Genomic DNA, 57,671 nt, shown 5'->3' on the forward strand with positions numbered 1-57,671 from the left:
CGCGGCGTAGTCGTCGATCTGCTTGCGCGACAGGCTGGCACCACCCGGGATGCGCAGCGCGGCGACGCGGCCATCGGCATCGTTGGCGGCGGCGGTGAAGACCGGGAACTCGCTGGTCTTGACCAGCTCGGCCACGTCCACCAGCTCCAGCGCGATGCGCAGGTCCGGCTTGTCCGAGCCATAGCGACGCATCGCCTCGGCCCAGGTCATGCGCGGGAAGCTGGCGGCCAGCTCCACATCGACCACTTCCTTGAAGATGGCGCGGATCATGGTTTCCACGAAGTCCTGCACGTCGCGTTCGCGCACGAAGGCGAACTCCATGTCCAGCTGGGTGAATTCCAGCTGGCGATCGGCACGCAGGGCCTCGTCGCGGAAGCAGCGCGCGATCTGGTAGTAACGGTCGAAGCCGGCCACCATCAGGATCTGCTTGAACAGCTGCGGGCTCTGCGGCAGGGCGTAGAACTCGCCCGGGTGCATGCGCGCCGGCACCAGGAAGTCGCGGGCGCCTTCCGGGGTGGCCTTGGTCAGGATCGGGGTTTCGATGTCCTGGAAGCCGGTGGCGTCCAGATGGCGGCGCAGGGCCTGCACCAGCTTGATGCGGGTGCGCTGCATGCGCTGCATTTCCGGGCGGCGCAGATCCAGGTAACGGTATTTCAGGCGGGTTTCTTCGCCCGGGTTCTCATGCGCGTGGAACGGCAGCGGCTCGGCCTTGTTGAGGAGGGTGATGGCCGTGGCGATCACTTCCACGTTGCCGGTGCGGAGCTTGTCGTTGGCCGCATGGCGCGCGCGCACCACGCCTTCCACCTGCAGCACGTCCTCGTAGCCCAGGCTGGCGGCCACGGCGAACACGGCCGCGTTGTCGACTTCCACCGTCACCTGCACGATGCCTTCATGATCGCGCAGATCGATGAAAACCACGCCACCCTGGTTGCGGGCAACGTCGGTCCAGCCGGCGAGGGTTACGGTTTGGCCAATCAGGGTCTCGTCGACCAGGCCACAGAAGTGGGTACGCATGGGGGTAAAGCTCCGCAGGAGAGTGCCGACGCCAAGCTGCGCCGGAAAGCCCGTTATTCTGCGGCCGCCAGCCCGGCGGGGCAAATCCGGGCGCCGCGGCCCGGCATCACGCGCTCTGAACCGGGGGCATTCCTATAGTCCGCGCACCAACGACCGCACGGGGATGTCGCCATGCAACGCCGTCTGAGCACTGTCTGTCTCACCCTTGCCCTGGCCTGTACGGCCCCGGCCCTGCACGCCCAGATGAGTACCCGGGCCTATGCCCCGGAAAATCTGTCGCAGCTGTCCTCCTCCGACCGCAGCCGGGTCATCACCCAGGAATACGCCGACCAGTCCAATGGCCGCCGGATCCCGGATGACCAGTTGCGCTTCTACCTGGCCCAGGTCAACTCGGGCTGGAGCTTCTCCCGCATCAAGCAGGACATCGCCACCTCGCTGCGCGGCAACGGCGGCGGCAACTGGAATGGCGGCGGCAACGGCCCGGGAAACAACGGCACGGTCCGCTGCGAAAGCCAGGACAACCGCGAGCGCAGCTGCAACACCGGCTGGCGCAGCGCGCAGCTGTCGCGCCAGATTTCCGGAACCACCTGTACCGAGGGCCGCAACTGGGGCTCGCGCAACGGCACCGTCTGGGTCAGCGGCGGCTGCCGTGCCGAATTCGTCGAGGGCCGCGGCAATGGCGGCAATTGGGGCGGCGGTGGCGGCACCGGGGCCACTATCCGCTGCGAGAGCCAGGACAACCGCGAGCGCACCTGCAACACCGGCTGGCGCAACGCGACCCTGGTCCGCCAGATCTCCGGTACGGCCTGTGTCGAGGGCCAGACCTGGGGCGTGCGCAATGGCGCGGTCTGGGTCAACCGGGGCTGCCGCGGGGAGTTCGCCGAAGCGCGGGGCAACAGCGGTGGCAACTGGGGTGGCCCTGGCGGCAACAGCAACTACAGCGTGACCTGCAGCAGCAACGACAAGCGTCGGCAGACCTGTGCCTGGGATGACCGCCAAGGGCGGCCGGCAGTGGTGCAGCAGCTGTCGGGCACGGCCTGCGTGGAAGGCCGCAGCTGGGGCTACAGCAATGGCAGCCTGTGGGTCAGCGGCGGGTGCCGCGCCCGGTTCGGGGCACGCTGAGCGCCCCTTTACGGATAGGTGCCGACCGCGGGTCGGCACCGGTGAACGTTACGGCGCGGGCGGCTCGCTGCCCCACGGCGCCGGCGGCAATGCCACCGGCTTGCTCAGGTCGAACACCACCTGGAAGTGGCGGCCGCCCGGGCGGGTCAATTCGTAGACGAAGCTCTGGTCCGGCTCCACGTCCATTGCCCAGGTGTTCTGCACCGAGGCGAGCATGTCGGCCTTGCGGAACATTGCCACCGAGTCCGAATCCACCGGGAACGACTGCCGCTGCGCGGTGCCCGGCGGCTTGCTGTCGCCACCGTACATCGTGACCGCATCCGGACTGCCGTCTTCGTGGCGGTGATCGTGCTTGAGGCGCAGCCCATGCTCGGTACGGGTCAGCACCCAGGTGCGCGAGTGATCATCACCGACATGGAAGGGGATCCGCAGCTCATGCGCCGGATCCTCACAGCCACGCACATGCATCACCAGCCGCTTGCCCTCGAAGGGATCGGGCGCGTCGGTCTTGGGCTCATTGACCGCGATACGGCCTTCAAAGGCCTTGCCGCAATGCGCGGCCACAGCCGACATGAAGGCATCGGACGGGGCCATGGAGACTTCGTGACCGACAGTATCGTTTGACGCGCTGCAGGCCGTGATCGCCAGTGCAGCCGCTAAAGGAAGGAGTTTGACGACATTCATGGCACCACCCTAGCGGTCACGACCGCACAGCGCAAACCGCCCGTCGCCAGCAACGCACCAGCGAGCACCTTCGATCACGAGCGCGCCGGGGCCGGCGCGACAAAGGCTTCATATCCGCTGTGTTATGGTCGGTCACGTGACTTGTTCGCCTTCTTCCCCACGAAGGACGCATGCATGTTGCGGCTGACCGCCCTGCTCGCCGGTGTGGCGCTGCTGCTGACCGGCAGCGGCCTGCTGGGCACATTGCTGGCGGTGCGCGGGGGTGAAGCCGGCTTCGGTGCCGGCACGTTGGGCCTGGTGATGTCCGGCTATTTTGCCGGGTTCTTCATCGGCACCTTCTTCGCCCCCTCGCTGATCGGCCGCATCGGCCATATCCGTGCGTTCGCCTTCTTCGCCGCCCTCGCCGCCATTGCGGTGCTGGTCCACCCGCTGTGGATCAATCCGGTGGGCTGGGGCGTGCTGCGCATCCTCACCGGCATCGCGCTGGTGGGCCTGTATACCGTGATCGAGAGCTGGCTCAACGCCGAGCCCGACCCGCGCCTGCGCAGCCGCGCTTTCTCGCTGTACATGGTGGTCAATCTCTCGGCGCTGGCGCTCGGCCAGGTGCTGCTGATGCTCGGCGATGCCGGCGCGACCTCGATGTTCATGCTCACCGCGATCCTGGTCTGCGCGGCGGTGCTACCCGTCACCGCAACGCGTCTGCGCCCGCCCGAGATCCCCTCGGTGCCGCGTCTGAAACTGGCGCGGCTGTATGCGATGGCACCGGTGGCGACCGTGGCCGCCGGCCTGTCCGGCCTGGCGATGGGCGCATTCTGGGGCCTGCTGCCGGTGTATGCCGGCGAGATCGGCCTGGACGGCAACGGCGTGGCCCTGTTCATGCTCACCGCCATCGCCGGTGGTGCACTGCTGCAGTGGCCACTGGGCCACATCAGCGACGGGCATGACCGGCGCACCGGGTTGGTCGCCCTGAGCCTGGCGGCCGCCGGCATCGCCGTGGTGGCGTCGTTGCCGATGATCCAGGTACAGACGCATCTGGTGTTCGGCCTGTTCTTCTTCTACGGCGGGCTGGCCTTCGCGCTGTATCCGTTTGCGGTTGCGCACATGCTCGACTACCTGCCGCGCGAAGATCTGCTTTCGGGCTGCTCCAGCCTGCTGCTGGTGCATGGCGTGGGCGCCGCGCTTGGCCCTGCGTTGGCCGGTGCGGCCATGCAGCGCTTCGGCGCGCCGGCACTGCCGCTGTACTTCGCGGTGGTCCTGATGCTGCTGGCGCTGTTCACCACCGCGCGCCTGCTCAGCTTCCAGCGCCTGCGCACGCATCCGGTCGGCTTCCGGCTGATGCTGCGCACCACGCCTTCCGCGCTGGAGCTGATGCCGGAGACCGACACCGCGCCGCCGGATCCCGATACTCCCCTCCCCTCTGACTCCGATAAGGAAGTGCATTGACTGTTTCGACACCGACCTCCCTCACTCCAACCCGTACACCGCCGGCCCCGCCGGCACCGCAACTGATCCTTGCCACCGATCTGGATGGCACCTTCCTTGCCGGCGATGCCGCCGCGCGCCATCGGCTCTACCGGCTGGTCGACCAGCACCCCGGCATCCGCCTGATCTTCATCACCGGCCGCGGCCTGGAAGCGGTGATGCCCCTGCTCTCCGATCCAGCCATTCCGCGCCCGGACTATGTGGTCTGCGATGTCGGCGCCACCGTCGTCGACGGCCACACCCTGCAGCCGCTGCAGCCTCTGCAATCGATGATCGACGCGCACTGGCCGGGCGAGCAGGTCGTCGCCGCCGCGATGCGCCCGTTCACCGCGCTGCAGCGCCAGGATGTGCCGCAGGAACGCCGCTGCTCGTATTTCTGCGATCCCGACACGCTGGCGCCCCTGCGCTCGCAGATCCAGGCCGCCGCACAGGCGCTGGGCTGCGATGTGCTGTACTCGGCCGACCGCTATCTGGACATCCTGCCGCCCGATACCGACAAGGGCCGCACCCTGGCCGCGCTTGCGCGCCTGCTGGAGCTCCCGCGCGATCGCATCCTGGTGGCCGGCGACACCCTCAATGACCTGTCGATGTACACCTCCGGTTTCCGCGGGGTGTGCGTGGGCGATTCGGAGCCGGCGCTGACCGCCGCGACGGCCGACCTGAAGCACACTTTCCATGCACAGGCGCCGGGTTGCGGCGGCATCCTCGAAGCAATCGAACATTTCGGCCTGCTCGCCGATGACGATCCCTTCCTGCGCCCGCCAGCGCAGGCACGCGCGGACGGCGCCGATCTGGTGATGGTCTACCACCGCCTGCCCTTCGATGAAGTCATGGAAGACGGCGTGCTGGTGCAGCGCCCGCCGCGCTCGCCCAACGGCATCATTCCTTCACTGCTGAGCTTCTTCGAAGGCGGCCAGAAAGGCTCCTGGGTCGCGTGGGGGATCGATGATCCCAAGCGCGGCCCGTTCCAGACCCATCTGGCGGTGGATGCCGAGCGCTACCCCACCCTGACCGCCGCGCGCGTGCCGCTGAGCAAGCAGGAAGTGGACATCTTCTACAAACGCTTTTCCAAGGAAGCGTTCTGGCCGATGCTGCATGTGTTCTGGGAACGCGCGAAATTCCGCGAAGAAGACTGGCAGGTATTCCTGAAGGTCAACCGCAAGTTCGCCGAAGCCACCGCTGCCGAAGCCGCACATGGCGCGACCGTGTGGATCCACGATTACAACCTGTGGATGGTGCCGGCCACGCTGCGCGAACTGCGCCCGGACCTGAAGATCGCCTTCTTCCACCACACCTACTTCCCCTCGGCCGATGTGTTCAACGTGGTGCCGTGGCGCCGCGAAATCATCGGCAGCCTGCTCAGCTGCGATTACATCGGTTTCCACATTCCGCGCCAGGTGGAGAACTTCGTGGACGTCGTGCGCGGCGCGATGCCGGCTGAGCGCCTGGCGTGGGAAAGCTGCGCCCCGCGCTTCCTCACGTACGGGTGTGCGGTGGGTCTGGACACGATGACCACGCGCCTGCGCGTGGGCGACCGCGAAGTCGCCCTCGGTGCGCATCCGGTCGGCACCGATCTGCGCCGCATCCACAACGTGCTCGCACGCAGCGATGTGCGCAATGACATCTTCAAGCTGCGCCGCGAGATCGGCGCACGCAAGCTGGTGCTGTCGGTGGAGCGCCTGGATTACACCAAGGGCACGCTGGCCAAACTGGAGGCGTACGAGCGGTTGCTGGAGCAGCATCCGGATCGCCAGGGCAAGGTCACCCTGCTGATGATCTGCGTGCCGGCCGCGCGCGAGATGACCATCTACCGCACGCTGCAGAACCAGATCGAACAGGCGGTCGGCCGGATCAACGGGCGTTTCTCGCGATTGGACTGGACCCCGGTGCGCTTCTTCGCCCAGGCACTCCCGTTCGAAGAAGTGGTCGCGCACTACGCCGCCGCGCAGGTGATGTGGATCACCCCGCTGCGCGATGGCTTGAACCTGGTGTCCAAGGAGTTCGTGGCCACGCAGGGCATCGAGGGCAGCAACGGCGTGCTGGTGCTCAGTGAGTTTGCCGGTGCGGCCGCCGAGCTGAAAGGCGCCGTGCTGACCAATCCACATGACCCGGCCGACCTCACCGCCGGCCTGCTGCAGGCCTTGTCGATGCCCGACGATGAAGCCACCGGGCGCATGCGCCAGCTGTTCGGCAGCGTGGAGTACTACGACGTGGATCGCTGGGGCCAGGACTTCCTGGAAGCGGTACGCACCAGCCACACCGAAGGCTGACGTTGTAGAGGTAGTGCCGGCCGCTGGCCGGCTCCAAGCGGTGCCGGCTGCGAACGGTGCCGGTTTCATGGGTTGCCGGCCAGCGGCCGGCACTACCCGGTAGGCACCGGTTACCCGGCTTTCTGCATGATTCCTTCGGCAAGCACCGCCACCTGCCGCAGCACGTCGTTGCGGCCGGCATCGTCCACCGTTGCGCCCTGCAGGTAGCTGGTCAGCACCCACGGTGCACCGCCGGCGAGCGGCCACAGGATCGCGATGTCATTGGTGGTGTCCTCGCCATTGCTGCCGGTCTTGTCACCCACCCGCCACGCCTTGGACAACCCGGCACGCAGCCGCGTATCGCCGGTTTCGTTGTCGATCAGCCAATCGGCCAACTGCTGTTTCGAGGCGGGCTTGAGGACGTCACCGAGCACGAAGCGCTGCAGGCTGACCGCCATCGCAGCCGGGCTGGTGGTATCGCGCGGATCACCCGGGGCAAAGCGGTTCATCTCCGGCTCGAGACGGTCATTGCGGGTCACCGCATCGCCGTTGGCACGCAGGAACGCGGTCACCCCGGCCGGCCCGCCCACCATGCCCAGCAGCAGGTTCGCGGCGGGGTTGTCGCTGGTGATCATGGTCGCCCTGCACAGGTCGCGCACGGTGACATCCTTGCCGATGTGCCGCGTGGTCACCGGCGCATGCGAGAGCATGTCCTGCTGGCGCACGGGCACGCGCCGGTCCAGCGACAGTCTGCCCTGGTCGGCCAGCTGCAGCACCGCAGCGGACAACACGAACTTGAACGTGCTGCACATCGGGAAGCGTTCGTCCTGCCGATTGCCGGTGCGCCAGCCGGTGCCGGTATTGAGCAGGGTCACCCCCAGGCGCCCGCCACTTGCTACTTCCAACGCCGCGAAGTCCTTCGCCGCGACGGCGGGTTTCGGCGCGGGCAGCGGCGTCTTGGCGAAGGCGGTGGCGGTGGCGGTGGCGGCCAGCGCAGACGCGGCGGCCGCGCCGGTCCATTGCAGGAACTGTCGTCGAGCGATCATGCAGGTTCTCCTTGGCGAAGGCCTGAGTATTGGCAGGTCCACGCCCGTCCACCAGCGACGATTTTCAGTGCGAGGCATCAATTTTCCTCATGCTTAAACCAAGGCCCGATGACGACGGCCCGGCGCATTGGCGTCGTAGATGGCCATCATTGCACCCAACCCGGCAGGCGATGCGATGATGCATCACCCCTGCTCACGGCTCACGGCTCGCCCCATGCTTCGCCCCCAGCTGCCGCTCAACGCCCTGCGCGCCTTCGAGGCTGCCGCGCGGCACCAGAATTTCACCCGCGCCGCGCTGGAGCTGTGCGTCAGCCAGGCCGCGCTGAGCCATCAGATCCGGGCGCTGGAGGACCGGCTGGGCGTGTCGCTATTCACCCGGTTGCCGCGCGGGGTCGCCCTGACCGATGAGGGGGCCCGTCTGTATCCGGTGCTCAACGAGGCCTTCGACCGCATCGCGGTGAGCCTGGACCGCTTCGTCGGCGGGCACTTCCGCGAGGTACTGAGCGTGGGGGTGGTCGGCACCTTCGCCACCGGCTGGCTGCTGCCGCGCCTGGGGGATTTCAACGCGCGCCATCCGGATATCGAACTGCGCCTGCAGACCCACAACAACCGCATCGATCTGGCCGGTGAAGGGCTGGACCTGGCGATCCGGTTCGGTGATGGCGATTGGCAGGGGCAGATCAGCGACGTCGTACTCGATGCACCGTTTGCGCCGCTGTGCGCGCCGGCGCTGGCACGTACGCTGCGGCAGTCGCGCGATCTGGCCAACGTGGCGTTGCTGCGCTCCTACCGCAGCGACGAGTGGCCACGCTGGCTGCAGGCGGCCGGAGCACCGGAACTGGACGCGCGCGGGCCGGTGTTCGATTCGTCGCTGACGCTGGCCAGTGCCGCCGCCGCAGGTGCGGGCGTGGCACTGTTGCCGTTGAAGATGTTCGAGCAGGACCTGGCCCAAGGGCGCTTGATCCAGCCCTTCGCGCAGACCCTGGATCTGGGCAGGTATTGGCTGACGCGGCTGCGCTCGCGCGCCGAGAGCGACGCGGCGCGCCGGTTCCGGGAATGGCTGGAGGCGCAGGACGATGTGACGACCAGCGGTCGGCACCTACCGGTTGCCTGAGGGTGCCAGGGAGATGCCGACCGTTGGTCGGCATGCCGTTTACGCGTCCAGCAATTCCATCCACGTCTGCTCGGCCTTGCTGAGCAGGGTGGCGGTCGCTTCGCGGTCCCGGCCAAGCACGGCCATGCGGGTCGCATCGGCATAGTTGGAGGGATCGGCCAGCTGGCGGTCCAGATCGGCCAGCAGCGCTTCCAGCTCGCCCACCTTGGCTTCGGCGGCGGCCAGCTTGTGCGGGTTGGCCGGCTTGCGCGCAGGCAGCGGCGGGGTCGGCGGCACCGGCTCCGGTGCGGCCGCGGCCATCTTCTGCTTGGTGCCCTGTGCGGCCGGACGCGAACGCAGCCACGCCGCGTAGGCATCCAGATCGCCGTCGAACGGCTCGACCACGCCATCGGCCACACGCCAGAACGTGTCGCAGACCAGACCGATCAGATGGCGGTCATGCGAGACCATCACGATCGCGCCTTCGAAGTCGGCCAGTGCTTCGGCCAGCGCTTCGCGCATTTCCAGGTCCAAGTGGTTGGTCGGTTCGTCGAGCAGCAGCACGTTCGGCTGCTGGTAGGCGATCAGCGCCAGGGCCAGGCGCGCGCGTTCGCCACCGGAGAAGCCGTCCACCGGTTCAAACGCGCGGTCGCCGGCGAAGTTCCACTTGCCGAGGAAATCGCGGAAGGACTGGTTCGGTGCGTCCGGGGCCAGGTCGCGGAAGTGCTCCATCGGTGACTGCCCTTCGTGCAGTGACTCCACCGTGTGCTGGGCGAAGTACCCGATGCGCAGGTCCGGATGCGCGGCACGCTCGCCACTGATCGGGTCCAGCTCGCCCACCAGGGTCTTCACCAGGGTGGTCTTACCGGCACCGTTCGGGCCGAGCAGGCCGATGCGCTGGCCAGCCTCCAGGCCGAAGCCTACGTTGCTCAGGATCACCGAATCGGCGCCGTAACCGGCCTCGACATGGTTCAAGCGGATCAGCGAGAACGGCAGCTTGGCCGGCGGCGCGAACTCGATGCGGAACTCGCGCTCGGCGCGTACCGCTTCGGTGCCGGCCAGCTTGGCCAGGCGCTTCATGCGGCTCTGCGCCTGCGCCGCCTTGCTGGCCTGCGCCTTGAAGCGATCGATGAAGCTCTGCAGATGCGCGCGCTCGGCCTGTTCCTTGTCGTGGGCGAGCTGCTGCTGGCGCAGCTGTTCGGCGCGCTGGCGCTCGAAATCGGTATAGCCGCCGACGTACAGCTTGGCGCCGCCACCGTGCAGATGCAGGGTGTGGGTGGCCACGTTGTCCAGGAACTCGCGGTCATGCGAGATCAGCAGCAGGGTGCCGGGGTACTTGAGCAGCCACTGTTCCAGCCAGAACACGGCGTCCAGATCCAAGTGGTTGGTCGGTTCGTCGAGCAGCAGCAGGTCGCTGGGCATCATCAGCGCGCGCGCCAGGTTCAGGCGCACACGCCAGCCGCCGGAGAACGAGGACACCGCGCGCGAGTGCGTCTCGGCCGGGAAGCCCAGGCCGTGCAGCAGCTTGCCGGCGCGCGCTTCGGCGTCATAGGCGCCGATCTCGGCCATCCGCTGATGGGCGGTGGCAACCGCTTCCCAGTCTTCACGCGCCGCAGCCGCGGCCTCTTCGCGCATCACGGCGGCCACCTCGGTGTCACCCTCCAGCACGAACTGCAGCGCCGGGTCGGGCAGCGACGGGGTTTCCTGGGCCACGCTGGCGATGCGGATTTTGCCGGGCAGATCGACGTCGCCCTTGTCCGCCTCCAGCTCGCCCTTCACGGCAGCGAACAGGCTGGACTTGCCGGCGCCATTGCGGCCGACCACGCCGACGCGGTACCCCGCGTGCAGGGTCAGGTCGACGTTGGACAACAGCAGCCGCTCGCCACGGCGCAAGGCGAAGTTACGAAGGGAGATCATCTTGGGGGTCCATATAACGGAATGGAATGTGCTGGTGAGCACCTTTCCTGCGACGTAATTCTAACGTTAACGAATACTTGACGCGCCCCGGGATGCGCGGCGGGACTCGTTCCTCTCTCCCACGACCCCGCCTGCGCTTCCCCGGGACCCTCCTGTCGAATCGAACGCCGCACGTAAATGGTTGCTTCTGCAACGTTTTTTACGAAATTGGCGAAAATTTGACAAGCGATGAATATCCCGTTAATCCGTCTATTGCGCACCGCAACACCCGCCCTCGCTGACCCGATCCTCGATGTCGTCATGTCGCTTTGGTGCAGCACCGTCACTACCGGAGCCACATCCTGATGAACCGCAAGACCAGTACGCTCGCCGCCGCCGTAGCTGTCGCGCTCGGTATGTCCAGCTTCGCCGCCACCGCCCAGGACGCCCCCGCCCGCACCGCGGCCAACACCCTGGACACCATCATCGTCACCGGCACCCGCGTGGCCGACCGCACCGTGGCCGAGTCGCAGTCGCCGATCGACATCATCACCCCCGAGGCATTGCAGTCCACCGGCACCACCGAGCTGGCCACCGCGCTGGCCCGCGCCCTGCCCTCGCTGAACTTCCCGCGCCCGGCACTGACCGATGGCACCAGCGGCATCCGCCCGGCGCAGCTGCGCGGCCTCTCCCCGGACCAGGTGCTGGTGCTGGTCAACGGCAAGCGCCGCCACACCTCCGCGCAGATCAACGTCAACGGCAGCATCGGCCGTGGCTCGTCGGCAGTGGACATCAACGCGATTCCGATCGCCTCGATCGAGCGCGTGGAAGTGCTGCGCGACGGCGCCTCGGCGCAGTACGGCTCGGACGCCATCGCTGGCGTGATCAACATCGTGCTCAAGGGGTCTTCCTCCGGCGGCAGCCTGGCGCTGGATGCGGGCCAGTACTCGGCCGGTGACGGCAACAAGTACCAGCTCTCCGGCGACACCGGCATCGGCTTCGCCGACGGCCGCGGCAGCGTGCATGTGGCCGGCCAGATCGTCCAGCAGGACGAGAGCAACCGTGCCGGCCCGTACCAGGGCACCGTGCCGAACACCAGCAACTTCCCCGACATCGGCCAGACCACCTTCGTGGTCGGCGACCCGCAGGTGGATGCGACCGCCGCGTCGGCCAACGCCAGCTTCCAGTTCAGCGACCACGTCTCGGCCTATGCCACGGCGATGGCCAGCAACCGTGACATCACCTCGTTCGCGTTCTACCGCTCGCGCAACAACCTCAACCAGGGCGCGCTGCTGGCGCAGACCTACCCGGATGGGTTCGTGCCGCAGATCAATCAGTATTCCAAGGACCGTTCGCTGGTCGCCGGGGTCAAGGGCGATACGGACAGCGGCTGGAACTGGGACGTCAGCTACAACTACGGCGCCAACAAGATCGATTTCCACACCCGCAACAGCATCAACTACGCGCTCGGCGTGAACAGCCCGCGCTCGTTCTACGATGGCGCGCTGGAGTACACCCAGAACATCGTCAATGCCGATGTGACCAAGACCCTGGATTGGGGCCTGGCCTACCCGGTCACGCTGTCCTTCGGCGGTGAATACCGCAAGGAAAAGTGGGAGCAGTCCGCCGGTGAACTGAGCTCCTATACCGGCAGCGGCGCGCAGGGCTTCGGCGGCTTCACCCCGCTCAACGCGGTGGATGCCGACCGCGACAACTACGCCGTCTATGCCGGCCTGGAAGCCGACCTCACCGACAAGTTCTCCGCCGGTGTGACCGGGCGCTATGAGGACTACTCGGACTTCGGCGACAAGTTCTCCGGCAAGCTCTCCGCGCGCTACGCCTTCACCGACAAGGTCGCCCTGCGCGCCACGGCGTCGAGCGGCTTCCGCGCCCCGTCGCTGGCCCAGCAGAGCTACCAGGCGGTCACCAGCACGATCGTCAACGGTGTGTTCGTCGAACGCGGCACCTTCCCGACCACCAGTCCGGCCGCGCAGGCGCTGGGTGCCAGCCCGCTGAAGGCCGAAAGCTCGACCTCCTACAGCCTGGGCCTGGTGCTGCAGCCGGTGGATCGCCTGTACCTGACCGTGGATGCGTACCAGATCGACATCGACGACCGCATCGTCTTGTCGACCAACATCACCACCAATGCCGCCGCCAATTCGCTGCTGTCCGGGCTGGGGCTGCCGGGCGTCACCGCGTTCTCCTACTTCACCAACGGCGTGGACACCCGCACCCGCGGCGTGGATGCGGTCTCCAGTTACACGATCCCCTTCGCCGCCAGCTCGCTGGAGCTGACCGCCGCCTACAGCTACAACGAGACCGAGGTGAAGAAGTTCATCGCCTCGCCGGCGGTGTTCGGCGCGCTGGGCATCACCCAGTCGCTGATCGGCCGCGATGAGATCGGCCGCATCGAGGACAGCTACCCGCGCGACAAGGCCATCCTCAGCGGCACCTGGCGCACCGACCACTGGGACCTCAACCTGGCGGCCACCCGCTACGGCTCGTTCACGGTGCGCAATTCGGCCACCGCCCTGCGCGACCAGACCTATGACGCCTCGTGGGTGCTCGATGCCTCGGCCAGCTACAAGCCGAGCGAGAACTGGACCCTGACCCTGGGCGCGGACAACATCCTGGACCAGTATCCGGACCGCACCGTGGATCTGCAGAACTCCACCTGGGGCATGCTGCCGTACAGCAACTACTCGCCGTATGGGTTCAACGGCGCCTACGTGTACGGTCGCGTGACCTACAAGTGGTAAATGAATCTGCCTGATAAACCACATGCCCCGGTTCGCCGGGGCATGTGCATTCTGGCCGCAGGAAACCGGGATTCCGCGCATTCACCCTTCAACGCACGGGCTGTCCCGGACAGCATATGACCTGACCACGGGGACATAGCAGCATTGCGGTCGCCGATGTTTGCCCGGACCGGCCGCATCGGTGAAAATCGGGGCATCCCCTATTTCTGCGAGCCCCGATGCACCATGACACCGACCTGATCAACATCGTTGCCGTTGGCCTGGGGCTCGCCTTCATACTCGGCGCGCTGGCCAACAAGCTGCGGTTGTCTCCGCTCGTCGGTTATCTGATTGCAGGCATCTGCGTAGGGCCGTTCACCCCGGGCTTCGTTGCCGACCAGGCGCTGGCCAACCAGCTGGCCGAGATCGGCGTGATGCTGCTGATGTTCGGGGTCGGTCTGCATTTCTCGCTCAAAGATCTGATGGAGGTCAAAGCGATCGCCATCCCGGGTGCGATCGGCCAGATCCTGGTCGCCACCCTGCTCGGCTGGGGCCTGGCGGCGTTGATGGGCTGGCCGGTGATCTACGGCGTGGTGTTCGGTTTCTCGCTGGCCACCGCCAGTACCGTGGTGCTGCTGCGCGCGATGGAAGAACGGCGCCTGCTGGAAACCACGCGCGGCAAGATCGCCATCGGCTGGCTGATCGTGGAAGACCTGGCCTGCGTCCTGGCCCTGGTGATGATGCCGGTGCTGGCCGGCGTGTTCGGCCCGGATGCGGCCAATGAAACCCATACCGTCGGCAGCGTGCTGGCCAGCATCGGCTGGACCTTCGTGCAGCTGGGCTTGTTCGTGGCGGTGATGCTGGTAGTCGGGCGCCGGGTGATTCCGTGGATCCTGGAGCGCATCGCCGGGACCGGTTCGCGCGAGCTGTTCACCCTGGCCGTGCTGGCGATCGCGCTGGGCGTGGCGTTCGGCTCGGCCATGCTGTTCGGCGTGTCCTTCGCGCTGGGCGCATTCTTCGCCGGCATGCTGCTCAACGAATCCGAACTGAGCCACAAGGCGGCCAACGATTCACTGCCGCTGCGCGATGCGTTCGCGGTGCTGTTCTTCGTCTCGGTCGGCATGCTGTTCAACCCGGCCATCCTGATCGAGCACCCGTGGCAGGTGCTGGCGACCGCCGCGATCATCATGTTCGGCAAGTCCGCCGCCGCGTTCGTGATCGTGCGGGCCTTCGGCCACCCGACCGGTACCGCGCTGACCATTTCGGCCAGCCTGGCGCAGATCGGCGAATTCGCCTTCATCATCGCCGGCCTCGGCGTGACACTGAAGATCCTGCCGCCGACCGGCCAGGCGCTGGTGCTGGCCGGTGCGCTGATCTCGATCATGCTCAACCCGCTGGTATTCGGCCTGCTCGACCGCTGGCTGCTCAAGAACCAGGAAACCGCGCCCACCACCGTGGAGACGGAATTGCCGCCGGGCCCGTCGCTGGATCTGCACGACCACGCCATCGTGATCGGCTACGGCCGCGTCGGCAGCGCACTGGCGCAGGTGCTGCGCGACCGTGGCGTGCCGGTGATGATCATCGACGACAACAAGGAACACGTCGCCGAAGCACACGCGGCCGGCCTGCCCGGTATCCGAGGCAGTGCCGCCTCCGACCGCGTACTGGCCGAAGCGCATCCCGAGCGCGCCAAGATCGCCGTGCTGGCGATCCCGCAGCCGCTGGAGGCCGGTGAGACACTGGCCAAGCTGCGCGCGCTCAACCCCGGCCTGACCCTGTTGGCACGGGCGCACAGCGATGCCGAGGTAAAGCACCTGCTCGCCCACGGTGCCGACGGCACGGTGATGGCCGAGCGCGAACTGGCCTACTCGCTGGCCGAGATGGTGATGTCCACCCCGCCGTACCGCACGATGGGGCAGCAGCACAGCATCCCGGTGGTCTGAGGCCCGCTACGCGACCGGCACGCAGATATCCGCGCGGAGGATGGCCTCGGGCACCTCTTCGGGGTCATCCAGGTAGTGGTAGTACAGCTCCGCGTCGCGCAGCGCGTGGCCACTGTCGGGCAGCCAGTTGCGCAGCAGCGCATCGGTGGCGGCCTCCAGCCCTGCGTAACTGCCCACATGGCGCAGCACGGCATACGTGCCACCGCCCAGCGTCAGCGCACGCAGTGGGGCTGGTAGCGCCTGCGGCGTGCGCCCGAATCCCATTGCGCAATCGAACACGCATTCCTGCGCCGGCGCATCGCGGTGGTCCGTCCGTGCGATGCCGATCAGCTGCTGAAGCTGTTCGGCCCAGCCCTGCCCGGCCGCCCAGGTGAAGATCTCGCCGAAGGCCTGATCCAGATCATCGAAGGCCCCTTGCGTGCGCAGCGCGACCACATCGAAGGGTTCCAGCGTGGTCACCGTGACCTGCAACGGCACCGTCCCGTCCGCGTGATCGCCGGCCGGCAGTGACAGCCGCTGCTGCCAGTGGCTGCGCAGCCCGGCATCCTGACGCAACGTGCTCGGCGTGGCATCCAGCGTTTGGCGACAGGCACGGGCCAGCGCCTGCGGGCTTTCATAGCCGACGTTCAAGGCGACCTCGGTCACCCGGCTCTCGGCCTGGCCGAGCAGCTGCAGCGCCTGCAGCAAGCGCAGGCGCGCCACGGTGCGCCCGGGCGTTTCGCCGGTCAGCGCGCGGTACAGGCGATGGAAGTGGAACGGCGACTGGTGCGCGATCGCGGCCAGTGCTTCCAGATCGGGCAAGGGATCACCAGCGCGCAGGCATGCCTGCAGATGGGCGATGACGCGGTCGATACCGTGCCGCTGGCGGATCTGGGCAATGCGGCGCATGGCGGGCTCCCTCTCTAGGTGACGCTCAGCGTGCGCCTTGCCGCGCCCCTGCGCGTGGCCGATCTTGCGCAGTTGGGGGATCGTCAGCCGATCCTAACGCCGCGCGTAGAGCCACGCCATGCGTGGCTGCTTCTTGTTCCGGGGCCGCGCAGCCACGCATGGCGTGGCTCTACGCCCATGGCGGAGAATCCCATGGTGCCATGGCACCCCCCCCCACGGCGGCCGGCCCGCACCGGCCGCCGTGGGTCCTGCCGCTACGCCTTGGCCAACGCCTGCTCCAGATCCGCGAGCAGGTCATCGATGTGTTCAATACCCACCGACAACCGCACCGTGTCTTCGCTGACCCCCGCCTTCTCCAGCTCGGCGGCATCCAGCTGCCGGTGCGTGGTCGAGGCGGGATGCGTGGCCAGGGATTTGGCATCGCCCAGGTTCACCAGCCGGGTAAACAACTGCAGCGCGTCCAGAAAGCGCGCACCGGCCGCACGGCCACCCGGCAGCCCGAAGGTCAGCACGCCGGAGCCGTGCCCGCGCAGGTACTTCTGCACCAGCGCGTGTTCGGGGTGGTCGGGCAGCGCGGCATAGTTGACCCAGGCGACCTTGGGATGGCCCTGGAGGTGTTTCGCCACCGCCAGCGTGTTGGCGTTGATACGATCCAGCCGCAGTGCCAGCGTCTCGATGCCCTGCAGGATCAGGAAGGAATTGAACGGTGAGATCGCCGCACCGGTATTGCGCAGCGGCACCACCCGCGCGCGGCCGATGTAGGCGGCCGGCCCGAGTGCCTCGGTGTAGACCACGCCGTGGTAGCTCACGTCCGGCTCATTCAAGCGGCGGAAGCGCTGCTTGTGCTCCGCCCAGGGGAACCGCCCGGAATCCACGATCGCCCCGCCCAGGCTGGTGCCATGCCCACCGAGATACTTGGTCAGCGAATGCACCACGATGTCCGCACCGAAATCGAACGAGCGCTGCAGGTACGGTGTCGCCACCGTGTTGTCCACGATCAGCGGCACGCCGTGCGCATGCGCGACCTTCGCCACCGCTTCGATGTCGGTGATGTTGCCGCGCGGGTTGCCGATGGACTCGACGAACACCGCCTTGGTGCGGTCATCGATCAGCGCGCCGAACGCCTGCGGGTCGCGATAGTCGGCAAAGCGCGTTTCGATCCCGAACTGCGGCAGCGTGTGCGCGAACAGGTTGTAGGTGCCGCCGTACAGCGCACTGGCCGAGACGATGTTGTCGCCGGCCTCGGCGATGGTCTGGATCGCGTAGGTGATCGCGGCCTGGCCCGAGGCCAGTGCGAGCGCGCCGATGCCGCCCTCGAGCGCGGCGATGCGCTGCTCCAGCACATCGGTGGTCGGGTTCATGATGCGGGTGTAGATGTTGCCCGGCACCTTCAGGTCGAACAGGTCCGCGCCATGCTGGGTGTCATCGAAGGCGTAGGCCACGGTCTGGTAGATCGGCACCGCCACCGCGCGGGTGGTGGGGTCAGGCCGATAACCGCCATGCACCGCGATGGTCTCCGCGCGCCACTGTGATTCGGGACTGCCGTGTTCGGACATATCGCATCGTCTCCAGGTGAATGCCGACGATACCGAACAAAAAACCCCCGCCGAAGCGGGGGTTCATGCCAAACATGCATGGTGTGAGGCCCAACGGTTATCAGGCCGCCGGTGCGCGCGGGGCTCAGCCCTTCACGAACACCAGCTTGCCCTCGGCCGCATCGACCCGGATCACATCGCCGTTGAGGAACTCGCCGGAGAGGATCTTCTGCGCCAACGGGTTCTCCAGCTGCGACTGGATCGCACGCTTGAGCGGGCGGGCGCCATAGACCGGATCGAAGCCGACGTTGCCCAGCAGCTGGAAGGCGTCGTCGCTGACCTCGATGCGCAGGCCACGCTCGGCCAGGCGCTTCTCCAGGCCCTGCATCTGGATGCGGGCGATCTGCTTGATCTGCACCTTGTCCAGCGGATGGAACACGACGATGTCGTCCAGGCGGTTGATGAATTCCGGGCGGAAGTGCGCCTGCACCACGCCCATCACCGCCGCCTTCATCTGCGTGTAGGCCTCCGGGCTGTCATCGCTGCTCATGTCCTGGATCTGGTGCGAGCCGAGGTTGGAGGTCATCACGATGACAGTGTTGCGGAAGTCCACCGTGCGGCCCTGACCATCGGTCAAGCGGCCGTCGTCAAGCACCTGCAGCAGGATGTTGAACACATCCGGATGCGCCTTCTCCACTTCGTCCAGCAGGATCAGCGAGTACGGGCGACGGCGCACCGCCTCGGTCAGGTAGCCACCTTCTTCGTAGCCCACATAGCCCGGAGGGGCACCGATCAGGCGCGCGACGCTGTGCTTCTCCATGAACTCGCTCATGTCGATGCGGATCATCGCGTCGCTGCTGTCGAACAGGAATTCGGCCAGCGCCTTGCACAGTTCGGTCTTGCCCACGCCGGTCGGCCCCAGGAACAGGAACGAGCCGCTCGGGCGATCCGGATCGGACAGGCCCGCACGCGAGCGCCGCACCGCATCGGAAACCACCTTGATCGCCTCTTCCTGGCCGACCACGCGGTTGTGCAGCATGTCTTCCATGCGCAGCAGCTTGTCGCGCTCGCCTTCCAGCATGCGGTTGACCGGAATGCCGGTCCAGCGCGAAACCACTTCGGCGATTTCCTCGGCGGTGACCCGATCCTGGACCAGCTTGAACTCGCTGGTCTCTATTTCCTGCGCGGCAGCCAGTTGCTTCTCCAGCTGCGGCAGCTGACCGTACTGGATCTCGCTCATGCGGCCGAAATCCTGGCGGCGCTGGGCCGATTCCAGTTCCAGCTTGGCCTGTTCGATCTGTTCCTTGATCCGGGTCGCGCCCTGCAGCGTGGCCTTCTCCGACTTCCAGATTTCGTTGAGATCGGAGAACTCGCGCTCCAGCGCATCGATGTCATTCTCAAGATCAGCCAGGCGCTGACGCGAGGCATCGTCCTTTTCCTTCTTGAGCATTTCACGCTGGATCTTGAGCTGGATCAAGCGCCGCTCCAGGCGGTCCAGCTCCTCCGGCTTGGAGTCGATCTCCATGCGGATGCGCGAGGCGGCCTCGTCCATCAGGTCGATGGCCTTGTCGGGCAGCTGGCGGTCGGCGATGTAACGGTGCGACAGCGTGGCCGCCGCGACGATCGCCGGGTCGGTGATTTCCACGCCATGGTGCACGGCATACTTTTCCTTGAGCCCGCGCAGGATGGCGATGGTGTCTTCCACGCTCGGCTCGCCCACCAGCACCTTCTGGAAGCGGCGTTCCAGCGCAGCATCCTTTTCGATGTACTTGCGGTATTCGTCCAGCGTGGTCGCGCCGACGCAGTGCAGTTCACCGCGGGCGAGCGCCGGCTTGAGCATGTTGCCGGCATCCATCGCGCCATCGGCCTTGCCCGCACCGACCATGGTGTGCAGCTCGTCGATGAACAGGATCACCTGGCCTTCGCTCTTGGCCAGGTCGTTGAGCACGCCCTTCAGGCGCTCTTCGAACTCACCGCGGAACTTGGCGCCGGCGATCAGCGCGCCCATGTCCAGCGAGAGCACGCGCTTGCCGCGTAGGCCTTCGGGCACTTCGTCGTTGATGATGCGCTGGGCCAGGCCTTCGACGATGGCGGTCTTGCCCACGCCGGGCTCGCCGATCAGCACCGGGTTGTTCTTGGTGCGGCGCTGCAGGACCTGGATGGTGCGACGGATTTCCTCATCGCGGCCGATCACCGGATCCAGCTTGCCGCTCTCGGCACGCGCGGTCAGGTCGATGGTGTACTTCTCCAGCGCCTGGCGCTGGTCTTCGGCGTTTTCAGACTGCACGGTCTCGCCGCCGCGCACCTTGTCGATGGCGGTGTCGATCTTCTTCTTGTCGGCCCCGGCGGCGCGCAGCGCCATGCCCAGGGTGCCGCCATCGTCCACCGCAGCCAGCACGAACCACTCGCTGGCGATGAAGGCATCGCCGTGCTGCTGGGCGAGCTTGTCGGTATTGTTGAGCAGCCGGTTCAGATCGTTGCCGATCGACAGGTTGCCTTCCTGCCCGGAGACCTTGGGCAGGGCCTCCAGGATTTCATTCAAGCGTTCGCGCAGTACCGGCACATTGACGCCGGCCTGGGCCAGCAGCGGGCGCGTGCTGCCGCCCTGCTGGTCCAGCAGTGCGCTGAACACATGTACCGGTTCAATGATGTTGTGGTCGCGGCCCACGGCCAGCGACTGCGCGTCGGCCAGCGCCTGCTGGAAACGCGAGGTGAGCTTGTCCATCCGCATGTTCTTGTCCTCGATGTAAACGGGGCTGGCCGTGCCAGCACTGTCCCTGAGATGCGGTTACGCGCGCGTGTTTCAAGGGTGGATGAGATGCCGATTCAGGCGTGGTCAGGCGGTCGGAGGCCGGCCCAGCAGGGGCGGCTCGGCCGGACGCGGCACCAGGCAGCCGATGCCGCCAGGCAGGTCCAGGAACACGTCATAGCCGCCGGTGACGCCGTAGCCGATCCGCCAGGACGAGGGAAACAGATCCGGGGGCTGGAAGGCGATATCCACCGGAATGTGGGTCACGCTGTCGGTCAGCTGCAGAGGGGTATTGGCCTGGGCGTACTCGATGTCCTCCGCCCCACGGGTGGTGATGACGTTCTTGCGCTGGATCGCGGCCGCGGGCACCGACGAGCGTGGCGCGCCGCGCATCTGGAAGGCTCCGTTGAAGCCGGTATCGACCAGCATCAGGTTGTTGTCCTGGCCGCGGATGGGAAACCGCTGTTGCTGGAATGGTCCCCACAGCGACGAGGTCACTGCCATCCGGCGCGTGCACGCGGCCGGCGCCTGTGCCCCCAGCAGGGTCAGCGTTTCACGCGAGAGCGTGATCCGCCCCAGCGCGCGCAGCACGTCCAGGCCGATCAGGTTGAGCTCGCGCGTGGGTTCGCTGTTGAACGACACATCACGCACCCGCTGCCCACCCACCTCGATATCGATCGGTGCCACCAGGCCCGCCTGCTGGATATCGCCCTCGACGATGCGCGACACCACGAAGCCCTCGGTGACCGCCAGGCCGAGCGACTCGGCCAGCGCGCGGCTGATGTGCGAGCGCGGGGCACCCGTATCGACGATGAAGGCCGCCTCGTGGGCGACCGGCGCGCCATCGCGCGTGCCGTGCAGCGTGAGCGTCACCGAGGGCAGCTCATTGCTGAACTGGATCGGCACCGCCACGTCCTGCGCCCGCTCGGCTGCGGGCAGCGCGCTGCGCGGCCAGGTGGTGAAGGACGCGAATGCCGGCCGGGTGACATCGGGCACTTCATCGCCGGCCCTGAGCATCGGCACGATGGTGCGTTGATAGTCCTCGCGCACGCTCAGCATGAGCCTCGCCCATCCCGCGATGTCGCCCTCGATCAGCGCATTGCCGGCGAGGGTGGATTCGCACAGGAACGCCAGACCCTGCAGCGCGGGGGGTGCATCCCGGGTTTCCTCCAGGCACTGGCGTGCTGCACGGTTGGACGCGGCCAGTTCACCACGGACGCGGTGGTACCCGGCCGCGCCCAGGTGACGCCGCGGACCGGATACGCCGCTCATGCCGCGCAGCGTGGTCAGCTCCGCACGCAGCACCGCGTCGCTGTAGCCGAACCCATCGTGCAGCGCCACCGGATCGGCCGCTGCCGTGGCTGGCATCACCGCCACGCACATGCCCAGCACCCACCTCCGCATCGCGTACTCCCGTTTTCATCCCCGCTCGACCCTAGCACGGGAACCACGCTGCACTCACGCCTGCTTTCGACAGCGCGGGTCATGCTGAAGGCCGATTCGGCACGGAGTGGCGGCATGCATTACGAACTGTATTACTGGACCGGCATCCAGGGTCGCGGCGAGTTCGTGCGGCTCGCGCTGGAAGACGCGGGCGCCGGTTACACGGATATGGCGCGCGTGCACGGCGATGCCGTGATGCAGCCCTATCTGGACGGCAAGGTCGAGGGTCTGCAGCCGTTCGCTCCGCCCTTTCTGCGCACGGGCAAGCAGGTCATCGCCCAGGTCGGCGCGATCCTGGATCATCTGGGCCCAACGCTCGGCCTGGTGCCCGATGCCAGCTCACGGCGGCAACAGGCGCTGCAGCTGCAGATGACCATCGCCGATCTGGTCGCTGAGGTGCACGACACCCATCACCCCATCGCTGCGTCGAAGTACTACGAGGATCAGAAGCACGAGGCCAAGGCGCGCGCCGCGTCGATGCGCGCCGAACGCATGCCCAAGTTCCTGGGGTATTTCGAGAGCGTGCTCAAGCACAACGGCGGGCGGCATCCGCTGCGTGAGCATTCCTACGTGGATCTGTCGCTGTTCCAGCTGCTGAGCGGGCTGGACTACATGTTCCCGCGCCGCATGCAGGCGCTGTGGCCCACGCTTCCGCAACTGCGCGCGTTGAAGGACCGGGTGGAAACCCGGCCCAACATCGCCGCCTACCTCGCTTCCGAACGGCGTCTGCCGTTCAACACCAACGGCATCTTCCGGCATTACCCGGAGCTGGATGGCGAGCAATGATGCCTCGCCGGCCAGCGGCCGGCACTACCGGAGCGCTACGCGCGTTCTGAGGGCTGCTTCTGCAGCGACAACAGCGCCAGCAACCCGGCCAGCGCCACGTAGGCGCCGGTGAACTGCCAGCTGATGATCTTCGGCAGTCCTTCCAGCTGCCACGGCAGGTAGATGCCACCGCGTGGGTCCACCGAGTGGATCAGGCCGAACAGCGTCAGCGCCGCGGCCACCAGCAGGAACCCGGAGGCGCGCAGCAGCTTCCCGTCGATCATCGCCACTACCGCCGCGATCCACAGCATCGAGGTGATGATGAAGCCGTTGCCCAGGGTGAAGATCACCGCCAGCTCCGGCAGGCCGTGCCCGTCCAGGGTCGTGGTCATCGCCGCCAGCTGCTCCGGCGCGATCCAGCCCGGCGCCTTGATCGCCAGCAGGTAGGCCACCGAGGGCAGGAAGCCGAGCACCATCGCGCCGGCATGTTCGCGCGGCGTGGCCTGGAAGGCCTGGGTGGTGATGTCGATCGCCACATACACGATGATCGGGGCCAGCACGGCCAGCGGCAGCCACTGCACCAGCCCGGAGATCACGCCCAGCATGCCGCCGATGCCGACGAACAGGCCGGTCAGCAGCGTGTAGCCGCTGCGGGCGCCCATGTGCTTGTAGGCCGGCTGGCCAATGTACGGCGTGGTCTGCGCCACACCGCCACAGAAGCCGGCCACCAGCGTGGCGATGGCTTCCACCAGCAGGATGTCGCGGGTGCGGTAATCGTCACCGGCCGCGCGCGCGCTCTCGGAGACGTTGATGCCGCCCACCACCATCAGCAGGCCGAACGGCAGCAGCAGCGGCAGGTAGGTGATCGCGGTCGGCAGGCCGTCGATGAAGCCCAGCGTCGGCCACGGCAGCACCACCTGCGGCGGCACCCACTCGGGCACCTTGAAGCCTGGTGCGCCCAGCCCGGCAAGCCCGAGGCCGTAATACAGGATCGTGCCGAACACGAACGCGACCAGCACGCCGGGCGCGCGGATCGGCAACTTGCGCTTGGCGATCAGCACGTACAGCAGCAGGCCCAGCGTGACGAAGCCGACGATCGGCGAGCGCAGCGTTTCCAGCAGCGGCAGGAAGCCCATCAGCACGATCGCGATACCGGCGATGGAGCCCAGCAGCGAGGCACGCGGCAGCGCGCGGGTGACCGCTTCGCCGAAGAACGAGAGGATCACCTTCAGCACGCCCATGATCACCAGCGAGGCCATGCCCAGCTGCCAGGTGGCGATGGCGGCATCGTGCGGTGCCAAGCCCTGCCCTTTGAAGGCGAGGAAGGCCGGGCCGAGCACCAGCAGCGCCATGCCGATGCTGGTCGGCGCATCCAGGCCGAGCGGCATCGCGGTGACATCGTCACGACCGGTGCGCGCGGCCAAGCGTCGGGCCATCCAGGTGTAGAGCACGTTGCCGACCAGCACGCCGAAGGCGGTGCCCGGGAACATGCGGCCGAAGACCACATCGGCCGGGAACTGGAAGATGCCGACCAGTGCCATCGCGATGAAACCGAGGATCGACAGGTTGTCGACCACCAGGCCGAAGAAGCCGTTGAGATCGCCGGCAACGAACCAGCGGGAACGTCCGGAGCGGACGGGAGCAGTGGCGGACATGCGCAGGGCGGCCGTGGGGAGGGGGTAGCCGATGGTAGGGCCTCCCCGCCCCCAGTAACAGGCGCATGAATGGAACACCGGGAGACGCCCGCCGACGGGGGACGCGCCACCGCGCGGTAGTGCCGGCCGCTGGCCGGCTCCCGCCATTGCCTGGAGCATCCTGAGGATGACGGCCAGCGGCCGGCACTACCGGACCGCGTGGGGATCAGGGCTTGTTGAGGAAGTTGTTGGCCAGCAGGTCCCTCACATCCCCGACCCGCCCGCTCAGCAGCGCCTTGGCCGCGTACAGGGCAGTTCCGGCCACCTGCTTGGCCTCCACCTGCGGCGGCATCACCAGTTCGGTCGGGCTGGTGTGCACGTCCAGCAGAGCCGGGCCGGGATGGGCCAGGATGTCGTGGACGGCCTGCTCCAGGTCTTCCGAGCGGGTGACCGTGCGCCCGTAGAAACCGATCACTTCGGCCAGCCGGCCGAAATCGGGGTTCTTCAGGTCGGTGTAGTTGTCCAGCAGGCCTTCGACCTTCTGCTCCAGCTCGACGAAGTTCAGCGAACTGTTGTTGTAGACCACCACCTTGATCGGCAGGTTTTCCTGCACGGCGGTGAGCAGGTCGCCGAGCAGCATCGCCAGGCCACCGTCACCGGACAGCGAGATCACCTGCCGGCCCGGGTAGGCCTTCTGCAGGCCCAGCGCCTGCGGCATCGCGTTGGCCATCGTGCCGTGCAGCAGGCTGGTCAGCGTGCGGCGGCGGCCGTTGACGCGGATATGGCGCAGGATCCAGACCATCGGCGAGCCACCGTCAGCGGTGAACAGCGCATCGTCGGCGGCGTGGCGGTCGATCAGCGCGGTCAGGTGCTGCGGGTGGATCAGCTCACCCTCGCCCGGCTGCTCTTCCTTGGCGCGCGTGGCGAGTGCCTTCTCACGGTGCTCCAGGCATTCGTCCAGGAAGCTGCGGTCCTCGCGCTCGGGCAGCAACGGCAGCAGCGCCTCCAGGGTCGGGCCGATATCGCCGACCACGCCCAGGTTCACCGGATGACGGCGGCCCAGATGGCTGCCATCGCGATCCACCTGGATCAGCGTGGCCTTGTCCGGGTAGTACTGGCCCCAGGCGAAGTCCGCGCCGAGCAGCAGCAGCGTGTCGCAGGCCATCAGCGTGTGATACCCGGACTCGATGCCGAAGATGCCCGTCATGCCCATGTTGTACGGGTTGTCGTACTCCACGAAATCCTTCGCGCGCGAGGTATGCGCGATCGGCGCCTTGAGCCGGGCCCCGAGGGCGACCAGCGCATCGTGTGCATGCTCGCAGCCGGCGCCGGCATAGATGCCGATCCGCTTGCCCTGCCCGATCAGTGCGGCGATGCGCTGCAGTTCGTCGTCCGAGGGGCGCAGTACCGGCTGGGTGTAGTGCACCGAGAACGGCACATCGTGCTTGACCTCGGCTTCGCTGATGTCGGCGGGCAGGATGACGACGGCCACGCCGCGGCGGCTGATGGCGGCCTGGCAGGCAAGGGTCACCACGCGGCGCGCCTGTTCGGCACTCTGCACCTGTTCGCAGAACACGCTGCAGCTGCCGTAGACCGCCTTGAAATCGACTTCCTGCGGGAACTCCATGCCCAGCTCGGCGGTGACCACCTGGCTGGCGATCAACACCATCGGCGCGCGGTTGCGGTTGGTCTCGAACACGCCGTTGATGAAGTGCAGGCCACCGGGGCCGCACGAGCCGGCGCAGGCGGTGAGCTGCCCGCTGATCAACGACTCGGCACCGGCGGCAAACGCAGCCACTTCCTCATGCCGCATGTGCACCCACTCGATCTCGCTGTGGTGGATGGCATCGGTGACGTAGTTGAGGGTATCGCCGACGATGCCGTAACAGTGACGGACACCGGCGGCCTGCAGGGTTTCAACCACGATCTCGGCAACGCGCTTGCTCATGACATGCTTCCACGACGAGGGGGAAGCGTCAGCGTAGTCCCGGGCAAGTGACACTCATGTGGGTTTACCCGTGGCAGCGCGCGATCACGGCTGCGTGTTCACCCAGCCAAGCACCGCGCCGCGTGTGGGATTGTCATAACGCACCTGCACCCAGCCATCGCGCTCATCCAGCAGTTCCACGCGGTCATCGCGCACCAGATACCGCTTGGTCGTGGCATCACCGGGCTGGCTGTAGAGGGGCAGCCGCGCCACCATCACATGGCCGGAAATGCGCAGCAGCGGCGAACCGGCGCGCGGTGTCTCCAGGCCATCGCCGATGGCGGTCTCCAGCACGTTGCCGTCAGGATCGAAGGTACTCCAGACCGCCAGCGGACCGCTGTCGGCGGTCTGCTTCACGAACACGTAAGGCTCGAGCACATCGTCGAGCATCAGCATGCGCTCGGCGCGGTACAGGTACAGGCGACCGCCGTCGTAGCGGTACTGATCCACGTACCACATCGGCCCGCTCCGGCAGCTGCTGCTCAGGGTGCGGTTGTCTTCCTCCACGGTCAGACCCATCAGGTCACCGCATTGCGCGCGGTCGTTCGGGATGGGCGCCAGCGCCACCAGTTCCTGTCGCGCTGGAACGTAGCGGTAGACCGCGACCGCTTCGTTGACCATGCCGACCGCGGCGCGCGCGACCAGCTCCGGGTAGCCATCGAAATCAACGTCCTCGGCGGACAGGCGTGCGTTGCCGTCCGCGTCGGTCACCCCCGGCAGCACCTGACGCTTGCCCGACGGTGCCAGTACGACGGCAATGCCGCCGTCGTCCTGCAGCGTCGCCTGCACCTGCACGCCGGCAGCCACCTCGAGCTGAAGCCGGGCCGGGTCGGCATCCTGCGCGTGTGCGCACGTCACCGCCAGGCCCATCACCAGCGCGGCCAGCATCGCATCCCTGTCTTTCATCATCGCTCCGTGCAGCGCCACCGCGGCGCCCTGGATCAGAACGATACTTCAACCGCCTGCTGCGCCCACAGCACCGACTGGTGCCCGGTGGCCTGCTTCCACGCCCGTCGGATCGCTTCGATGTCGGCGCGGCGCTGCGGGGTGTTCTCGTGCAGGACCACCAGCACCTTGGTGCGCAGGCGATTCGGCTCGGGCGCGCCGCGGAACAGCCACTGGCCGTAGGCGTCGAACACGGTCAGGCCATCCGGGAAGCGTGGGGTCACTTCCTTGTCGAGGAAGGCGCGCCACTGCGCGTCGGTGATGCCCTCGGTCTGCGGCCGGTCGGCCACGCCGGTTTCTTCCCCCACGCCGAAATAGAGCTCGCTGCGGACCCAGCCCGCAGCCGCGTCCGGGCGCGCCGCATCGCCCTGCAGGGTGGCCGTAGCGGTGGCGGGCGGGGTGGGTTTGGCCGCCGGGGCGGCGGTGGCACAGCCGCTGGTGGCCAGGACCAGGGCAAACAGAAGGGCGCGGAACGACATGGACAACTCTCCGGAAACACAGGGACAGGCAGGGAAGGAGCGTGCCGGACATCCGGGTCCGGTGCAGATCGCCAACGGCTATCTGCTGATAACCACCGCGATGGGACTTGCGTCACACGGGGCGATCACGCGAAGATAATATATCGCTTCATCCGGATGGATTGGTAGTGCTGACCACTGGTCGGCAACGCCGGTCCCCCCTCCCCCGTCCCTCCCCCTCGTCGTCCTGCTGGAGTCCGCATGTCCCGTCCGTCCGCGTCCCGCCTTGGCCTTGCCATCGCGCTCGTCCTCTCTTCCCCCCTGCTGGCCCAGGACGTACTTGCGCAGGACGCGCCGAACACCGCCAAAACGCTGGACACGGTGATCGTCACCGGCACCCGCGCCGTGGACCGGACCGTGCTGGAATCCACCTCGCCGGTAGACGTGCTCACCGCCGAGGACATCCGCAAGGCCGGCGTGGTCAACGGCGAACTGGGCAGCGCGCTGCAGGCGCTGCTGCCCTCGTTCAACTTCCCGCGCCAGTCCAACTCCGGCGGTGCCGACCACATCCGTGCCGCCCAGCTGCGCGGGCTCTCGCCCGACCAGGTGCTGGTGCTGGTCAATGGCAAGCGCCGCCACAGCAGTGCGCTGGTCAACACCGACAGCAAGATCGGCAAGGGCACCACCCCGGTCGACTTCAACGCGATCCCGGTCAGCGCGATCAAGCGCATCGAGGTGCTGCGCGATGGCGCCGGCGCGCTGTACGGCTCCGATGCGGTGGCCGGCGTGATCAACGTGATCCTCGATGACGCCCCGGAAGGTGGCGCGTTCGAAGCCAGCTTCGGCGCCAACCACACCGATCTCAAGCCGATCGACCGCACCCTTACCGATGGCCAGACCAGCTACGCCAGCGCCAAGGTCGGTACCGCACTGGGCGACGACGGCGGCTTCCTGCGCGTCGGCCTGGAGCTGAAGAACCACGAGGGCACCAACCGCGCCGGCTTCGATCAGATCCCGCCGTGGGACCAGAGCGATACCAACCTTGCCCTGCAGGGCAAGCGCAACTACGTCCTCGGCGACGGCAAGACCAAGGATCTGAACGCCTGGTACAACGCGCAGCTGCCGTTCGGTGAAACCTCCACGTTCTACAGCTTCGCCACCTTCAACCAGCGCGACAGCGAAGGCGCGAACTACTTCCGCTATCCGGACAGCGATGCCAACTGGGCCCAGGTCTACCCCAACGGCTACCGCCCGATCTCCGAAGGCGAGAACCGCGACGTGCAGGCCGTGGCCGGTGCGAAGGGCCAGTGGGGCGAGTGGAACTACGATGCCAGCCTGGATTACGGCATCAACACGTTCACCTACCGCCTGCGCAACTCGATCAACGCCTCGCTGGGCCCGACCAGCCCGACCCGCTTCAAGACCGGCGACTACCGCAATGAACTGACGGTCGCGAACTTCGACCTCGGCCGCGTGTTCTCGCAGGGCGAGAGCATCACCCACAGCCTGGGCCTGGGCCTGGAGGCGCGCCGCGATCATTACGAAACCCGCCCCGGTGACCCGAGCAGCTATGCCGCTGGCCCGTTCACGGATCGCCCGACCGGCTCGCAGGCCGGTGGCGGCCTGACCCCGCAGGATGCGACCTCGCTGTCGCGCGACGTGGCCAGTGCCTATGCCAGCCTGTCCAGCCAGTTCGGCGAGCATTTCTCCAGCGATCTGGCGGCGCGCTACGAGCACAGCGACGACTTCGGCGGTGAGCTCACCGGCAAGCTCGGCCTGCGCTATGAGTTCACCCCGGCCTTCGCGCTGCGCGGTGCGATCTCCAACAACTTCCGCGCGCCGTCACTGGCGCAGATCGGCTACGAATCCACCTCCACCGGTTACAACGCCGCCGGCCAACTGGTGCAGGGTCGCGTGCTGTCGGTCAACAATCCGATCGCGCGTGGCCTGGGTGCCACCGATCTGAAGCCGGAGAAGTCGCTCAACACCAGCCTGGGCTTCACCAGCCGCATCGGCGACCACTTCGATGTCTCGCTGGACTTCTTCCAGATCGACATCGACGACCGCATCGCGCTGTCGGAGAGCATCACCGGTGATGCATTGACCGACTACGTGCAGCAGCAGTTCGGCGTGGCCGGCCTGCAGAGCGCCAGCTTCTTCGTCAATGCCGCCGATACCCGCACCCGCGGTGCCGAACTGGTGAGCAACTGGCGGCAGTCGCTGGGTGGCGGCGAACTGGTGCTGACCGGCACCTATGCCTATACCAAGACCACGCTGAAGAACGTGCTCGCCACGCCGCCGGGCCTGCTCGCGCTGGATCCGGACTACGTGCTGTTCGGCGTGGAAGAAACCAATACGCTGACCGATGCCACGCCGCGCACCCGCGCTGCGCTGGCTGCCAGCTGGGCCGACGATCATTGGTCGCTGAGCAGCCGTCTGAGCCGGTATGGCAGCGTGACCCGCGTGTTCAACTTCGGCGATGGCTACATCCCCCGCCAGACCTACGGCGCCGAGTGGCAGCTGGATGCCGAAGTGGAATACAAGATCACCCCGCAGTGGAGCGTGGCCGTAGGTGGGCAGAACCTGACCGACAACTACTCGGATCTGTCCAACGACGACATCTACTACTTCGGCAACCTGCCGTACGACGTACTGTCACCGATCGGCAGCAATGGTGCGTATTACTACGGGCGCGTGCGATATACCTTCTGACCGGTAGCGCCGGCCGCTGGCCGGCGCCTCCGGGCAGCGGCGCAACGCCATGAAGTGTTGCCGACCAGCGGCCGGTATCACGGCGTGGATGTGGTCATCATTAACCTGGTAATCACATCCACGCTGGCATGTTGGCCGCTATGGCCAACGACTTCCCCCAACGTCCGCCGCCGCCACTGCTGGACGATGCCTGTGCGCTGTTCCTGGACGTGGATGGCACCCTTATCGAATTCGCGGACGACCCCGAGTCGGTCGTCCTGCTGCCGGATGTGCGTGAAGCCATCGGCCGCATCAGCGACCGGCTGGATGGCGCGGTCGCCCTGATCAGCGGGCGACCGCTCGCCCAGCTGGACGCGCTGTTCGCTCCCTTGAACCTGCCCGCCGCCGGGTTGCACGGCCATGAGCTGCGCAACCATGAACAGCACGCGCAGAGCAGCGATCCGTCCGCCGATACCAGCGAATGGCTGCATGCCTTGCACCAGCAGGCGATGCGGTTCGCGCACGGCACGCCCGGCGTCCTGGTCGAGGACAAGGGTCGCAGCCTGGCCCTGCACTGGCGCGGGGCACCGCACGCCGCCAATGACGTGCGCGCCTTCGCCGAGCGGCATATCCGCGGCCATGCCGGCTACCGGCTGCAGCCCGGCGACCATGTCATCGAATTCCTGCCGGAAGGCAGCGACAAGGGGCGCGCGATGCGGCAGTTGATGCTGCAGCCGCCGTTCCGCGACCGCATGCCGGTGTTCGTCGGCGATGACTTAACCGATGAATTTGGCTTCGGCGCCGCCAACGACCTGCATGGCTGGAGCGTGCTGGTCGGTGAACGCGAGCCCAGCGATGCGGTGTTCGCCCTGCCCACCATACGCAGCGTGCACGCCTGGCTTCGCGAGAATGCCTACTGATGCCTTGAACCCCAAGGCCCCCTGACGCCGCGCGCAGGTCTCCCCCACCGGTGTGCCACCGCGGCATGACACGAGACTTTCTGCATCATGAGCGAACCCGATCTGAATCTGGGCGTGGTCGGCAATGGCAGCTTCGGCGCGCTGATCGACAAGCACGCGCGCGTCGTCTGGAGTTGCCTGCCGACCTTCGACGGCGACCCGACCTTCTGCGCCCTGCTCGGCCCCAATCAACAGGACGGCGGTGACTTCGGCATCGAGCTGGAGGACATGGTCGACAGCGAGCAGAGCTACCTGACAAATACCGCCATCCTGCGCACGGTACTGCGCGACAAGCATGGCGGCGCGCTGGAAATCATCGATTTCGCGCCGCGCTGGCGCCAGAACGACCGTTTCTACCGGCCGGTCAGCCTGATCCGCCAGGTGCGGCCGCTGTCCGGCAACCCGCGCATCATCGTGCGCGCGCGCCCGCTGGCCGACTGGGGCGCCCGCGTCCCGGATGCCACGTGGGGCAGCAACCATATCCGTTGGGTGCTTCCCGACCATGTGCTGCGCCTGACCACCGATGTGCCGCTGCGTTTCGTCCGCGATGGCCTGCCGTTCGTGCTCAACCACCCGGTGCACCTGGTGCTCGGGGTGGACGAATCGCTCAACCGTTCGCTCAGTGGCTACGTGCAGGAATCCTTCCAGCGCACGCGCGACTACTGGCGCGAATGGGTGCGCTATCTCTCCATCCCGCTGGAATGGCAGGACGCGGTGATCCGCAGCGCGATCACGCTCAAACTCTGCCAGTACGAAGACAGCGGCGCGATCATCGCCGCGATGACCACCTCCATTCCCGAAGCCCCCGGCAGCATCCGCAACTGGGATTACCGCTATTGCTGGCTGCGCGATGCCGCCTTCGTGGTGCGTACGCTCAACCGCCTCGGCGCGACCCGCACGATGGAGCAGTTCCTGGGCTACATCTTCAACCTGGCCACCGCCGATGGCAGCCTGCAGCCGCTGTATGGCATCAGCTTCGAAGCCAAGCTGGAGGAAACCGAAGTGGCGTCGCTGTCCGGCTACCGCGGCATGGGCCCGGTGCGGCGCGGCAACCTGGCCTGGGTGCAGCGCCAGCACGATGTGTACGGCAGCGTGGTGCTCGCCTCTACCCAGCTCTTCTTCGATCGCCGCCTGCAGGACCCGGGCGATGCGCATACCTTCGCGCGGCTGGAGCCGCTCGGCGAGCAGGCCTTCACCCTGCACGACGTACCCGATGCCGGGCTGTGGGAGTTCCGCGGCCGCACCGAAGTGCACACCTACACCAGCGCGATGTGCTGGGCCGCGTGCGACCGCCTGTGCAAGATCGCAGTGCGCCTGAAACTCGATGACCGCGCCACTTACTGGCGCGAGCGCGCGGACACCATCCACGCGCGCATCCTGCGCGAGGCATGGAGCGAGGAACTCGGCCACTTCACCGATACCTTCGGCGGCCACCGCCTGGATGCGTCATTGCTGCTGCTGGCCGATATCGGCTTCATCGAGGCCACCGATGCGCGCTTCGTCGCCACGGTCGAGGCGATCGGCCGCGACCTCAAGCACGGCAACGCGCTGTATCGCTACGTCGCACCGGATGATTTCGGTGAGCCGGAAACCAGCTTCACCATCTGCACCTTCTGGTACATCGACGCCCTGGCCGCGATCGGGCGACTGGACGAAGCGCGCGAGATGTTCGAGACGCTGCTGGAGCGCCGCAACCATCTGGGCCTGCTCTCGGAGGATCTGGCGTTCGACAATGGCGAAGCGTGGGGCAACTTCCCGCAGACCTATTCGCACGTCGGCCTGATCACCGCCGCCATGCGCCTGTCGCGCAGCTGGCAGGAGGCCTCATGAGCCGCCTGGTCGTCGTCTCCAACCGGGTCGCCGTTCCCGGTGAATCCCGCGCCGGCGGCCTGGCGGTCGGCCTGCTGGCCGCGCTCAAGGAGCGTGGCGGGCTGTGGTTCGGCTGGAGCGGCAAATCCACCCGCGACAACAGCGGCACGCTGCACGAGCAGGTGGACGGTGACATCCGCTACGTCACCATGGACCTCAATAAACGCGACGTCGATGGTTACTACAACGGCTTCGCCAACCGCACGTTGTGGCCGCTGCTGCACTTCCGGCTGGACCTGGTCGACTACGATCGCGCCACGCGCGAAACCTATCGTCGCGTCAACGCACTGTTCGCCGAGAAGCTCGCGCCGCTGCTGCGCGAGGACGACATTGTCTGGATCCACGACTATCACCTGATCCCGCTGGCCTCGCTGCTGCGCGAGCGTGGCATCGGCTGCCGGATCGGTTTCTTCCTGCACGTGCCGATGCCTTCGGCCGATCTGCTGCAGGCGCTGCCGGATCACCTGCGGCTGTTCTCCAGCCTGTACGCGTACGACCTGGTCGGCTTCCAGACCCAGCGCGATGCGGATCGCTTCCAATCCTACGTGCGCCTGTTCGGTGGCGGCCGCGTGTTGCCCGATGGCCAGCTGGAAGCACCCGGTGGCCGACGCTTCCGCGCGGCCGCCTTCCCGATCGGCATCGATACCGAGTTCATCGCGCGCCAGGCCAAGGCCGGTGCGAACAAGCCGGCGGTCAAGGACCTGCGCGGCAGCCTGCGCAATCGTCAGCTGGCGATCGGCGTGGACCGGCTGGACTACTCCAAGGGACTGCCCGAGCGTTTCCAGGGGTTCGAACGGTATCTGGAGCGCCATCCGGACCAGCACGGCTCGCTGACCTACCTGCAGATCGCCCCGGTCTCGCGCGGGGATGTCACCGAGTACCGTCACCTGCGCAGCCAGCTGGAACAGATCGCCGGCCACATCAACGGCGGTCATGCTGCGCCGGATTGGACCCCGCTTCGCTACGTCAATCAGAACTTCACCCACGCCACCCTGACCGGTTTCTACCGGGCGGCGGCGGTGGGACTGGTGACGCCGCTGCGCGACGGTATGAACCTGGTCGCCAAGGAATACGTGGCCTCGCAGGACCCGGAAAACCCGGGCGTGCTGGTGCTGTCACTGCTGGCCGGTGCCGCCGATGAATTGAAGCAAGCGCTGCTGGTCAATCCGCATGACCTGGATGGCGTCGCCGATGCGATCGCCACCGCAGCGACGATGCCGCTGAAGAAGCGCGTGGAGCGCTGGCAGGCGATGATGGAGCACCTGCGCACGTACGACATCAATCATTGGCGGCGGACGTATCTGCAGGCATTGGAAGGGTGATGCCGGCCAACGGCCGGCACTACTGGTGATGGCGGGCGTGATGCAGCCAGGCTACGGGGAGCGCATGCGGTAGTGCCGGCCGCTGGCCGGCTCGCTGCTACCGTTCAAACGGTCAGGGCGCGATCCATGCCAGGGTCGCCATGCGCCCGGTGCGGCGGTCGCGCCGGTGCGAGTAGAACCGCTGCGGGTCGGCCAGGGTGCAGTACTGCCCACCACTGATATTTGCCGCGTCCAGGCCTGCGGACTGCAGGCGCCGGCGGGCCAGCGCGTACAGGTCCACCTTCCAGTGCCCCGGCCGGGTCGCCACGAAGGCCGCCGCGGCGCCCTCGTCGCGCTCGACGAAGGCCTCGAACACATCCTCGCCGATCTCATACAGCGCCGGCCCGGCCGCCGGGCCCAGCCATGCCTGCAGCTGCGCGGCCGGGGTCTGCATGGCGGCCACGGTGGCCTCCAGCATGCCGTCGGCCAGCCCACGCCAGCCGGCATGGGCCGCCCCGATCTCACCGCCATCGCGGGCGGCAAAGACCACCGGCAGGCAGTCAGCGGTGAGGATGGCCAGCACCACGCCCGGAACCGAGGTCACCGCCGCATCGGCGGTAGGTTCGGCCTCGACGCCAACGGCCGTCGGCGGCGCGGTGAAGCGACGCACGCCGGTGCCATGCACCTGACGCAGCCAGTGCGGCGCCGAGGGCAGGCCCAGCCCGGGCACGAGCAGATCGCGGTTGCGCTGCACCTGCGCCGGGTCATCGCCGTCGGCGGCGTACCGGTTGCCCATGTTGAACTGGTCGAACGGGGCCACCGAACCGCCCGCGCCGAAGCGCAGGGTGGTCAGCGCATGGACCCCGCTCGGGGCCTGCCAGTCGGCTGGGAGCACGGGCACGGTGGCGTCCATCAGCGGCGGTTGCGTTCCTGCTCGGCGAAGCGCTTGCTGTCTTCGCGCAGGGCGTGCAGCAGGGCCTGCATGTCGGCCGGCGGCGGTGCGCTGTTGGTGATCTTCTCGCCGGTGATCGGGTGCACGAACTCCAGCGTTTCAGCGTGCAGCGCCTGCCGCTTGAAGCCGCGCAGTTCGGCCACGAGTTCCTCGCTGGCGCCCTTGGGCAGCTTCAGCGCACCGCCATACAGCTGATCGCCGATGATCGGATGACGCAGGTGCGCCATGTGCACGCGGATCTGGTGGGTACGGCCGGTTTCCAGGCGGCATTCCAGCGCGGTGTGCGCGCGGAAACGCTCGCGCAGGCGGTAATGGGTGATCGCTTCCTTGCCGTCTTCGCGCACGGCCATGCGGATGCGGTCGCGCGGGTGGCGGTCGATACCGGCGGTGGCGGTGCCGCCGGAGACCAGCGCACCGACCACCACGGCCAGGTACTGGCGATGCACTTCACGCGCGGAGAGCTGCTCGACCAGCGCGGTCTGCGCCTGGATCGTGCGGGCGATGACCATCACGCCGCTGGTGTCCTTGTCCAGGCGGTGCACGATGCCCGCACGCGGCAGCACCGACAGCGAGGGATCGCGGAACAGCAGCGCGTTGACCAGGGTGCCGGTCGGGTTGCCCGCGCCGGGGTGGACCACCAGGCCGACCGGCTTGTTGATCACGAACACATGCTCGTCTTCGTACAGGACCTCCAGCGGGATGTCCTCCGGCTCGGCGTGGGTCTGGGTGTCGAGCACGACATGCAGGCTGGCCACCTCGCCGCCGCGCACCGGGTCGCGGCCGCGCACGGTGTCGCCGTCCAGCAGGACGTCGCCGGACTTGATCCACTCGGTCAGCTTGGACCGGGAGAACTCGGGGAACAGCTCGGCCAGGACCGCGTCGAAACGCCGGCCGGCGGCGGTATCGGGCACGATGGCCTGGCGGGGGGAATCGGAATCAGCAGGGGTATCGGACATGGGGGCACACCGCAATAGGGACAATTTTGGGGTCCGGGCGACCAGTTTCAGTCGCGGGACAGGCCACTAGGCTATCATCGACCCTTCGTATTCCAGCCGCGTCCCGCCCTGACCCCATGATCCGACGCTCCGTTATGCTGTCCGCGCCCGTCCGCCTCGCCGCCCTGATGCTGGTGCTGCTCTTCGTTGCCACCGGTTGCCACCGCGGTACCAAGGGCAAGAATCCGGATGAAGGTCTGCCGGTCGAAAGCCTCTATGAGAAGAGCCACAAGCTCATGGAAGGGGGGAACTGGAGCGGTGCCGAAGCCAGCTTCCGCCGTCTGGTAGCCCAATACCCGTATGGCCCGTACACCGAACAGGCCATGATCGAAAGCGCCTACGCGCAGTACAAGGCCGGCAAGCACGATGACGCGGTGTCCAGCGTGGACCGCTTCATCCGTACCTACCCGACCCACCGCAACATCGCCTACATGTACTACCTGCGCGGCCTGGCCAATGGCAATCGCGACACGGTCTTCCTGCGCCGCGTCTGGTCGCTGGACCCGAGCCGCCGTGACCTGTCGAGCCCGCGCCAGGCCTATGCCGACTTCACCATCGTCACCGAGCGCTACCCCAACAGCCGCTACGCCGCCGATGCGCGCCAGCGGATGATCGCCCTGCGCGACGTGTTCGCCCAGTACGAGCTGGACAACGCCCTGTACTACCTGCGCCGCGAGGCGTACGTCTCGGCCGCTGGCCGCGCCAACTTCCTGCTGGAGAACTACCCGCAGAGCGCGTTCCAGTACGACGCCGTGGCCGCCCTGGGCGAGGCCTACACCCACCTGGGCAACAAGACCCTGGCCGACGATGCCCGCCGCGTGCTCGAGCTGAACCAGCCCGACCACCCGTGGCTGCAGGGCAAGTGGCCGAAGTACCCGTGGATGGTGCGCAAGCTGAACCCGTTTGCCGGCGAGAAGTCCGCCAGTACCGGTGAACGCAACGCCACAATGAACCGCAAGTAATAAAAAAGGCCCCGAAAGGGGCCTTTTTCATTACGGCAGCGCCCGACGCCTACCCCTTGTACCCATTGCTGATCGGGTACCGGCGCTCCCGCCCGAACGCCCGGCGCGAGACCTTCGGGCCCGGGGCGGCCTGGTGGCGCTTCCACTCGCTGGTGCGCACCAGGCGCAGCACACGGTCCACCACCTCGGCGGCGTACCCGGCGGCTACGATTTCCTCGCGCGACTGCTCCTGGTCCACATAGCGGTACAGGATGCCGTCCAGCACGTCGTAGGCCGGCAGCGAGTCCTGGTCGGTCTGGTTGGCGCGCAGCTCGGCCGAGGGCGGGCGGGAAATCACCGCCGGCGGGATCACCGGGGCACCGCCCACGGTATTGCGCCACTTGGAGAGGCCGAACACCTCCGTCTTGTACAGGTCCTTGAGCGGGGCGTAGCCGCCGCACATGTCGCCGTAGATGGTGGCGTAGCCCACCGCGTACTCGCTCTTGTTGCCGGTGGTCAGCAGCAGCCCGCCGAACTTGTTGGACAGCGCCATCAGGATCACGCCACGGCTGCGCGACTGCAGGTTCTCTTCGGTCACATCGGCCGCCTGCCCCTCGAACATCGGGCCCAGCGCGGCCATCAGGCCCTCGAACACCGGCTCGATCGAGACGGCTTCCAGTTTCACGCCCAGCGCGCGGCACTGCTCGGCCGCCAGATCGTTGGACATGTCCGCCGTGTAGCGCGACGGCAGCCGCACCGCGGTGACGTTGGCCGCGCCCAGCGCGTCCACCGCCATCGCCAGCACCAGGGCCGAATCGATGCCGCCGGACAGGCCGAGCCAGACCTTTTTGAAGCCGTTCTTGCGGCAGTAATCCTGGATGCCGCGGGTCACGGCGCGCCAGGCCAGCGCATCCATGCTCTCGTCGCCGTCGTCCATCCACTCGCGCGGCAGGAAGCGGCGCGCATCGGCGTCGTAATCCACCACCAGCCACTGGTCGGTAAAGGCCGCGGCGGCCGGGTGCACCGTGCCATCCCCGTCAGCGACGACCGAGGCACCATCAAACACCAGCGCGTCCTGGCCACCCACCACATTGAGGTAGGCAATCGCCGCCCCGCTCTCACGGGTACGCTCGGCCAGCAGCGCATCGCGCTGGGCATGCTTGCCACGCTCGTACGGAGAGGCATTGGGCACGATCACCAGCTGCGCACCGGCACGGACCGTATCGGCCAGCGGTTCGGCAAACCACAGGTCCTCGCAGACCAGTACGCCCACCGGAACGCCCTTCAGCTCGAACACGCAGCTGCCGCCGTCCGGATCGACATCGAAGTAGCGGCGCTCATCGAACACCGCGTAGTTGGGCAGCTCGCGCTTGCGGTAGGTGTGTTCGACCTTGCCATCGCGCAGCACGCTGGCCGCGTTGTAGACCACCGCACCGGCGGCCTGTGGCCAACCGACCACCGCAGCGATGCCGGTGGTGGCCGCCGCGATGCGCTCCAGCGCCTGCTGGCAGTCGTACAGGAAGCCCGGGCGCAGCAGCAGATCCTCCGGCGGATAGCCGCTGATCGCCAGCTCCGGGAACACCACCAGCTCGGCACCGTACTCATCGCGCGCCTCGGCGATCATCGCGATGATGTTGTCCGTGTTCTGCGCCACTGCGCCAACCGGAAAATCGAACTGCGCCAGGGCAATGCGGAGCGACGTCATGGGGGTCCAGCCTGTGGTTGCAATACGCTCATTGTAGTGCCGGCCGCTGGCCGGCAACCACGCATTCGGCGGCAGCACGATGAGGAGCCGGCCAGCGGCCGGGACCTACCGCTCCGGGTATCGCCTGAAACGCAGAAAGGCCGCCCGGAGGCGGCCTTTCTGTCTCGAGCAGCCGGCCAGCGGCCGGCTCTACAGACGCGTGGCCGCTGCGCGGCCGCGGTCTTATTTCACCAGCTTGGCGATGGCAGCGCCCAGGTCGCCCGGCGAGCGGACGGTGACAACACCGGCAGCTTCCATGGCGGCGAACTTGCCTTCGGCGGTGCCCTTGCCGCCCGATGCGATCGCACCGGCGTGGCCCATGCGCTTGCCGGCCGGAGCCGAGGCGCCCGCGATGAAACCGACGACCGGCTTCTTCACGTGGTTCTTGATGTACTCGGCACCGGCTTCTTCAGCGTCGCCGCCGATTTCGCCGACCATGATGATGCCCAGGGTCTGCGGATCTTCGTTGAACAGCTTCAGGCAGTCGACGAAGTTCAGGCCGTTGATCGGGTCACCACCGATGCCGATGCAGGTGGACTGACCCAGGCCGACTTCGGTGGTCTGCTTGACCGCTTCATAGGTCAGGGTGCCCGAACGCGACACGATGCCGATCTTGCCCGGCATGTGGATGTGGCCCGGCATGATGCCGATCTTGCACTCGCCCGGGGTGATCACGCCGGGGCAGTTCGGGCCGACCAGCACGGTGTCCGGATGGGCACGGGTCAGCACGTTCTTGACGCGCAGCATGTCCAGCACCGGGATGCCTTCGGTGATGCACACGATGACCTGGATGCCGGCAGCGGCCGCTTCCAGGATCGCGTCAGCCGCGTACGGCGGCGGCACGTAGATGACCGAAGCGTTGGCGCCGGTGCTCTGCACGGCGTCGGCAACGGTGTTGAAGACCGGCAGATCGATGTGGGTGGTGCCGCCCTTGCCGGGGGTCACGCCGCCAACAACCTGGGTGCCGTACTCGATCATCTGAGTGGCGTGGAAGGTGCCCTGCTGGCCGGTGAAGCCCTGCACGATCACCTTGGTGTTCTTGTTAATCAAAACGGACATTTCGTTGAGTCCTTCGTAATTTTGTTGAACCGGCTCCGGACGCATCGGCATCGACCTTCGGTCAATGCCCGCCGCATGCCACCAGAACCCCCGTCACGTCGCTTCGCGACGCGCCAGCCCCCTTGACTCAAGGGGGCACATCAGGATTCTGCCGACGGTCCGATGCCGTGGAATATCAGGCAGCGTTCTTGACAGCTTCGACGACCTTCTTGGCACCGTCGTTGATGTTGTCGGCCGGGATGATGGCCATGCCGCTGTCACGCAGCAGCTGCTTGCCTTCTTCCACGTTGGTGCCTTCCAGGCGCACCACGACCGGAACCTTGACGCCCACTTCCTTGACCGCGGCGATGATGCCTTCGGCAATCATGTCGCAGCGGACGATGCCGCCGAAGATGTTGACGAAGATGCCTTCGACCTTGTCCGAGGACAGGATCAGCTTGAACGCTTCGATGACGCGCTGCTTGTTCGCACCGCCGCCCACGTCCAGGAAGTTCGCCGGCTCGCCGCCGTTGAGCTTGATGACGTCCATGGTGGCCATGGCCAGGCCGGCGCCGTTGACCATGCAGCCGATGTTGCCGTCCATGGTGACGTAGTTGATGTCCAGCTCCGAAGCGGTCACTTCGGTTTCGTCTTCCTGGGTCTTGTCGCGCATGGCAACCAGAGCCTTCTGACGGAACGCGGCGTTGTCGTCGCTGTCGAACTTGCCGTCCAGCGCGTACAGGTTGCCGTCGTCCAGGATGGCCAGCGGGTTGATTTCAACCAGGGCCAGGTCCTTTTCGTTGAACAGGCGGTACAGGTTCACCATGATGCTGGCGAACTGGCCGGCCTGCTTGGCGGTCAGGCCCAGCTTGAAGCCGAAATCACGGCCGTGGTAACCCTGCACGCCTTCAACGAAATCAACGTTGAGCGAGTGGATCAGCTCGGGGGTTTCAGCGGCGACCTGCTCGATCTCCACGCCGCCTTCCGAAGAGGCGATGTAGGTGATGGTCTTGGTGCCACGGTCAACCAGCACCGACAGGTACAGTTCCTTGACGATCTCACCGGCGGTGGTCACCAGCACCAGGTTGACCGGCAGTTCAACGCCAGCGGTCTGATAGGTGGCCATCTTGGTGCCGAGCATCTTGGCCGCAGCGGCCTTCACGTCGTCGGTGGTCTTGCAGAACTTGACGCCGCCAGCCTTGCCGCGGCCGCCAGCGTGGATCTGCGCCTTGACCATCCAGGGGCCCTGGCCCAGAGCGTTGGCAGCGTCAACTGCTTCGTCCGGGGTCGCCGCGACCTTGCCGGCCGGAACGGGAATGCCGTACTCGGCAAGCAGCTGTTTTGACTGGTATTCGTGGAAATTCATGCGTCACCGTGGGAATAGGAACGACCGCACGCATCTCCAAGGCTCCCTCACGGGGGCGCCGGTAAGGACCGCGGCGGGCCCACTATTGTGGACGACCCGGCGCGCGCGCGCAAAGAAGTCAGTCCCAAGACACCCGCGCCGGGCCGTTTCCAGCGCAATTTCAGGCAGTTGCAGGCGGCGCCGGAAACAGCCGGCCGGCCCGCGCGGGGCGTCGCCGCGCAGGCCGTCCACCCGCTCGCCCGGCCCGGCCTTCACGCGCCTGGCCCCGGCCCGCCGCCCCCAAACCGGGCCGGACCCCCTACACTGGCCCGGTGCCAGAAGGGGAGTTCCGGCGTGTCACCCAGTGCTTCATTGATCGACCGCATCGAATCGATTCCGCGGCGCGAGCTGTATTTCTTCGCGCTGTACCGCCTGCTGATGGCCACCGTCATCGGCGCCCTGCTGTTCAGCCCGTTGAGCGGACTGGTCGGCGCCGCTGACCACCCCACGCTGGCCACCATCGTGGCCAGTGGCTATCTGGTCGTGGCCGTGCTGGTGCTGCTGTTCGGCCGCAACGAGCGCTGGCTGCGCACCATCGTGGTGTGGAGCGTGGCCGCCGACATCATCGCCGCCACCCTGCTGGCGCATGCCCTGCCCGGTGCCAGCGCGGGCATCTCGATGTCGCTGCTGTTCAACATCGCCGCCGCGGCCACGCTGCTGCCGCTGAGCATGGGGCTGGGCCTGGCCGCTGCAGCCAGCGTCGCCACCGCTGGCGAATACATGTGGAAGCTGCTCGAAGGCGGCGATCCCACCCGCACCCTGGCCGAGCTGGCCATGTTCGTCACCAGCTACCTGGCCATCGCCTTCATCAGTTACCAGGTCGGCAACCGCGCCCGCATGAACCAGCAGCTGGCCAACCAGCGCGGCGACGAAGTGGCCAACCTGTTCCAGATCAATGAGCTGATCATCCGCCGCATGCGCACCGGCGTGATCGTCGTGGATGGCGCCAACCGCATCACGCTGGCCAACGAAGCGGCCTCCACCCTGCTGGGCGATGCCGACGGCAACAGTGGCAGCGGCCGCCTGGAGCTGGGCAGCGCCGCGCCCGAACTGAGCCGCCGCCTGCAACGCTGGCGCAACGGCTGGACCAACGAAGAACTGCCCCTGCAGCTCTCGCCTGACCAGCCCGAGGTGCAGCCGCGCTTCGCCCGCCTGCTGGCCGGCAGCGACCTCACCCTGGTGTTCCTGGACGACTCCACCGTGGTCTCGCGCCGCGCCGAATCGCTGACCCTCTCGGCGATGGGCCGCTTCTCGGCCAGCCTGGCCCATGAGATCCGCAACCCGCTCGCGGCCATCAACTACGCGGCCCAGCTGCTGGAAGAATCGGCCGACATCGGCGATACCGACCGCCGCCTGCTGCAGATCATCGGCCAGCAGTGCCAGCGCACCAACGGCATCGTGGAGAGCGTCCTGGGCCTGGCCCGGCGCGAGCGCGCCAACCCGGAGAACGTGGACCTGGCCGCCTTCGTGCGCCGCTTCGTGCTGGAGTACAAGCAGGGCCTGTCGCTGGAGACCGACAGCGTGGAGCCGATCATCAGCGAGACCTCGGTGCATGCGCTGGTGGACCCGCGCCACCTGCACCAGATCCTGACCGTGCTGGTCCACAACGCGCTCAAGTACGGCCGCGTGGCCGAGGAGCCGGCGCGCGTGCGGCTGCGCGTGGCGCGCCAGGACCGCATCGCCATCATCGATGTGATGGACCGCGGCCCGGGCATTCCCGAGACCGTGGCCAGCCAGCTGTTCCGCCCGTTCTTCACCACCTCCGAGCACGGCACCGGGCTGGGGCTGTATATCGCCCGCGAGCTGTGCCGCGCCAACCAGGCCCGGCTGGAGTACGTCTCGGTGCCGGCCGGCGGCGCCTGCTTCCGGCTGATCCTGGCCGGCCCGCACACGATGATGCACGGATGAGGCGCGTGCACACCCGGCTGCCACCGTCAAACATTTGTCGCCAACGACCGCCCTCGGCTATCTTCCTTCCTTATGAATGACACCCGCAGCGCCCTCGTCGTCGACGACGAACGCGACATCCGCGAACTGCTGGTACTGACCTTGGGCCGGATGGGCCTGCGCATCAGCACCGCGGCCAACCTCGCCGAAGCCCGTGAGCTGCTGGCCAGCAATCCCTACGACCTGTGCATCACCGACATGCGGTTGCCCGACGGCAACGGCATCGAGCTGGTCACCGAGATCGCGCAGCACTTCCCGCGCACGCCGGTGGCGATGATCACCGCGTTCGGCAGCATGGACCTGGCAGTGGAAGCGCTGAAGGCCGGCGCGTTCGATTTCGTCAGCAAGCCGGTGGACATCTCCGTGCTGCGCGGCCTGGTCAAGCACGCACTGGAACTCAACAACACCGAACGTGCCGCCCCCGCGCCGCTCGCCCCCGAGCAGGCCGCGCGCCTGCTGGGTGATTCCCCTTCGATGGACGTGTTGCGCGCCACCATCGGCAAGGTCGCGCGCAGCCAGGCCCCGGTCTACATCCTCGGCGAATCCGGCGTCGGCAAGGAGCTGGTGGCCCGCACCATCCATGCCCAGAGCGCCCGCGCGCCCGGCGCCTTCGTGCCGGTCAACTGCGGCGCGATTCCGTCCGAACTGATGGAGAGCGAGTTCTTCGGGCACAAGAAGGGCAGCTTCAGCGGCGCGCATGCCGACAAGCCCGGCCTGTTCCAAGCGGCGCATGGCGGCACCCTGTTCCTGGATGAAGTGGCCGAGCTGCCCCTGCAGATGCAGGTCAAGCTGCTGCGCGCCATCCAGGAAAAATCCATCCGCCCGGTCGGCGCCGCCACCGAGGTACCGGTGGACGTGCGCATCCTCTCGGCCACCCACAAGGACCTGGGCGAGCTGGTCGAAGATGGCCGCTTCCGCCACGACCTGTACTACCGCATCAATGTGATCGAACTGCGCGTGCCGCCGCTGCGCGAGCGCCGCAGCGACCTGCCCGCGCTGGCCGCCTCGATCCTGGCCCGGCTCGCCCGTACCCACGGCCGCCCGACCCCGCTGCTGGCGCCCTCGGCCCTGGAAGCGCTGGCCCAGTACCACTTCCCCGGCAATGTGCGCGAACTGGAGAACATCCTGGAGCGCGCACTTGCGTTGGCCGAGGAAGACCGCATCGGTGCCAGTGACCTGCGCCTGCCGCAGCACGCGCCGCGCTTTGGCGCCAGCAGTGCCGCGGCCACCACGCAGCAAGAGGCCGTGATCGACCTGCCCACCGGCAGCGGCGCCCTGCCCTCCTACATCGAACAGATGGAGCGCACCGCGATCCAGAAGGCACTGGAAGAAAACCGCTGGAACAAGACCCGCACCGCCGCGCAGTTGGGCATTACCTTCCGGGCGCTGCGCTACAAACTGAAAAAGCTCGGCATGGAGTAGCGCCACCCCATGGGTGGCTGCCCGGGATCATCGTCCCAGCAATGAAAAGGCCCGCATTCGCGGGCCTTTTCGCAAGCTCATACGACGCCGCTCAATCCTTGGTCACACGGTTGATCTCGGCAAGCCCGGTCACACCCGCCGCCGCCTTGATCAACGCCGACTGGCGCAGATCATTCACCCCGGCCAGCTGCGCGGCCTCGGCAATCTGCAGCGCATTGCCACCGGCCAGCACGATGGTCGAGATCTCATCGGTCATCGGCATCACCTGGTACAGACCAGTACGGCCCTTGTAACCCTCGGTGCACTCATCGCAGCCGACCGGCTCGAACAGCTTGATCCCCGCATCCAGCTGCGCCTGGGTGAAGCCCTCGGCCAGCAACGCATTGGCCGGCAGCTCCACCGGACGCTTGCAGTTGTTGCACAGCCGACGCGCCAGGCGCTGGGCGATCACCAGCGTCACCGAGCTGGTGATGTTGTACGGTGCGATGCCCATGTTCATCAGGCGAGCGATGGTCTGCGGCGCATCGTTGGTATGCAGCGTGGAGAGCACCATGTGGCCCGTCTGCGCCGCCTTGATCGCGATCTCGGCCGTTTCCAGGTCGCGGATTTCGCCGACCATGATGATGTCCGGATCCTGGCGCAGGAATGAGCGCAGCGCCGCAGCGAAAGTCATGCCGCGCTTGACGTTCTGCTGCACCTGGTTGACGCCGGGCAGACGGATTTCCACCGGATCTTCGGCGGTGGAAATGTTGCGCGTCTCATCATTGAGGATGCCCAGCGCGGTATACAGCGAGACCGTCTTACCCGAGCCGGTCGGGCCGGTGACCAGCACCATGCCGTAGGGCTTGTGGATCGCATCCAGGAACAGCTTCTGCTGGGCCGGCTCGTAACCGAGTTTGTCGATACCGAGCTTGGCCGCGCTGCCATCGAGGATACGCAGCACGACTTTTTCGCCGAACAGGGTGGGCAGCGTGCTGACGCGGAAATCGATCTGCTTGGTCTTGGACAGGTTGAGCTTGATGCGCCCATCCTGCGGCACGCGCTTCTCGGCGATATCCAGCTGCGCCATCACCTTCAGGCGCGCGGCGATGCGCTGATTGAGCTTGACCGGGGCCTTGGCCACGTTCTTGAGCAGACCATCGATGCGCAGGCGCACGCGATAGTCGTCTTCGTAGGGTTCGAAGTGGATGTCCGAGGCGCCTTTGCGGATGGCGTCTACGAGGACTTTGTTGACGAACTTAACAACGGGCGTGTCGTCGCCTTTGGCGTCGATGCCGGAGTCGCCGACTCCACCCTCTTCGTCGCCAGCGGAGACGTCCAGGTCGCCCATGTCATCATCGCCGCCCAGCGCCGAGCCCAAAGTATCCTGTTTGGACTGCCACTGCTCCAGCGTTCGGCGAATCTGGTCCTCATCGACGAGGATTGGCTCCACCACCAAGTTGGTGTGGAACTTGATCTCGTCCAACGAATGAGTGGGATCACTGGTCCCGACAAACAGCCTGCCCCCACGTTTGAAGAGTGGCAGTACGTGATGCTTGCGCAGCAGCTCTTCGCTGACAAAACCCATAGCGTTATGGTTGTTGTCGAAGGCGGACACATCCAGCAGCGGCATACCAAATTCCAGCGCGTTGGCTGCAGCAAGCTGGGCGCTGGTGACCAACTTCTTCTGTGAGAACCACTGCGGAAGTGGCAATCGCGCAGCGGCTGCCTGTGCCATAGCCTCGCGCGCCGACATCTCATCAATCGCGCCGTCTTGTACCAAGCGGCGCGCGATACCAGTGATCCCAACAAGATTGACTGTGGCAATCGCATTCATCGGCGATAAGTCCTAAAAGTGTATCGAGGCAAGCTTAGCGCCTTGGACGCGCCGCGTGTGCCTAGCCCTCGCGCGCTACCCCATCTACACCCTGCACTCAGCCGGGACATACTTGTTCAACCCGCCGCGGACTACACACGCCCAGCGCACGACCTCGCTAGGTACATATGTCGGTGTAAGGACAAGAGTCACCGCTCCAGCCTTGTCTGTCGTACTCACGGTGATTACGCCACTACCCGTACAGGTTAGGCTCGCAACATTTGTAGTTGATGCTGTCGTTGGCGCAACACCGTTACATGCCGTTGCGTTTAGCTCGTTGATATTGTTTATGTTTTCCGTAACTGTAACTTTCACGCCGGACACCATGACGATCGCCTCAGAAACGCGGGCTCGCACCGTGTAGTCCTGATATGCAGGAAATGCCAACGCTGCAAGCACAGCGATGATTGCCACAACAATCATCAACTCTATGAGTGTGAACCCATCCACCTTGCTCACCCTTCCCCCCCTTTGGGCTGGTAAGAACCCTTCCATACTGGAAGCCACGTCGCATTAATCGTGCCAAAAAAAGCCCCGCCGAAGCGGGGCTCTTAATTTTGGTCACCCAAACGCTTTACGGAGTTACGGTCCGGCATTCGGCAGGATAGTAAGCAGGCTTACCACCCGTACCAACGCATGCCCAAGTGGTTCCTGCAGCACCGTCGCCTTCCGACGGGGTGAAGGTCAGGGTGACTTCACCGGCCTTCTCGGTGGTCGTGACAGCGATCACGCCCGTTGCATCGGTGCAGGTCAGCGTGCCGACGTTGGTGGTGGCCGGATCAGTGTCATCCACGCCAGCGCACGCGCCAGCAGCGATAGCGCCACCATTGTTGGCAATGTTCTCAGCAACGGTGGTCTTGGCACCCGAGGCCAGCACAGCAGCTTCCGAAACGCGTGCGCGAATCGTGTAGTCCTGGTAAGCCGGCAGCGCGATGGCGGCCAGGATGGCGATGATCGCCACAACGATCATCAGTTCGATCAGGGTAAAGCCCTGCTGCTTCTTCATGAGTACATCCCCTAGAGGTAGAAATATAGATAGGGCACTGGGCCGTTGCCTGACCGGCGAACCGGGTGAGCGAGGCGGGCGCCCTGTGCGGGTGGATCGAAGCAGGTTGCGTGCCAACAGTGCCAGCAATGCTCCCCAGCATTCCCCGGCGCAATGATGGCACCAATCTTCAGGATTGGAACCCCCCGCACAACAATTTGCGACGTATCCGGCAATGTGACCTGCTGCGTCACCTTTTGACACCCCTGGTCCGGGCGCGCCGACCACAGCGGACCGCGGCAGGACTGCCAACGCCCCCCGGAACCGGCTACCATGCGGCGAGATAGCCCGCCTGGGGATGGTGTGGCTGGGGAGCCCTGTATGTCTGTCAGCCGTAGCGCAATCAAGAAAGAGCCGATCGCTCGCAATACCAATGAGTTGCAGCCGTTTGTCTGGGAGGGGACCGACAAGCGGGGCATCAAGATGAAGGGCGAACAGCCCGCCAAGAACGCCAACCTGCTGCGCGCGGAACTGCGTCGGCAGGGAATCATGCCCAGCGTGGTCAAGCCCAAGCCCAAGCCACTCTTCGGATCGGCAGGCTCTCCCGTCGGCGCCAAGGACATCGCCTTCTTCAGTCGCCAGATGGCGATCATGATGAAGTCTGGCGTACCAATCGTCAGCTCTCTGGAGATCATTGGCAGCGGGCACAAGAATCCGCGGATGCGGAAGCTGGTCGACTCGGTCCGCACGGACATCGAAGGCGGCTCTTCGCTTTACGAAGCTATCAGCCGTCATCCCGTCCAGTTCGATGAGCTCTATCGCAACCTGGTGCGCGCTGGCGAAGGCGCTGGCGTCCTCGAAACCGTGCTGGATACGATCGCCACCTATAAAGAGAACATCGAAGGCCTGAAAGGCAAGATCAAGAAGGCCTTGTTCTACCCTGCCATGATCGTTGCCGTAGCCATCATCGTCAGCGCGATCCTGCTGCTCTTCGTAGTCCCGCAGTTTGAAGAAGTGTTCTCCAGCTTTGGTGCTGAACTGCCGGCATTCACCCAGATCATCGTGAGCGCGTCGCGCTTCATGGTGTCGTATTGGTGGGCCCTTCTCGGCGTAATACTGGTCTCGATATTCGGCTTCATCTACGCCTACAAGCGCTCGCCGACCATGCAGCACACCATGGACCGATGGATCCTCAAGGTCCCGGTCATCGGCCAGATCATGAACAACAGCGCGATCGCCCGCTTCGCCCGCACCACGGCCGTCACCTTCAAGGCCGGCGTGCCACTGGTGGAAGCTTTGGGTATCGTCGCCGGCGCCACCGGCAACAAGGTCTACGAAGAAGCGGTGCTGCGCATGCGCGACGACGTGTCCGTCGGCTACCCGGTCAACATGGCGATGAAGCAGGTCAACATCTTCCCGCACATGGTGGTGCAGATGACCGCCATCGGCGAAGAGGCCGGCGCGCTGGACACCATGTTGTTCAAGGTGGCCGAGTATTATGAGCAGGAGGTCAACAATGCCGTGGACGCCCTGAGCAGCCTGATGGAGCCGATGATCATGGTGTTCATTGGTACTCTTGTCGGCGGCATGGTGATCGGCATGTACCTGCCCATCTTCAAACTCGGCGCGGTAGTTGGATAACTAATCAATGGCATTTCTCGACCAGCATCCCATCCTCGGCTACCCCGCCGCGGCCGGACTGGGGCTGCTCCTTGGCAGCTTCCTCAACGTCGTCATCCTGCGCCTGCCCAAGCGGCTGGAGTGGGAGTGGAAGCGCGATGCGCGCGAGGTGCTGGAAGAGCCGGACATCTACGAGCCGCCCCCGCCGGGGATCGTGGTGGAGCCGTCGCACTGCCCGCACTGCAAGCACAAGCTGTCCTGGTACGAGAACATCCCGCTGTTCAGCTGGCTGGCGCTGCGCGGCAAGTGCCGCCATTGCCATGCCCCGATCTCGGTCCAGTACCCGCTGGTGGAGCTGCTGACCGCCGTGCTGGTGCTCGCCAGCGTCTGGCAGTTCGGGTTCGGCTGGCAGGGCTTCGGCGCGATCGTGCTGAGCTGCTTCCTGGTGGCGCTGTCCGGCATCGATCTGCGTACCCAGTTGTTACCGGATCAGTTGACCCTGCCGTTGATGTGGCTGGGCCTGATCGCGGCCAGCGACAACCTGTACATGCCGGCCAAACCGGCTCTGCTGGGTGCGCTGGCCGGCTATCTGTCCTTGTGGTCGGTGTGGTGGCTGTTCAAGCAGATCACCGGCAAGGAAGGCATGGGCCACGGCGATTTCAAGCTGCTGGCCGCCCTGGGCGCCTGGTGCGGGCTCAAGGGCATCCTGCCGATCATCCTGCTGTCGTCCATCGTGGGCGCCATCATCGGCTCGATCTGGCTGTACTCGCGCGGCCGCGACCGTGCCACGCCGATCCCGTTCGGGCCGTACCTGGCCATCGCCGGCTGGATCGTCTTCATGTGGGGCGAGCCGTTGATCAACGGCTACCTGAGCTACGCCGGCCTGCGTTGAGGCCGGTGCAATGAGCCGCTTCGTCATCGGGCTGACCGGCGGCATTGCCGCCGGCAAGAGCGAGGTCAGCCGTCGCTTCGAAGCGCTGGGCATCACCGTGGCCGACGCCGATCTGGCGGCCCGCGCGGTGGTCGCACCGGGCAGCGAGGGGCTGGCGCGGATTGCCGCGCATTTCGGAACGAACATCCTGCTGGCCGATGGCCAGCTGGACCGTGCCGCGCTGCGTGCGCGCATCTTCGACTCCGCGCAGGAGCGCCAGGCGCTGGAGGCGATCACCCATCCGGCGATCCGTCAGCTGTTGCGCCAGACCTGCGAGCAGGCCGAAGGGCCCTATGCGATCGCCGCGATCCCCCTGCTGACCGAAGCCGGTGGCCGCCAGCAGTACCCGTGGCTGGACCGTATCCTGGTGGTGGACGTGCCGGTGGCCGTGCAGCACGCACGGCTGATGCAGCGCGATGGCATCGATACCGTTCTGGCCGACCGCATGATCGCTGCCCAGGCCAGCCGCGAGGCGCGCCTGGCAATGGCCGATGATGTGGTGGTCAATGACGGGCACCCGGATCATCTGCAGGCGCATGTGGAGCGGCTGGATCGGGCGTATCGGGCGCTGGCGGCGCGGTAGATCGGGAGGCGCCGACCAACGGTCGGCTCTGCCGTCTTACGCCGGGGAGAAGGTCAGCGTCGCGATGACACCGCGCTCCACGCCCGGGCGGACGTTGACCTGCCAGCCATACAGATCGCACAGGCGGCTGACGATGGACAGGCCGATGCCCCCGCCCTGCGAATGGCCTGCATGCGTGCCGCGGTAGCCGCGCTGGAACAGCTTGGCCGCATCCTCTTCGCTCAGGCCCGGGCCGCTGTCGATCACCTCCACCGCGTTGTTGCCCACGCGCACGCGCACGGCGCCTTCCTTGGAGTACTTCACGGCATTGCCGATCAGGTTGCCCAACGCGACCGACAGGGCCGATTCCGGGGCATCGATCACCAGGTCGTGATTGCCTTCCAGGATCAGCTCCAGCGGCTTGCCACCCAGCTGGGCGCGATGCGAATCCAGCAGCTGTTCGGAGACCCGCGCGACATTGCTGCTGCCCTGCCCGCGCTCGTTGCGCGAGAGCAACAGCAGCGCGCCGATCAGATCGGTGCATTGCTGCTCGGCCCGCTGGATGCGCTGCAGGCGCTGCAGCACCTTGGGATCGAGATCGGGGCGGGTCAGCAGCAGCTCGGTGGCGCCGCGGATCACCGCCAACGGCGTGCGCAGCTCGTGGCTGACGTCCGCGTTGAATTCGCGGTCGCGCTGCACCACCTCGGTGAGCCGCGCGGAATAGTCGTCCAGCGCCTGGGCCAGCTGGCCCACTTCATCGTCCGGGAAGCGCGGCGCCAGCGGCTCCGGCTCGCTGGTGCCACCGCGATACGCGCGCAGGCGAGCGGCCAGATCGGATACCGGCTTCATGACCTTGGAGGCCGACCACCAGCCCAGGACCAGGGACAGGACGCTGAACACCAGGACCGAGAAGAACAGCGCGCGGTTGAGCTGGCTCTCCCCGCGGATGCTCTCGGTCATGTCATAGGCGAGGAAGAACCACACGTCTGGCGTTTTGCGCACCGCGAGCTTGTAGGAAAACGGCTTGCCGCCCTCATCCACACCGCTTACGCCGTGGATGCCATCGTTGAGGTTGTACCAGTCCGGCTGTTCCTGGCGCAGGGCTTCAAACTTGTCCGGCCGGACCAGCCGGGCGTACATCTGCTGCACCGGCAGATCGGGGCTGCGCGAGGGGTCCGCCGCGAAGCGCTTGGCGTACTCGTTGATGTTGCGGTTCATCACATCTTCAACCAGCTGGTTTTCCACGCGGGCGCGGGTCCAGTTGGTGGCGAACGCAAACAACGTGGTCAGGCAGAAGCCCAACAGCACGAACGAGACGATGATGCGGCTGCGCAGCCGGCGCCGGTATGGCGCGCGGCGGCGCTCCCCCTTCCCCGTCACCGGATCAGGCTTCCGGCGCGGCGATGCGGTATCCGATGCCATGACGGGTCTGGATCATCGGGACCTCGAAAGGCTTGTCGACCACGGCGCGCAGGCCGTGGATATGCACGCGCAGGGAATCCGAATCCGGCAGTTCTTCACCCCAGACGCGGGTTTCCAGCTCCTGGCGGGTGACGACGGCCGGTGAAGCCTCCATCAGCGCCTGCAGGATCTTCAACGCGGTCGGGTTGAGCTGCAGCAGCTTGCCCTGGCGGCGCACTTCCAGCGTGTCCAGGTTGTATTCCAGATCGCCGGTTTCCAGCACGCGGGTCTGCACGCCCTTGCCGCGACGCGAAAGCGCGTTCAAGCGCACTTCCACTTCCTGCAGCGCGAACGGCTTGATCAGGTAGTCATCGGCACCGGAATCAAACCCGGCCAGCTTGTTGTCCAGCGAATCGCGGGCGGTCAGCATCAGCACGGGGGTCTGCTTGCGCGCTTCGTTGCGGAGCTTGCGGCAGACCTCGATCCCGTCCATGCCGGGCAGGTTGAGGTCCAGCACGATCGCGTCGAACTCATGGACGACCGCCAGATGCAGGCCGGTGACGCCGTCGGCGGCGAAGTCGACGGTGTGACCGCGGTCTTCGAGGTAATCGCCCAGGTTGGCGGCAATGTCGCTGTTGTCTTCGATGACGAGAATTCGCACTGGGACCTCTGTTTCAGGGTGTTCGACGGAAAAGACTGACCTGCACCGCTGCGCGTCGGAGCGCGCGGCGCGGGTTCAGGCTGAAGATACAGGCTTCATTGTTAACATTAGACACCGTCGAATGCTGAGGCCGCGTCAAAGCGTCATTTCCTTGGGTGCCAAGCGGCGCGGATCGTCCATCAGGCTCTTGGCCCGTTCCATCGCTTCCCGGCGCTGGGCCACGGTCATGCAGACGCTCTTGTTCATGTTGCTGCCAGTGGCGCGCTCGCGGCGGCAGACCATGCGGCTGTCGGCCTTTGCACGGGTCATGATGGTATTGACCACTTCCTGATCGTTGAAGATCTCGGTGCGCTGCTGCTCCGGTAGCTGGTTCATACGTTCACGGTCGCCCATCCGGTTGCGGATACGGCTCACGGCCGCCTGCACCCGGCTTTTGTCTTCCATGCTGATTTCACTGTAAGCCTCGCTTCCCAGCGCGCGTTCGACATTGGCCAGTTGCTCGGCCACGGGCGCATCGGCGGTGATGGCCACCGCAGCGTCCCGGCCCTTGCCGTCAGCGCTGGCCTGCGCGGCCAAGGGGAGGCTTGCAAGCACTGCAATAGCGAGCAATCGATACATCCGCGACATCCTTATCCACATGTATGAGCGCCAACTTTACGAGCTTGGAAGCGACGCCCACAAGTTACTGATGGCAGGGTGGAATCGACCGACGCCACCCGGAAAAAGGCCCGGACAGCTGGCGCTGACCGGGCCTGAAGGTGTTTCCCGATTACCGTTCCTGCTGAGGAGGGCAGAGCTGCGGTTCGACAGAGCCTACGCCGGGGTCGATTAAACCGATGTTAAGACCTCACCCTGCCTTGCAAAGGCCTCTCAACCCTTTGTAATGGATGGCTTTTTTAGAGAAACCACGTGGTCGATGATGCGCCCGGCAAGATCGGCCTGGCAGATCGCCTCAATGCCCTCCAGCCCGGGGGTGGAGTTGACCTCCAGCACCAGCGGGCCACGGCTGGAGCGAATCAGATCGACCCCGGCCACGCCCAGCCCCAGCGCCTTGGCCGAGCGCACGGCCACCTGCTGCTCCGCCCGGCTGGCCTTGGCCGCGCGGGCACTGCCGCCGGCATGCAGATTCGAGCGGAAGTCGCCCTCCGGCGCCTGGCGCTGCATCGCCCCGACCACCTGGTCGCCCACCACCAGGCAGCGCAGGTCCGCGCCCTGCGCCTCACCGATGAACTCCTGCATCAGGAAGTTGGCGTACAGCCCGCGCAGTGCCTCCACGATGCCGCGCGAGGCGCTGGCCTTCTCGGTCAGGATCACGCCGCGGCCCTGGGTGCCCTCGTTGAGCTTCACCACGTGTGGCGGCGGGCCGAGCATCGAGAGCAGATCGACGGTGTCGTCCGGGTTGTCGCCGAACACCGTGACCGGCATGTCGATGCCCTTGGAGGCCAGGATCTGGTGCGCCCGCAGCTTGTCACGGGCGCGCAGGATGGCATCGGAGGGGTTGGGCGTGCGGGCGCCCATCATCTCGAACTGGCGCAGCACCGCCGTCCCGTATCGGGTGACCGAGGCACCGATGCGCGGGATCACCGCATCCACCCCGGTGATCGGCCGCCCCTTGTAATGCATGGTGAAGCCGTCCGCAGCGATGCGCATGTAACAGCGCAGCGGATCGAGGATGCGCACGGTATGGCCCCGCGTACGCGCGGCCTCCACCAGGCGACGCGTGGAGTACAGCTTGCTGTTGCGGGACAGGATGGCGAGTTTCATCGCGGCGCAGGGGGCGGGAAAGCGCGAAGCATAGCGTGTGGCGCGTGTGGTGGAGGTGTCAAAACCAATAAACCCCATCGCCAAGAACCCCAGCACTCACGCCGGCCGCACGTTCAAGCGCAGCCGGCTAGCCGTAGACCCCTCACGTGCGCTTCCACGCTCAGACCGCGTTCCCTCTTTCTGCGGCCTCTTTGAAAACCCCTGCGACCTTCTCCAGCCTCGCTGCGAAGACGCACGCCATTGCCGAACCCAGGAGGAGCCCAAACATGACCGCATAGACGGTGACGGATATTGTATTCACATAACTGTTCAACATCGGCACGGACGACGGCAGCGACGTACTGTTCACTTTGACTGCGGCCGCCAAAAGACTGAGACCCACCGTAAACGCAGCACCGAATGCAACGCCGATACCGGCTCTTCGCGTCCAGCTTTTGGATTCTAATTCAACCAGCATAGCCCGCTCTCGGAGCAGCTCACGGGGGTAACTACTGAGCCAGCTGATAAGCTCTCTCTGGTGAGCAATCTGGCGATCTACCTTTTGCGCGGCCTGCCTAAAACCAGCCTTCACATGATTGAACACCTCTACCAGCATCAGAGCTACCCATGTTGCGTAAACGAGTACAAGCAGCGCGTAAAGCAGGACCACGGTGTATTTCGCAGTCACCATGCCCATCCATCCAAACTTCGCTACGGCAACCACAGCTGCCATTAAACCCAGCAGAACGGCCATCGCAATTACTGCGCAGCGATCCTTCCTTCCAGTTTTCCTGCTCTCTTGGAGCTTGACTCGCTCCAACATGTCAGAGATAGATGGCAGATCAATTGCACTTGACTGACTCATTGCGGCTCCTCATCAGATTGAACGGCAATGATGGCAACGCGGCGTCTCCGATAATGAGACGCGATCCCGCAAAAAACGGAGCAGGAATCTGATCGCAAGCGCTGGTCGCGACGAAACTAGAGTTCAAATACGACTCCTCCGAGTATTGCCCGAGCAGGCTTAGGGTTGCTCTGCACAATTCCGCTATCGCTCCATTTCGATCAAGGTGCGGCTGGATCGGTGTCCCGCGGGGCAAAGAATCACTGACTTACCTAGCTCAGAGACCGGTGCGTATCTTAGTTGCCACCCGTTTTGAAAAACTTCTCACAGCATGTCTGGTGCGACGGGGGAAGCTGACCTTCCGCGAGCAGCAGGGTTTCGGGATGCCGATGACAGGGCGAACCCCGCCACCGGCGTCGTGTAGCGCGGGGGGTCAGTCGAACCAGACCAGCGGCATGTCGGCATTGAACGACATGTGTCGGAAATCTCCCAGCGCCTGCGCTACGGCCTGTACGGTGTGGCAGCCCGTTCCTAGTGCGGAAGAGCCCGCGCTCAGGTAGCTGGCTGAAATAGTGCGGGTACTTACGGAGTTTGGCTTGGATCCCAACTGCTGAGTGCCGAGACTTCCCACCTGCTGGCCATCGATCTTCAGGAACAGGAACACGCTGCCGCCACCATCGTTCGTATCACCCTGAACGCGAGACTTCGTCGAGAACAGCACCACACCGTTGTGCCCCTGCGGGATGCAAACCTGGCCCTCACCGATCACCACCTCCGAGCCCACCGACGGGCAGCTGGGCGAGAATCCATTGGTCCCGACACAAACATATGCGAAGCGCCGGTAGGGACCTGCCGCGGCATAGTTGAATCCCGGATTCAAACCCTTGCCGGCCACGCCAAAGCCATTAGCCAGCGTCACGAGCCGGGAGTTGGCGCCGAACTTGTACTTCACGTTGTTGGTATTGGCGTCCTGCGGCTGGTAGTACGGCGATTCGGACGCGACGAAGCTGACGCTGCTGTAAGCCGGCGGGTTGATGAACAGGCCCTGCGAATAGAACGGAGCCTGCGTTTCTGCGCCATTGAAGATGTCGTTGATCGACCAGGTCATCGATTCGATGCCAGGCTCCTGCTCGTTCAGGAAAATGCCCATCATGCCGTCGCCGTAGGTTCCCCAGTCGAACGCGCGGCCAGATGCCATGGCCACGATGGGGCCGCCGGGATTGCCTGCCTGGGCGGTCATTAGCAGCTTGCGGTCCTTGGCCAGCAATGCCATTCCTTCTGGACTGCCGACCGTATTGAAGTCCAGCTGCGCGGTATCGCTAGGAAGACGGCTATTGGTGACCGAGCCCGCAGAGGTGATGAGCACGGAGAGGTTACTGGCGGATCCGAAGTTGACCGCCGATCCGATGGCCTGTCCGGACAAGACGACCGAGTGGCGTCCAGCGGGCAGATACTTGGCACCGATGACGTTGAACGAATGCTGCTGGGCGGACGTCGACTGGCGCCAGTCGATATAGCTGTCGTTAGAGACGACCTCGCCGTTGATGGTGATGTAGGCACTGGCTGCAGAGCTGCCTCCAGGGAAGTAGCGCCCGTCCGACTGTACGTATACCCAGCTAGGCGCGCTTAATTCGATATCGCTTGAAAGCAGAGTGGCAGTGCCGGGTTGTACCAGTTGATCAGCGGCAAGCTGCAGATAACGGGAGCCTGGCATGGCGGCGGAAGCCTGCCCCACTGCCAACGCGACGGCCAAGCCTGTATACAGGGTGATACGCTTCATCTGATGTCCTTTCAGGTGTCGAGTCACGCTACGTGACGAAAGGAATCTACTGGATATAGACCTTAACTTCTGTGACTGCGTACCAATGCGCGGTGCATTGGAAGATTGTATGGAAGCACAAGTGATCCATCTCGTTGTTGGCGACAGTGATCTGGGAGGAGAAGCGCATGGGCGTACTCAGCCTGCGCCATCACCTTCGCATTTTACATTCTGCTGTTTGCTCTTTGCTGCTTGCTGCTTGCTGCTTGCTCTTTGCTCTTTGCTCTTTGCTCTTTGCTGTTTGCTGCTTGCTGTTTGCTGTTTGCTGTTTGCTGTTTGCTGTTTGCATCCAGCGTATCTAAGCGACCCGCCAAG

44 protein-coding genes (2 of these 44 cut by a window edge) are annotated in these 57,671 nt (G+C 66.1%); 17 read left to right on the forward strand and 27 right to left on the reverse strand.

Going from position 1 to position 57,671, the window contains the following annotated elements:
- Positions 1–1,014: the 5' portion of an aspartate--tRNA ligase gene (gene aspS, locus ACWV8V_RS18030; protein WP_455900377.1), read on the reverse strand. Its footprint begins 744 nt before the window's first position; only the first 1,014 of its 1,758 coding nucleotides appear in the window; the start codon lies at positions 1,012–1,014; its stop codon lies off the left edge, out of view.
- Between the two features lie 171 nt (positions 1,015–1,185).
- Here aspS and ACWV8V_RS18035 point away from each other — a divergent pair, with 171 nt between their 5' ends.
- Positions 1,186–2,136: a DUF3011 domain-containing protein gene (locus ACWV8V_RS18035; protein WP_259259400.1), complete on the forward strand. Its 951-nt coding sequence runs from the start codon at positions 1,186–1,188 to the stop codon at positions 2,134–2,136.
- A 48-nt stretch (positions 2,137–2,184) separates the two neighbouring features.
- On the opposite strand, the gene ACWV8V_RS18040 is transcribed toward ACWV8V_RS18035, so the two are convergent.
- The gene (locus ACWV8V_RS18040) at positions 2,185–2,820 is read right to left on the reverse strand and encodes a hypothetical protein (protein ID WP_455900378.1); all 636 of its coding nucleotides are present in this window, start codon (positions 2,818–2,820) and stop codon (positions 2,185–2,187) included.
- Between the two features lie 174 nt (positions 2,821–2,994).
- On the opposite strand from ACWV8V_RS18040, the gene ACWV8V_RS18045 reads away from it, so the two are divergent.
- Positions 2,995–4,263 carry an MFS transporter gene (locus tag ACWV8V_RS18045; protein ID WP_259259398.1) on the forward strand — a complete coding sequence of 423 codons (1,269 nt, stop codon included), beginning with the start codon at positions 2,995–2,997 and terminating at the stop codon, positions 4,261–4,263.
- A gap of 62 nt (positions 4,264–4,325) precedes the next feature.
- Complete coding sequence (gene ggpS / locus ACWV8V_RS18050) at positions 4,326–6,572, forward strand: glucosylglycerol-phosphate synthase (protein WP_310443498.1); 2,247 nt, start codon at positions 4,326–4,328, stop codon at positions 6,570–6,572.
- A 110-nt stretch (positions 6,573–6,682) separates the two neighbouring features.
- Here ggpS and blaL2 read toward each other — a convergent pair whose 3' ends face one another.
- Complete coding sequence (gene blaL2, locus ACWV8V_RS18055) at positions 6,683–7,597, reverse strand: L2 family extended-spectrum class A beta-lactamase (RefSeq protein ID WP_455900379.1); 915 nt, start codon at positions 7,595–7,597, stop codon at positions 6,683–6,685.
- 214 nt (positions 7,598–7,811) lie between these two features.
- On the opposite strand from blaL2, the gene ACWV8V_RS18060 reads away from it, so the two are divergent.
- Positions 7,812–8,711, forward strand: a complete 900-nt coding sequence (locus ACWV8V_RS18060; RefSeq protein WP_455900380.1) for a LysR family transcriptional regulator — start codon at positions 7,812–7,814, stop codon at positions 8,709–8,711.
- A gap of 39 nt (positions 8,712–8,750) precedes the next feature.
- Here the strand turns inward: ACWV8V_RS18060 and ACWV8V_RS18065 are convergent, their stop codons facing one another.
- Positions 8,751–10,607, reverse strand: a complete 1,857-nt coding sequence (locus ACWV8V_RS18065) for an ABC-F family ATP-binding cassette domain-containing protein (RefSeq protein ID WP_455900381.1) — start codon at positions 10,605–10,607, stop codon at positions 8,751–8,753.
- Between the two features lie 344 nt (positions 10,608–10,951).
- Here ACWV8V_RS18065 and ACWV8V_RS18070 point away from each other — a divergent pair, with 344 nt between their 5' ends.
- Together ACWV8V_RS18070 and ybaL are read left to right on the forward strand one after the other, a co-directional pair.
- Positions 10,952–13,345 (forward strand): TonB-dependent receptor plug domain-containing protein, encoded by a 2,394-nt coding sequence (locus ACWV8V_RS18070; RefSeq protein ID WP_455900382.1) that lies wholly within the window; start codon positions 10,952–10,954, stop codon positions 13,343–13,345.
- A 218-nt stretch (positions 13,346–13,563) separates the two neighbouring features.
- On the forward strand, positions 13,564–15,267 hold the full coding sequence (gene ybaL / locus ACWV8V_RS18075; protein WP_123730382.1) for a YbaL family putative K(+) efflux transporter: 1,704 nt from the start codon (positions 13,564–13,566) through the stop codon (positions 15,265–15,267).
- A 6-nt stretch (positions 15,268–15,273) separates the two neighbouring features.
- Here ybaL and ACWV8V_RS18080 read toward each other — a convergent pair whose 3' ends face one another.
- From ACWV8V_RS18080 to ACWV8V_RS18095, 4 genes are all read right to left on the reverse strand, one after another.
- On the reverse strand, positions 15,274–16,155 hold the full coding sequence (locus ACWV8V_RS18080; protein WP_455900383.1) for an AraC family transcriptional regulator: 882 nt from the start codon (positions 16,153–16,155) through the stop codon (positions 15,274–15,276).
- Positions 16,156–16,409: 254 nt separating this feature from the next.
- A complete protein-coding gene (locus tag ACWV8V_RS18085) occupies positions 16,410–17,711 on the reverse strand; it encodes an O-acetylhomoserine aminocarboxypropyltransferase/cysteine synthase family protein (RefSeq protein WP_259259390.1) in 1,302 nt (433 codons plus the stop codon).
- A 124-nt stretch (positions 17,712–17,835) separates the two neighbouring features.
- The gene (clpB, locus tag ACWV8V_RS18090; protein ID WP_346468761.1) at positions 17,836–20,421 is read right to left on the reverse strand and encodes an ATP-dependent chaperone ClpB; all 2,586 of its coding nucleotides are present in this window, start codon (positions 20,419–20,421) and stop codon (positions 17,836–17,838) included.
- Positions 20,422–20,526: 105 nt separating this feature from the next.
- The gene (locus tag ACWV8V_RS18095) at positions 20,527–21,843 is read right to left on the reverse strand and encodes a retropepsin-like aspartic protease (RefSeq protein WP_455900384.1); all 1,317 of its coding nucleotides are present in this window, start codon (positions 21,841–21,843) and stop codon (positions 20,527–20,529) included.
- A gap of 114 nt (positions 21,844–21,957) precedes the next feature.
- On the opposite strand from ACWV8V_RS18095, the gene ACWV8V_RS18100 reads away from it, so the two are divergent.
- Positions 21,958–22,668 (forward strand): glutathione S-transferase, encoded by a 711-nt coding sequence (locus tag ACWV8V_RS18100; protein ID WP_455900385.1) that lies wholly within the window; start codon positions 21,958–21,960, stop codon positions 22,666–22,668.
- A gap of 35 nt (positions 22,669–22,703) precedes the next feature.
- On the opposite strand, the gene ACWV8V_RS18105 is transcribed toward ACWV8V_RS18100, so the two are convergent.
- From ACWV8V_RS18105 to ACWV8V_RS18120, 4 genes are all read right to left on the reverse strand, one after another.
- On the reverse strand, positions 22,704–24,302 hold the full coding sequence (locus ACWV8V_RS18105) for a hypothetical protein (protein ID WP_455900386.1): 1,599 nt from the start codon (positions 24,300–24,302) through the stop codon (positions 22,704–22,706).
- Between the two features lie 205 nt (positions 24,303–24,507).
- Positions 24,508–26,229: a thiamine pyrophosphate-dependent enzyme gene (locus tag ACWV8V_RS18110; protein WP_455900387.1), complete on the reverse strand. Its 1,722-nt coding sequence runs from the start codon at positions 26,227–26,229 to the stop codon at positions 24,508–24,510.
- An 84-nt stretch (positions 26,230–26,313) separates the two neighbouring features.
- Complete coding sequence (locus ACWV8V_RS18115; RefSeq protein ID WP_455900388.1) at positions 26,314–27,174, reverse strand: XAC2610-related protein; 861 nt, start codon at positions 27,172–27,174, stop codon at positions 26,314–26,316.
- A gap of 35 nt (positions 27,175–27,209) precedes the next feature.
- The gene (locus tag ACWV8V_RS18120; RefSeq protein WP_455900389.1) at positions 27,210–27,692 is read right to left on the reverse strand and encodes a DUF3574 domain-containing protein; all 483 of its coding nucleotides are present in this window, start codon (positions 27,690–27,692) and stop codon (positions 27,210–27,212) included.
- A gap of 240 nt (positions 27,693–27,932) precedes the next feature.
- On the opposite strand from ACWV8V_RS18120, the gene ACWV8V_RS18125 reads away from it, so the two are divergent.
- The 4 genes from ACWV8V_RS18125 (at position 27,933) to otsA (ending at position 34,512) form a co-directional block, all read left to right on the forward strand.
- On the forward strand, positions 27,933–30,383 hold the full coding sequence (locus ACWV8V_RS18125) for a TonB-dependent receptor plug domain-containing protein (protein WP_455900390.1): 2,451 nt from the start codon (positions 27,933–27,935) through the stop codon (positions 30,381–30,383).
- Between the two features lie 140 nt (positions 30,384–30,523).
- Positions 30,524–31,282, forward strand: a complete 759-nt coding sequence (otsB, locus tag ACWV8V_RS18130) for a trehalose-phosphatase (protein ID WP_455900391.1) — start codon at positions 30,524–30,526, stop codon at positions 31,280–31,282.
- Positions 31,283–31,369: 87 nt separating this feature from the next.
- Positions 31,370–33,151, forward strand: coding sequence for a glycoside hydrolase family 15 protein (locus tag ACWV8V_RS18135; protein ID WP_259259379.1), 1,782 nt, complete (start codon positions 31,370–31,372; stop codon positions 33,149–33,151).
- Entirely contained in the window at positions 33,148–34,512 is a 1,365-nt protein-coding gene (otsA, locus tag ACWV8V_RS18140; protein ID WP_259259378.1) for an alpha,alpha-trehalose-phosphate synthase (UDP-forming), read from the forward strand. The genes ACWV8V_RS18135 and otsA overlap by 4 nt, the downstream gene beginning before the upstream one ends.
- Before the next feature lie 112 nt (positions 34,513–34,624).
- Here the strand turns inward: otsA and pgeF are convergent, their stop codons facing one another.
- Entirely contained in the window at positions 34,625–35,404 is a 780-nt protein-coding gene (gene pgeF, locus ACWV8V_RS18145; protein WP_455900392.1) for a peptidoglycan editing factor PgeF, read from the reverse strand.
- Complete coding sequence (rluD, locus tag ACWV8V_RS18150; protein ID WP_123730367.1) at positions 35,404–36,399, reverse strand: 23S rRNA pseudouridine(1911/1915/1917) synthase RluD; 996 nt, start codon at positions 36,397–36,399, stop codon at positions 35,404–35,406. Before rluD ends, pgeF begins: the two co-directional genes overlap by 1 nt.
- Before the next feature lie 116 nt (positions 36,400–36,515).
- Between rluD and ACWV8V_RS18155 the strand changes: the two genes are divergently transcribed.
- A complete protein-coding gene (locus ACWV8V_RS18155) occupies positions 36,516–37,400 on the forward strand; it encodes an outer membrane protein assembly factor BamD (protein ID WP_259259374.1) in 885 nt (294 codons plus the stop codon).
- Between the two features lie 49 nt (positions 37,401–37,449).
- On the opposite strand, the gene ACWV8V_RS18160 is transcribed toward ACWV8V_RS18155, so the two are convergent.
- The 3 genes from ACWV8V_RS18160 to sucC all read right to left on the reverse strand — a co-directional run bounded on the left by ACWV8V_RS18160 (position 37,450) and on the right by sucC (position 41,527).
- Entirely contained in the window at positions 37,450–39,084 is a 1,635-nt protein-coding gene (locus ACWV8V_RS18160) for an NAD+ synthase (protein WP_259259372.1), read from the reverse strand.
- 222 nt (positions 39,085–39,306) lie between these two features.
- Positions 39,307–40,182, reverse strand: a complete 876-nt coding sequence (gene sucD, locus ACWV8V_RS18165; protein ID WP_137190155.1) for a succinate--CoA ligase subunit alpha — start codon at positions 40,180–40,182, stop codon at positions 39,307–39,309.
- 175 nt (positions 40,183–40,357) lie between these two features.
- On the reverse strand, positions 40,358–41,527 hold the full coding sequence (gene sucC / locus ACWV8V_RS18170) for an ADP-forming succinate--CoA ligase subunit beta (RefSeq protein WP_166923844.1): 1,170 nt from the start codon (positions 41,525–41,527) through the stop codon (positions 40,358–40,360).
- A gap of 333 nt (positions 41,528–41,860) precedes the next feature.
- On the opposite strand from sucC, the gene ACWV8V_RS18175 reads away from it, so the two are divergent.
- Entirely contained in the window at positions 41,861–43,474 is a 1,614-nt protein-coding gene (locus ACWV8V_RS18175) for a sensor histidine kinase (RefSeq protein ID WP_455900393.1), read from the forward strand.
- 72 nt (positions 43,475–43,546) lie between these two features.
- Positions 43,547–44,935, forward strand: coding sequence for a sigma-54-dependent transcriptional regulator (locus ACWV8V_RS18180; protein ID WP_259259366.1), 1,389 nt, complete (start codon positions 43,547–43,549; stop codon positions 44,933–44,935).
- Between the two features lie 91 nt (positions 44,936–45,026).
- On the opposite strand, the gene pilB is transcribed toward ACWV8V_RS18180, so the two are convergent.
- From pilB to ACWV8V_RS18195, 3 genes are all read right to left on the reverse strand, one after another.
- The gene (gene pilB, locus ACWV8V_RS18185; RefSeq protein WP_455900394.1) at positions 45,027–46,751 is read right to left on the reverse strand and encodes a type IV-A pilus assembly ATPase PilB; all 1,725 of its coding nucleotides are present in this window, start codon (positions 46,749–46,751) and stop codon (positions 45,027–45,029) included.
- Positions 46,752–46,835: 84 nt separating this feature from the next.
- A complete protein-coding gene (locus tag ACWV8V_RS18190) occupies positions 46,836–47,249 on the reverse strand; it encodes a pilin (RefSeq protein ID WP_455900395.1) in 414 nt (137 codons plus the stop codon).
- A 115-nt stretch (positions 47,250–47,364) separates the two neighbouring features.
- Positions 47,365–47,796, reverse strand: coding sequence for a pilin (locus tag ACWV8V_RS18195; protein ID WP_455900396.1), 432 nt, complete (start codon positions 47,794–47,796; stop codon positions 47,365–47,367).
- 360 nt (positions 47,797–48,156) lie between these two features.
- Here ACWV8V_RS18195 and ACWV8V_RS18200 point away from each other — a divergent pair, with 360 nt between their 5' ends.
- The 3 genes from ACWV8V_RS18200 to coaE are packed head-to-tail and all read left to right on the forward strand — an operon-like array spanning position 48,157 to position 50,909.
- The gene (locus tag ACWV8V_RS18200) at positions 48,157–49,416 is read left to right on the forward strand and encodes a type II secretion system F family protein (RefSeq protein WP_455900397.1); all 1,260 of its coding nucleotides are present in this window, start codon (positions 48,157–48,159) and stop codon (positions 49,414–49,416) included.
- A gap of 7 nt (positions 49,417–49,423) precedes the next feature.
- On the forward strand, positions 49,424–50,287 hold the full coding sequence (locus ACWV8V_RS18205) for a prepilin peptidase (protein WP_455900398.1): 864 nt from the start codon (positions 49,424–49,426) through the stop codon (positions 50,285–50,287).
- 10 nt (positions 50,288–50,297) lie between these two features.
- Positions 50,298–50,909, forward strand: a complete 612-nt coding sequence (coaE, locus tag ACWV8V_RS18210; protein WP_455900399.1) for a dephospho-CoA kinase — start codon at positions 50,298–50,300, stop codon at positions 50,907–50,909.
- A 36-nt stretch (positions 50,910–50,945) separates the two neighbouring features.
- On the opposite strand, the gene ACWV8V_RS18215 is transcribed toward coaE, so the two are convergent.
- From ACWV8V_RS18215 to ACWV8V_RS18245, 7 genes are all read right to left on the reverse strand, one after another.
- Positions 50,946–52,310: a sensor histidine kinase gene (locus ACWV8V_RS18215; protein ID WP_455900400.1), complete on the reverse strand. Its 1,365-nt coding sequence runs from the start codon at positions 52,308–52,310 to the stop codon at positions 50,946–50,948.
- Positions 52,273–52,950, reverse strand: a complete 678-nt coding sequence (locus tag ACWV8V_RS18220) for a response regulator transcription factor (protein ID WP_019183933.1) — start codon at positions 52,948–52,950, stop codon at positions 52,273–52,275. Before ACWV8V_RS18220 ends, ACWV8V_RS18215 begins: the two co-directional genes overlap by 38 nt.
- A gap of 135 nt (positions 52,951–53,085) precedes the next feature.
- Complete coding sequence (locus ACWV8V_RS18225; RefSeq protein WP_353086624.1) at positions 53,086–53,568, reverse strand: hypothetical protein; 483 nt, start codon at positions 53,566–53,568, stop codon at positions 53,086–53,088.
- A gap of 252 nt (positions 53,569–53,820) precedes the next feature.
- Positions 53,821–54,714: a 30S ribosomal protein S6--L-glutamate ligase gene (gene rimK, locus ACWV8V_RS18230; protein ID WP_259259357.1), complete on the reverse strand. Its 894-nt coding sequence runs from the start codon at positions 54,712–54,714 to the stop codon at positions 53,821–53,823.
- A 160-nt stretch (positions 54,715–54,874) separates the two neighbouring features.
- Positions 54,875–55,558, reverse strand: coding sequence for a hypothetical protein (locus ACWV8V_RS18235; RefSeq protein ID WP_455900401.1), 684 nt, complete (start codon positions 55,556–55,558; stop codon positions 54,875–54,877).
- A 412-nt stretch (positions 55,559–55,970) separates the two neighbouring features.
- Positions 55,971–57,317, reverse strand: a complete 1,347-nt coding sequence (locus ACWV8V_RS18240) for a hypothetical protein (RefSeq protein WP_455900402.1) — start codon at positions 57,315–57,317, stop codon at positions 55,971–55,973.
- Between the two features lie 177 nt (positions 57,318–57,494).
- On the reverse strand, positions 57,495–57,671 hold the 3' portion of the coding sequence (locus ACWV8V_RS18245) for a hypothetical protein (RefSeq protein ID WP_455900403.1). 18 nt of this gene lie beyond the right edge of the window; 177 of the gene's 195 nt are visible here — the last part of the coding sequence; the start codon falls outside the window, past its right edge — the gene reads right to left on this strand; it ends in the stop codon at positions 57,495–57,497.

The organism is Stenotrophomonas sp. Ker107b (assembly GCF_053847245.1).

Coding starts and splice junctions, on each gene's coding strand:
- ACWV8V_RS18135 (WP_259259379.1), top strand. CDS start 31,370: ATGAGCGAACCCGATCTGAATCTGGGCGTGGTCGGCAATGGCAGCTTC.
- ACWV8V_RS18235 (WP_455900401.1), bottom strand. CDS start 55,558: ATGAGTCAGTCAAGTGCAATTGATCTGCCATCTATCTCTGACATGTTG.
- otsA (WP_259259378.1), top strand. CDS start 33,148: ATGAGCCGCCTGGTCGTCGTCTCCAACCGGGTCGCCGTTCCCGGTGAA.
- ACWV8V_RS18215 (WP_455900400.1), bottom strand. CDS start 52,310: ATGGCATCGGATACCGCATCGCCGCGCCGGAAGCCTGATCCGGTGACG.
- ACWV8V_RS18195 (WP_455900396.1), bottom strand. CDS start 47,796: ATGAAGAAGCAGCAGGGCTTTACCCTGATCGAACTGATGATCGTTGTG.
- ACWV8V_RS18110 (WP_455900387.1), bottom strand. CDS start 26,229: ATGAGCAAGCGCGTTGCCGAGATCGTGGTTGAAACCCTGCAGGCCGCC.
- ACWV8V_RS18125 (WP_455900390.1), top strand. CDS start 27,933: ATGTCCCGTCCGTCCGCGTCCCGCCTTGGCCTTGCCATCGCGCTCGTC.
- ACWV8V_RS18070 (WP_455900382.1), top strand. CDS start 10,952: ATGAACCGCAAGACCAGTACGCTCGCCGCCGCCGTAGCTGTCGCGCTC.
- clpB (WP_346468761.1), bottom strand. CDS start 20,421: ATGCGGATGGACAAGCTCACCTCGCGTTTCCAGCAGGCGCTGGCCGAC.
- sucC (WP_166923844.1), bottom strand. CDS start 41,527: ATGAATTTCCACGAATACCAGTCAAAACAGCTGCTTGCCGAGTACGGC.
- blaL2 (WP_455900379.1), bottom strand. CDS start 7,597: ATGATCGCTCGACGACAGTTCCTGCAATGGACCGGCGCGGCCGCCGCG.
- rimK (WP_259259357.1), bottom strand. CDS start 54,714: ATGAAACTCGCCATCCTGTCCCGCAACAGCAAGCTGTACTCCACGCGT.
- ybaL (WP_123730382.1), top strand. CDS start 13,564: ATGCACCATGACACCGACCTGATCAACATCGTTGCCGTTGGCCTGGGG.
- ACWV8V_RS18085 (WP_259259390.1), bottom strand. CDS start 17,711: ATGTCCGAACACGGCAGTCCCGAATCACAGTGGCGCGCGGAGACCATC.
- sucD (WP_137190155.1), bottom strand. CDS start 40,182: ATGTCCGTTTTGATTAACAAGAACACCAAGGTGATCGTGCAGGGCTTC.
- ACWV8V_RS18200 (WP_455900397.1), top strand. CDS start 48,157: ATGTCTGTCAGCCGTAGCGCAATCAAGAAAGAGCCGATCGCTCGCAAT.
- ACWV8V_RS18105 (WP_455900386.1), bottom strand. CDS start 24,302: ATGTCCGCCACTGCTCCCGTCCGCTCCGGACGTTCCCGCTGGTTCGTT.
- ACWV8V_RS18080 (WP_455900383.1), bottom strand. CDS start 16,155: ATGCGCCGCATTGCCCAGATCCGCCAGCGGCACGGTATCGACCGCGTC.
- ACWV8V_RS18095 (WP_455900384.1), bottom strand. CDS start 21,843: ATGCGGAGGTGGGTGCTGGGCATGTGCGTGGCGGTGATGCCAGCCACG.
- ACWV8V_RS18225 (WP_353086624.1), bottom strand. CDS start 53,568: ATGTATCGATTGCTCGCTATTGCAGTGCTTGCAAGCCTCCCCTTGGCC.
- ACWV8V_RS18100 (WP_455900385.1), top strand. CDS start 21,958: ATGCATTACGAACTGTATTACTGGACCGGCATCCAGGGTCGCGGCGAG.
- ACWV8V_RS18160 (WP_259259372.1), bottom strand. CDS start 39,084: ATGACGTCGCTCCGCATTGCCCTGGCGCAGTTCGATTTTCCGGTTGGC.
- ACWV8V_RS18060 (WP_455900380.1), top strand. CDS start 7,812: ATGCTTCGCCCCCAGCTGCCGCTCAACGCCCTGCGCGCCTTCGAGGCT.
- ACWV8V_RS18205 (WP_455900398.1), top strand. CDS start 49,424: ATGGCATTTCTCGACCAGCATCCCATCCTCGGCTACCCCGCCGCGGCC.
- ACWV8V_RS18240 (WP_455900402.1), bottom strand. CDS start 57,317: ATGAAGCGTATCACCCTGTATACAGGCTTGGCCGTCGCGTTGGCAGTG.
- pilB (WP_455900394.1), bottom strand. CDS start 46,751: ATGAATGCGATTGCCACAGTCAATCTTGTTGGGATCACTGGTATCGCG.
- coaE (WP_455900399.1), top strand. CDS start 50,298: ATGAGCCGCTTCGTCATCGGGCTGACCGGCGGCATTGCCGCCGGCAAG.
- ACWV8V_RS18180 (WP_259259366.1), top strand. CDS start 43,547: ATGAATGACACCCGCAGCGCCCTCGTCGTCGACGACGAACGCGACATC.
- ACWV8V_RS18115 (WP_455900388.1), bottom strand. CDS start 27,174: ATGAAAGACAGGGATGCGATGCTGGCCGCGCTGGTGATGGGCCTGGCG.
- ACWV8V_RS18045 (WP_259259398.1), top strand. CDS start 2,995: ATGTTGCGGCTGACCGCCCTGCTCGCCGGTGTGGCGCTGCTGCTGACC.
- ACWV8V_RS18120 (WP_455900389.1), bottom strand. CDS start 27,692: ATGTCGTTCCGCGCCCTTCTGTTTGCCCTGGTCCTGGCCACCAGCGGC.
- ACWV8V_RS18035 (WP_259259400.1), top strand. CDS start 1,186: ATGCAACGCCGTCTGAGCACTGTCTGTCTCACCCTTGCCCTGGCCTGT.
- rluD (WP_123730367.1), bottom strand. CDS start 36,399: ATGTCCGATACCCCTGCTGATTCCGATTCCCCCCGCCAGGCCATCGTG.
- ACWV8V_RS18155 (WP_259259374.1), top strand. CDS start 36,516: ATGATCCGACGCTCCGTTATGCTGTCCGCGCCCGTCCGCCTCGCCGCC.
- pgeF (WP_455900392.1), bottom strand. CDS start 35,404: ATGGACGCCACCGTGCCCGTGCTCCCAGCCGACTGGCAGGCCCCGAGC.
- otsB (WP_455900391.1), top strand. CDS start 30,524: ATGGCCAACGACTTCCCCCAACGTCCGCCGCCGCCACTGCTGGACGAT.
- ACWV8V_RS18065 (WP_455900381.1), bottom strand. CDS start 10,607: ATGATCTCCCTTCGTAACTTCGCCTTGCGCCGTGGCGAGCGGCTGCTG.
- ACWV8V_RS18040 (WP_455900378.1), bottom strand. CDS start 2,820: ATGAATGTCGTCAAACTCCTTCCTTTAGCGGCTGCACTGGCGATCACG.